The sequence below is a fragment of the Marinomonas sp. BSi20584 genome, from assembly GCF_002792415.1.
GTDB lineage: Bacteria > Pseudomonadota > Gammaproteobacteria > Pseudomonadales > Marinomonadaceae > Marinomonas > Marinomonas polaris.
In genome coordinates this window covers 1-55,358 of record NZ_KZ454898.1, presented here as the reverse complement: position 1 = coordinate 55,358, position 55,358 = coordinate 1, and the positions used below count along the sequence as shown (strand labels likewise).

Genomic DNA, 55,358 nt, shown 5'->3' with positions numbered 1-55,358 from the left:
AAAAAGACGCAGCTGTGCCGTTCAAAAAATCCGAAAACCGAAATTTTACCCACTCTTCAGCCACAGGCTTTCCCTGATGTAAATCTGACTTTTGCGTCCACGAATGACCATGCCGCGTTCACGGCCGCAATCTATTCGGAAGGTAAAAAAAGAAACCTGTCATCAAACTCAATTCCTCAAAATCAACGCGTTTAATTTGCCAATCAAGGCTGCGAAAAAAAGACGCAGCTGTGCCGTTCGAAAGATTAGAAAAACGAAATTTCGCCCACTCTTTACCCACAAGCTTTCCCTGATGTAAATAGGTTGGAAAACCGACTTTTGAGCCAGTGAATGACCACGCCACGTTCACAGTCGCAATCTATTCAGAAGGTTAAAAAAGAAATCTGTCATCCATCTCAACTGCTCAAAATCAACACGTTTAATTTGCCAATCAAGGCTGCGAAAAAATACGCAGCTGTGCTGTCAATAAAAAATCCATTGCTCATGCGACCTAACGGAACAAGACATCGCCAACATGCATTCGACACATTTCAATTCGCTAGAGCCTGTTCTATTCAGTACTCTTCATTTTTTAGCAGCGAGCCTTGACTACTGAAACCTAGTAAAATCACCTATAGTTTCTCGCAAGACCCAGCAATGCATTTAAGACACAGACACATCGCTGAAATATTCACTAAAAACGATCCAAGCTCTTGAAAAGACTTGATCAAAAAAGCCTATCTCAAAGCCGATCAAGAGCAAAACAACACACATATCGTGATCTGTTTACTCAATAATCGCCTGCGACATAAGCCTCAACACCACATAAAACTCCTCCCCAAAACCACCCAAAACGCACACAAAACACGCTATTTGGGCAAAAAAAAGCCGGGTGAAAAAATCACCCGGCATAAAAGGCACCTCTAGGAGAGAGAAGTAGCCCATTTTCCGAGACAAACTCGAATCGTTTGCAAAAGCTGCAATCTAGTGCCGCTTCACATCATGCTATTTTGTATAAATTAATTACCTAATAAAGATAATGCAGTCTGAGGGCGCTGATTTGCTTGAGCAAGAATAGTACTACTTGCCTGCTGCAAAATTTGCTGACTAGTAAGGTTAGCTGTTTCTTGAGCAAAATCGGCGTCTCGAACTCGAGCACGAGCTGAAGATACGTTTTCAGAAATATTACTCAAGTTAGTAATTGTAGAACTAAATCGGTTTTGTATCGCACCTAGCTCTGCTCGCTTAGAATCCACCGCAGATATCATATTATCCAAGATTCCAATCATAGACTGAGCATTCAACATACTAGAAACAGATGCCGTTGTTACGTCAACCTGTACTTGAGCCTGACTTGAAAGTCCTGACATGGTAAAACCATTATTCCCCAAGTAATCAATAGATTGATTGGGACCACCAGACTGCAAAGTAAAACTGATAGTTTGGTTTGCATCAGCACCAACTTGGAAAACACCTTGAAAAGTACCATCTAATAAGTTAGCGCCACCAAATGTAGTTGTGTCTGCAATACGGTTAATTTCTTTGGATAATTGTGCCATCTCTTGTTGTAGAGCAACACGGTCTTTGTCTGAGTTTGAGCCGTTTGCAGCCTGGATAGACAAGGTACGCATACGTTGGAGCATGCTTGTCGTTTCATCCATAGCACCTTCGGCTGTTTGAGCTAAAGAAATACCATCATTTGCGTTTCGTACAGATTGGTTCAAACCATTAATCTGTGAAGTCAAACGATCTGATATTTGAAGACCCGCTGCATCATCTGCTGCACTATTAATACGAAGACCTGATGATAAACGCTGATAAGCAGTATCAAGATCTCGACTTGAACTAGTAAGCGATCGCTGAGCATTAAGCGAGGATACATTTGTATTTACATATAAAGCCATTTTATCTCTCCTAAAAACATTTTTTTAACGAGACAACCTTTTGATTTAATTAGTTATTTGGTTTTTGTCTCTTATTAAAGTTATCGACACCTTGGCGCTGATCTTTAATATTTTTTTATACTTTTTTTGAATTTCTTACATTTTCTTAACTCAAAAAAAGCGGTACCTACAGTTATCGAACTCAGAGTAAATAACTTTAAGAATAAAAGTGAAAAACACGAAAAAGACTTAAAAAAGACATAAAAAATACATAGACATCTAACGATCTACTTCCCAGTGAACGGTGAACGGTGAACGGTGAACGGTGAACGGTGAACGGTGAACGGTGAACGGTGAACGGTGAACGGTGAACGGTGAACGGTGAAATTATGAAATATGATTAATAAACTGCAAACCAAATACTTGAGGATCCACCTCTTTTTCTATTCTCACCTCCGTCCTTAAGTTAGCAGATTTATTTAACTCAATATCAGAAGCTTCAACAAACGCCTTATTTGTAGCACTATAAACCTGACGAATTAAAGAAGGCTGGAACGATTTATTCAATGTCAAAACGAACCCAATACGCCCGTTAGATAAAGACACACAAGAGCCAACAGGAATACTGCCAATGCTTTTTAAGAAGACCGCAAGCAGTTGTTTATCGAATGCTAGACCCGACTCTTTACGCATCTGCTGACATGCTTTAATTGGCCCTATAGAAGGTTTGTGAGGTTGTTCTGATGTCATGGCATCATAGGCATCAATGATCGCTGCTATTTTCCCATAGACTGAAATTTCTTGATCTTGTTTACCCGCAGGATAACCTGAGCCATCAATTTTTTCATGGTGATCAGACAGCATCTGATAAACCGCCTTAGGAACGCCGTCGCATTTTTGTAATATTTGCTCTCCGAACTGGATATGTTTACGAAATAAATCAAACTCGCTATCCGTCATTTTTGTGGTTTTTGTTACCATGGCTATCGGTAAACGAAAGCGCCCCAAATCAAACAACAATGCGCCAAGCGTAATCACCTCAACATAAGCACTCGATAATTTCATTGCTTTGGCAAAATGAATACCAAGTACAGCCATACCCATAGCATGCTGTTCTAAATAAATTGAAGCGTCTTTTATATGACGTATTGCCATTAGCGAAAAATTATTACGAGTGTGAGACTCAATAAGTCGACGACAAAACTTCATAAGCTCTAGTATTTCTAGCTGGTCACCACGCTTAAAGCGCTCCACCTGAGTAGACAGTAAAGAATACCCATCCTGAAATATTTTAAGCGCTGTGGCCGTTTCATCATCAAATGAAGTAGGAATGAATTTACTTTCTACTGGCGTTTTTCTAAGCACTGCAGACTTTAATGTTTGTTGCTCCACTTCCACAGCCGGATTTGAGCTATCAATCGCAGCCTCTTTATTTAAGTCACCACTTTTATCCATTCGAGCTTTGTAACTAAGGATATATTCTCTTGTCTGCTCGTTTAGTTCTTGTCTAAAGTAGCGAAAAAGGCTTTGACCTCTGCCATGCTTACTACGTAACTCTTTTGTGTTTAGATCAGGATTAAGCTTTTTAAGACTTCTGACAGAGCGACCGCTCGCAATAGACATGCACAAAATAAGAAACCGCTCCTGTGCATCATAAAGACGCTCGCGTCGGCTATTTAATAATTTACCATCAGAAAAATACGGATCATAAGGAAGGAATTCAGAATCTAATGTTGGACGCAATAAATCAAATGCTAGTTGGCGCATAGCGATACCAACAATTCGATCTTTTCTACCATGGAGTTTTATAAGGCTTTGAACACGCTTACTTCCAACAACCTTATCTTTAATTTCTAAGATATCAAGTATTTCATGTATGTCGAAATACCCAACATTGATATCAGCCCCAAAACAGGACTCCATTTTAAATACTGACATCTTTTACCTTACACCCTAGAGCTTACATTTTATTAAATAGAGAAAGATTACTCATACGAGTAAACACTTTTTGTGAAGCGCTGAGTGCAGATTCTTTCATAGATAATTCTGTCGCCGCGGCGGCAATATCTAACCCTCCAACACGATCTTGAGTAACGGCATTCGATAATTGATTTGCTGAACTAAAATTCTCTTTATCTCGAAGAATATTCAAACGAGACCCTACTGAGGATCGCCCTTCACTTACCATACGCTGAGCATTTTTAATACTGGTAGTAGCATCAGAGAAAGCAGCTTCTCGCTGTCCCTTTGTAGAATTATTATCACTTAGCACAGCAAGAGTATCATTAATTTCGTTTAATACATTATCACGCCTAGGTTTATCTAAAGAAATACCAGCCGTCGCTCCTGGCGCACCTCTCATAAGAAATGACATACCACTGAAAGTAATTGGCTTACCTGCTGTATACAATCCAGAAGATACCACCTCACCTAAATTATTAGTGATGCTATAGGTTCCTGGAGTACCATCAAAGGCTCGCTGTCTGTCTAAATCTTCTTTCGAGTCTGCCCCTAGATTCGCGCCAGCAACAACTGGCGGAGTATTTCCTGCCGGAACAATTGGTGTCGTGGTTATAGTAAATACATTCGAAAGAGGATTTTCAGGGTCATAGTTATCCTCCATAAATTTATCGAAATCTCCTTGATTCTCTACTTTAGCAGAAAACGATACATCCCCAGCTAATAATTGCGCAGAAAAAGTACGACTAGTCCAAATATCCTGAAAGAGTTTTTTCCCAGAATCAGTAACAGGTATTTTCATATTCTCGGATATTTGGGCATACTTTTGCCCTTCATTGCCGGCCCATTGATAACGACCTTGACCATCTAAAATAAATGGTGGTCCCTGCGTATCAGTCCCTGCAAAGATATAGTTCCCATCAGCACTTTTAGAATTCATTAACTCAGCCATTGATTCTGTAATCAAAGCAACCTCTTGAACAATTGCATCGATATCGGCTTGAGTATTCGCATCATTTTGCGCTTGGATAAGAAGAGAGTGAGCATCATCCATAGAATCATTCAAACTATCTAACGCTACTTCTTGATATTCAAGATGACTCGTAGCCATTTTAATAGATTCGTCAAAAATTTTTAGGCGATTATTATTACCTTCATACATCAATATTTGACTAGCGCCCACAGGGTTATCACTCGGTCTAACAATATCAGTTTGTGCCGAAATTTTTTCTTGAGCGCTAAGGATTTTTTCATTTGCTTGGCCAATCGCCCGGCTCGACTGACCATAAATTAAATTATTCGTCACTCGCATAAACTTACCTCATAATCCCTAGTAAAGTTTCAAACGTCGTACGAGCAGCTGTAACAACTTGCGCAGATGCGGAATAAGATTGTTGGTATTTCATAAGATTCACCGCCTCCTCATCAAGACTCACCGCCGACAACCTGTCGCGACGATTGACACTATCGTTCATAATCACTTCACTAGATTCTGCATGACCAGCCACTTCAGCTGTTTTTGCTCCAACATAGGAAATAAAACCCGCAAATGCTTTGACTAAACTCGCTTTTCCTTCCACTAACGACTGATTTTGTAAATCCACTAACGCCAATCCATTAAAATTATCAGATTGGCCAATTTCATCCGTACTGATAGAAAACTCATCGCCTGACTGTGGCTTAGATGATACAGACACATCAAACCCAGCATCTTTGGACAATCCAGCCTTTTCAAGTAAATCTGTATACTCAAAAACATTATCTACTGAGGCAATCTCCACCCCAGAAGCATCACGAACGACATATGAATTAGGTGATGTAAAATAAATTGAATGAGGAGCACTAGGATACAGAGAGCCATCAGATGCAAACGCAGAAGTCGCTGGTTTAGTATTTGTAACAGAAGATAAAGATATTCTGGCCTCGGATAAATTATCCGAACTCGTAGACACACCTACAGGCGCACTCAAGGCAATATTATCGCCACTTTTAATTTTCAAATTTAAGCCCGCTGCCGCCCCCGCTGAAGGGGCAAAGCTAAAGACATCATCGTGATCGATAATATTAAAATCTTTCACCCTAATATCTAAACCTAACTCTTCAATTTTATAATAGCCATTGCTATCTGGAGTCATATTAGAAGGGTCAAATATTGTCGACTTACCTACAGCATTACCGTTTAAGTCGTATTTTTTTATCGCAAATCGATTATCGTCTGTTCTGGTGAATTCATAAGTATCTGTAGTGATTTTGGAGGCTTCTCCTGCTGATACTCTAACGGAAAAATCAGATAATTTATGAGTATTATCAGCGCTAGAATAAACACTTATATCTTCCAACGAGAACAAGTCTTTACCAAAATCTCCGTTCGCATCAAGACCTTTACCATTCTGCATATTCATAGCATCCGATATAGCAATAGCATTCTGACCTAGAGTACGATCTGCATATTCACTAAACTCAGAGCGAAAATCCACTAAACCACCAACACTACCACCAAGACTATCGCTTTTTAAAGCGACATTGTAATCACCAAAACTTACGACCAAATCAATCTTTTTTGGGTTTAACTGATTAGGAACCACCTTTAATTCTGTTGGTGTTTGATCCATCACTAATGGTTGACCATTGGCTAGCTGAATCGTCATTAATCCATCGTCATTAAATTGCGCATTGATGTCCAAATACTTAGAAAGATCTTTCGCTAGCAGCTCCTGCTGGTCTCGTAACTCATTTGCAGGAGAAATTGACAACCCCTCTTCTCTGAGTATTTTGACGTTCAAATTAGAAATTCTAGTAGTGATAGAGTTAATGTCAGCTAAGGATGTTGTCAGTTGTTGATCAACCAGACTCTCTTGACCACTAACCATGTTAGAAAGTGCTTTATACTGTCCAACCAGGTTATTCAAACTAGAGTGTGCAAGCTGTCTTAACGATGATGAAGTAGGATCATTATTTGCAGCCTGCAACGCGCTAAAAGCTTTATCCAAATAACCAGAGAGAGAAATACTATCTTCAGCTAACAAGTTATCAGACATAGCCATCAAAGAATGGTAGGTATCATAATAGGAAAAGTCTGAAGTATCAGATCGTACCTGAGCGCTAACAAAATTATCAACAAGGCGCGAGGTATCACGAAGCACAACGCCACCAACAGGCGAACTAGCGGTATCGGTTCTTTGACGACTATAGCCCTCTGTATCCACATTGGCTGTATTTTGCCCAGTCGTATTAATACGGGCATTACTAGACAGTAGTCCAGACAAACCAATTGAATATAAATTTGAGCCCATAGCTCACACCCCTAGTACGTTTTTCAAAAATAACCTTGAGCTCTTCTTTAGCTCTATCGGCTATTAATGCAAGAACTTTACCAACGCTGAGAATTGAGTGGCTTTATTATTACAAACCTTGAAACCACTTACTTGAAAGGATATTGTCGATTTTTTCAGAGTACTTTGGATCCGTTGCGTAGCCGCCTTTTTGCAAAGAAGCGGCAAACATTGACGCATCATCCCCAGCCCGCAAGGCGTCTTTATACCGCTCACTAGAAGATAAAAAATTCGCATAATCATCAAAGCTTTGCGAAAAAGAATCATAAGCACGAAACGCTGCTTTTTCACGCTTGGCCACACCATCACGAAACTCTAAGGTATTTACAACAGCCCTATCGCCTTGCCAACGATTATCCGCTTTTATACCGAATAGATTAAAACTCGCTGCGCCGTCTTCTTTAGCAATCGGATATTTCCCCCACCCCGTCTCTAATGCTGCTTGAGCCAATATTGCTTTGGGATTTACACCAAGTTTCTCGGCGGCATGCTGAGCATGTGGCCATAGGTTTTCAACAAACTCATCAGGCGACCCGAACACCACAGAAAGTGCTGAGGGTGCAGAAGAAGACCCCGTAGAGGAAACATTTAGGGATTTTTGCTCCACCTCCTGCTGAACTGATTGTATAAATTCAGTAGAAGCGCGGTGGGCCAAAGCTTGAATTCGAACCAAGTCTTGTTTGGCGACCTGATTCAAAAAATCAGTATCTCCTCGCTCTTTCGCTTCAGGCGAACTACTCCGACCTTGCTGTTGAGTTTGATACTGACGAATCAGAGCCTCGGATAGTCCAATACCACCAGACTGAGCCATGCTCTGAGACATCTGTGAATCCATCATCTCTTGATATTGCTTGGTTTGAGCGCTGGAAAACAGGCCGCTACCAATCGCTTCATTCGTACTACGCATGTTTTTTAACAGCATATTAATAAAGATAGACTCAAACTGCTGAGCAACGTCTTTTAACGCAGCATCAGGATCTTTTTGCGCCTTGGTCTTTAAATCGGTTAGCGTAGAAAAATCAGCAAAAAAATCTTGCTTTGGCGGTACTGAGTTCATAACCAAGCCTATATCACCACTAAATCAGCGTTAATCGCACCGGCTTGCTTTAAGCCTTCCAAGATCGCCATAACATCACCTGGCGCAGCACCAACTTGATTGACTGCACGAACAATGTCGTTGAGCGAAGCGCCTGGATCAAACACAAACATATGACCGCTATTTGGCGCGATTTCAATGCCTTCTCGTGGCGACACGATAGTCTGTCCACCTGTAACCGTGCCATCTTTTCCAACAACCGGCGGCACTTCTTTGATAGTCACCGTCAAGCTTCCATGCGTAATCGCAGCTGGAGATACTTTAACGTGCTGACCAATTATAATGGTTCCAGTGCGAGAGTTAACCACGATGCGCGCACGCTCTTCAGCAACCTCAACATCTAGATTTTCAAGTATCGATAAATACGTAACACGCTGACTCGAATCTCTTGGTGCAGACACTCTAATCGATGTAGCGTCTAGTGTCGTCGCCACACCTGGTCCTAAAAGATTATTAATTTTATCAGTGACTTGTTTTGCTGTTGTAAAGTCTGGGCGATTAAGGTTAAACGTCAAGGTGTCACCCGTATTAAAACTACTGGGAACGATACGCTCTACACTTGCGCCATTGGGTATACGACCAACTGTAGGGACATTGCTTGTGGTTCGCGACCCATCAGCCCCATTGGCACCCAAACCACCAACAACTAAATTGCCTTGAGCAATCGCGTAAACCGCGCCATCAGCACCTTTTAATGTGGATAAAAGTAGCGTCCCACCACGTAACGCACTCGCGTTGCCAATAGATGAAACTGTCACATCAATTTTTTGACCTGGTTTAGAGAAAGCAGGCAAAGTAGCCGTTAAAGAGACCGCTGCAACATTTTTAGACGTAGCATTCACACCTTCTGGCAAGGTCACACCAAAACGAGACAGCATACTAGCAAAGCTCTGATTGGTAAAAGCTGTACTATCACCTGTTCCATTAAGACCAATCACCAAGCCATAACCAAACAATTGGTTTTCTCGGACGCCCTGAACACTAGCAATGTCCTTCAGACGCTCAGCCTGAACAGAAAAAGATAAAAAATATAAGACAATTAGCGCTATGTGCTTCATCACATCACCTATTGAAAGGAGCAAACCTCTCAGTTGTTAGATCATTAAATTAATAAGGCATATCACTAGAGTTAAGTAAACGACTCACCCAACCTTGCTCGCTTCCTGCGGCAACATCTCCGGTTCCAGAATACGTAATTCTCGCATCCGCAACACGTTCAGATTCTACTGTATTGTTTGGAGAGATATCTTGTTTACGCACCACCCCAGAGAAACGAATGTATTCGTCTCCTTGATTTAAACGTAGCCATTTCTCTCCACGCACTGCCAACAAGCCATTTGGATAGGCTCTATAGACAGTCACCGAAATCGTTCCACTTAAACTATTATTTTGATTCGCCGATGCATTTCCTGAAAAATCAGTTCCTTGCTGAGGGAGCGTTGTATCTACTTTTAACTCTTGACCTAATACTGTCGGATTTTCAATCGTTGCCGAAGAGGACTTAGAAACAGTTGCAGCATTAGCTTTCGTTGACGTCGTCGTTTCATTCAAATTAATGGTTAAGATGTCACCCACTTTACTGGCTTTCTGATCTCCGAAAAATACATCCCCCATACTGGTCTGGTAAATACCGCCAGTTGGTGCTTGCGAAGGATTCATACCATTCGGGTACACTGGCGCATAATAAGGATCATCCGACTGAATGGATTGACTAATACTAGGTCCATTTAATGGATCATTAGGATCTGGTACAAAACCTTTACGCGGAACATCTGATGAAGGCTCTGCTGGTGTTTCACTATTATCACCAGCAACTGCGTCAATAACCGCATCCGTTGCAGCCGCCGCAGCTCCAGCCGCTGCTGCATTGGCAACCGCTTGTTCGTTAACATCCCAAGAGAGACAACCAGACAAACAAGCACTTAACAAAACCAAGAACGCAAATTTAATCTTCATCATATTCCACACGTTACTATAACTGCTGTATTGCAAAGCTCATCATACCATCGGCAGATGCTATGACTTTTGAGTTCATTTCATAGGCCCGCTGCGTCGTGATCATATTGACAAGTTCTTCAATAGAATTGACGTTGGAGGCCTCAAGCATTCCCTGAGCTATAGTACCTAATGAGTCAGTTCCAGGTACACCAACTAATGGCGGACCACTAGCATTTGTCTCAGTAAAAATATTCTGCCCTGAAGCACTTAACCCAGTTGGGTTTATAAAACCAGCAATATTAAGAGCACCGACCTGCTGAGCATCAGCATCGCCATTTTTACGCACAGACACAACACCATCTTCTGCAATCATGATTTCAATCACATCAGGATCAATTTGAATCCCGGGTTCAACCACCAAGCCGCCCGATGTCGCAAGCTGTCCCTGACTATTTAATTGAAGACTACCATTACGTGTATAAGCAATGGTTCCATCTGGTTGTAACACTTGCAAGAAACCTTTCCCTTGAATAGCAATATCAAGCTGTCTATCCGTCATATTATAGTCGCCATTGGAGAAGTCTTTTTGCGTTGCTCCAACTTTTACACCAGTACCTAACTGCAAACCTGATGGCAATTCCGCGTTCTGAGCACTCAAACCACCCGGTGCACGTACGGTTTTGTACATCAGATCTTCAAATACAGCTCTATCTTTCTTAAATGCAGTTGTCGAAACGTTTGCCAAGTTGTTGGCTACTACGTTTAACTGCTTATCCATCGCACTCAAACCGGTTTTACTGACCCATAATGCTGAATTCATAAAAGCCTCTTATTTAATTCCGTTAAATTCTTTACGTTATTTGTTAAGCACTTGCAGATTGCTCTTAAGACGTACGCTGTAGTATACGAGCTGAAGAGTCTGCGTTATCTCGAATGGTATCCATCATCTTCACGTTCATTTCGAAGCGGCGCGCTAAGTTCATAATATGCGTCATCTCTTCTACCGCATTCACGTTACTACCTTCGATAAAACCACTGACCAATTGCACATTCGGATCAGGGTCTAACGCTTGACCATCACGTGAATGAATCAATCCGTCTTCTTCTTTGCGTAAATTTTGTTTATCAGGATTAACCAATTTAATCTGGTTTAGCACCGCAACTTCGTTATTTGCGCCACCTTGAGGAACAATAGAAATAGAACCATCAGCGGTAATGTTAATACTATCAGCAGGTGGCAAAAAAATAGGCCCACCTACACCAGCAACTGGCAAACCTCTTCCTGTTACTAATTGCCCTGCGGCATTAATTTGAAAATCACCAGCTCGAGTATAAGCCTCTTGCCCACTTTCATCATAAACAGCAATAAAACCATCTCCAGCAACGGCAACATCCAAATTGCGGCCTGTCTGTATCATATCGCCTTGCGTATAACGCGTTGCTGGGTTCTCCGTCATCGCATAGACACGACTAGGATGATAGTCACCATATACCTGCATAGAGCGAGCTTGCTCGAAATCTGAACGAAAGCCTGTTGTACTCACGTTCGCCAAATTGTTAGCGTGTATTGTTTGAGCATTCATGGTTTGTACGCCACCACTCATTGCCAAATATAAGGCCTTATCCACTACAATTCTCCCAGAAGAATTTATATAACTAAGATAACTACTATCAAAAAACGTACCAACTTATAAAAGTAATAAAAAATCCAAAAAAAAGGCCGAAACAGCAAGGCTGATTCGGCCACAAATCTTCTCTCTCCAGAAAATTAACGCAGATTTATTATCGTCTGAGTAACAGTATTTTCTGTTTCTAATGTTTTACTGTTAGCTTGGTAATTACGCTGCGCCTCTATAAGGGCAACAAGTTCAGCGGTCAAATCAACATTAGATTCTTCTAACGCACCGCCTGCAATTTTACCTAGAGTTGCACTGTTAGGTCGGCCAATATCAGCAGGCCCCGAAGTTTTCGTTGCCACCCACATCGTATGACCTGACGGCATCAAACCGTCAGTACTATCAAATGTTGCCAAGGCAATCTGGCCAAGTGTTGCCGTTTGTTGGTTGGTATAATTGGCTATCAACAAGCCATCACTATCAAAGGACACACCTTGTAGCTCTCCAGCAGAAAAACCGTTCTGCTCAAAAGTATCAGTATTAGCTAGCGCAAATTGCGTTGAACCGGCCAAATCAAGCTGCGTAATACGCTCTCGATTTGTTGGATCAATCCCTCTTACTTCTAGAGGAACTGGCTGTTCAATTCCAAGAGGCGATATACCACGATACACCCCCATCAGATTACCTGCTGCATCAAAAGAAACCGCGGTATTCTTTTCCAGATATCGAGCATCTTCCCCAGTTGTTGGGTCAACAAAACTTTCCTCACCATCCATAGTGACACGCAGTTCATAAGTATTATTTTCACCCTGCTTTATAAAATAATACCCCAAAGTATGAGACTCCCCTAAAGAGTCATAAGTTGTTCGAGTATTACCATACGAATAGGTATCTGGGTTCAGTGGATCAAAAGCCTCACGAGAAACGATACTTGAATCTCGAATTTCCTCAGGTGTCAACGTAGCCGTAATAGCTGCGCCCCCCAATGTCCCACTAACAGCTAACGGTGCCTTAGTACCTGTCGCCACATCAACAGAATTAGGCTCATTCGGCCCCACATAGAGAAGTGAAAATGGAGGTTCCTCAACACCATCACCATTATAGTCTGTACCACCTTCGGCAGTATTGAAGGTAGCGTAAGTTTCAGCAAGAAAAGGCAATCCCGCATCATCCGTTAAATTACCATCAACCGTTGCATGCACTTTATAAGTATTTGGCAATTCACCTTTAGCATAATAATACGTCACTATATGCGACTGCCCATTCCCATCAACAACCCCTTGCGTTTGCGTAAAGTTGTATGTATCAGGATCATTGGGGTCAAATATAGCTTTAATAAAAGGTGGAACATCTTCGTTTTTAGAGTCCAAATTGACTTTCAAACTCATTGAAGTAGTAGGCTCAGGCGGAATACGATCGGTTGGGATTTTCAAATCAGCTAAATTTCCACCAACCACACCATCTACTGCATTAAACCCTTGGACATTGTTACCACTATTGGTAACTAAAAAACCATTTTCATCCAGCTTGAAATTACCGGCACGAGTATAAGCATTAGCAATCCCAGCATCGATAACAAAAAAACCACTACCATCGATAGCAAGATCTAAGTTGTTATCAGTATAAGATAAGTTTCCCGACGAGAACTCTTGAGAGACTTTACTCACGCTCACACCTGAACCGATATTATTACCACTTCCGGCACCAAGCACACTGGTGTTATAAAGATCATCAAACTCAATACGTGACTTTTTAAAGCCTGTAGTATCGGCGTTGGCAATATTATTACCTGTAACACTTAAATAATCGGCAGAGGCCTTAATGCCAGATAATGCAGTATTGAATCCCATAATGCGCTCCAATCACCCTAATATTTCTAATTCGTTCGTAAGTTTAATTTTGCCGTGGTTTTCCACGTTTAAAACCGTGCCATTTTCACCATTTATGGTGACACCTTGAATACGCGTAGGAACCTGAGTGCTTATCGCAGATATTTCGCCTTGCTCATTGATTGATGACGCGGCAAAACGATATTCACCAGGCGGCAAAACATTTCCCTCGTCATCTAACTTATCCCACTTGTACTCACCCGTGCTTAGCTCGGCGGTACGAACAAGACGGTTGTCCGCGTCGTATATTTTTAATGTTGCAGCCTGAGAGTTTTCAGGGATCATAGCTTTGAGCTGAACAGCCTCAACATTATCCCCCACCTTCACCTTACTACCATCCATCAAAATAGACTTACCAACTAAGGTAGAAGCACTAAGTGCTTGATTCGACGTAAGCGAAGTGGCCATATTTTCTAATTGATCAGAGATACTAGTGAGTCGCTCTAACGAACTAAATTGAGACATCTGCGCCACCATGTCATTGGTGTCTTGCGGTGCAGTCGGATCCTGTCCTTTAAGCTGCTCTATATAAAGCTTTAAAAAGACATTTTGATCAGCAAGTGCCGCCTCATCTTTCTGCACCTCTGGCTTTTCAATACCAGCCTTTGTCTTAGCCGCTTCGGTTCCATATTGGGAAATCAACCCATTAAGACCTTTCGAGTCAGATATATTTGCCATCTGTCAGCTCCTATGACTGCCCAAGCGTGAGCATTTTCTGCATCATACTTTTGGCTGAGTTCATAATTTCTACGTTTGTCTGAAAAGAACGAGACGCTGACATCATATCTGCCATCTCTTCCATCGGGTTTACGTTCGGATAAAACACGTAACCATCTTCATTTGCCATTGGGTGATCTGGTTCGTATCGAGGCTGTAAAGGTGCGTCCGATTCCACAATGCCATCTACTTTTACCCCAACACCAGAACCGGTATCATCTTTGTTCGCATTGTTCCAACCATATTCACGCATGCTGTCATTCATCATTTGTGAAAATACGGGCTTACGGGCACGATAAGTTTGATCAGCCGAACTTGCCGCACTGTCTACGTTCGCCATGTTGCTTGCAATCGTATTCAAACGTATGGTTTGAGCACTCATTGCAGATCCAGAAATGGTAAAAATATTACTCAAAGACATCGTCATTAATTCCCAGTAAGCGCTTTTTTCATGCCGTTAATTTTTCGATCCAAGAACATAAAACTCGTATCAAACTGTAATGAGTTTTGAGCGTACTCAGCCTGCTCTCTTTGCATATCAACCGTATTACCATCCAAAGATGGCTGGTTAGCATTTCGGTACAACAAACCGTCAGGCTCACCAGAAAAACCTTCCGCAAAAATATGACGTGAGTTTGTCCCAGCAAGCTGTAATTTTTTACTTTCATTATTTAAAAGCGAATCGAACGAAATATCTCTCGCCTTATAATTTGGCGTATCAGCATTGGCAATATTGTTTGCAAGGACAGCCGCTCTCGCGCTACGAAACTCAAGCGTCTTATCATGTCCAGCAAATGCACTTGCAAAAGAAATAGCCATTGGATCCTCAAAGAAAAATATTATTCATCTATACAAGCAACATAAAGCAATTATAGTGCCAATAAATAATAACCTTATTTTTCATACACTTAATTAGAATTGAAATAAGAACGGCAAAAAGCGGCAACAAATATAGGGAGAAAAATAGACCCACTTTGTTGTAGTTTGACTATAGGACAGGATAGTAAAAACAAAAAAAGCAGCCATCAAGCTGCTTTTTATAACGCAATAATGATCTAATTAGGACAACAGCCCTATTAGCAATTAGATAGCGCTGTTTACAAAGTCTACCAATTGAGATTTAGACACTGCACCCACTTTAGTCGCTACCACTTCACCACCTTTAACGATAAGCAAAGTAGGAATACCACGTACATTGTACTTAGGCGCTGTTTCTTGGTTTTCGTCAACGTTAAGTTTAACAACTTTTACTTTGCCTGCGTATTCAGCAGCAACGTCTTCCAAAACTGGCGCAATCATTTTACAAGGACCACACCATGGAGCCCAAAAATCTACAATCACAGGGATGTCTGAATTAAGCACTTCTTCTGCAAATTGAGCATCAGTGATTTGAATTGTGTTCTCACTCATAATAATTCCTCAAAATTCTATATTTAACTAATGAATGTAGATAGTGTATCACTAAATGATTGGGGTAAAAACGAGTTCTCTTTAATTAAAGCGATAGAAAAATGCTATATCATTAAAGATCGAATGACTGTTGGCAATTCAAGTAACGAATGTATTTCTGCATGAGAGCGAGCGCCCCAATCATCTCCCCAACGCTGAGCACCATGACGATTAAACCAAATACTTTTTGCTCCAGCATTTGACGCACCAAACACATCATCCATAGGGTGATCACCAACATGAATAAGCTCAGATAAGTCTACACCAGCTTTTTTTGCTGCCATTGAAAATACATCAACAGCAGGCTTTGCAACACCAACCTGGTCTGCTCGTACAGCAAAATCAAAGTACTGCCCTAAACCGACATAAGGATGAAATACATCAGCATTACCGTTGGTGATAACAGCCAAAGCATAATCCTGGCTCAAAGCTTCCAAGACATCCACAACGTGAGGGTAAAGATCAACCTTTTGACGCCACTCACAAAAGTGCGCCAGCGCAGCACCAGCAACAGATTCAGCTTCCTCAGAAGGCAACCCAAATTGCTTTAACGCAAGCTTATATACAGCTAAGCGAATCGCAGTCAGATTAAAAGCCATTTCTGGATTCTTAGATAATACTTGGCCTTTTAACTCCTCTCGGGCGAGAAGCGAATATTGCAGAGAGAAACCAGGAAAGCGCTCTTCAAACCAAGACTCCATGGCATATTCCGCTCGCATAATGACCGGAGCGACATCCCATAAAGTATTATCAAGGTCAAAGGTAATAAGCATGCTCACGGCAACAACCTCAATAGAATCGCACTCAATAAATCAGCGAGGTACTGAAGAAACAAGGCGCCTTTTTCCTTTTCAAAAGCCGATTTGCTTTCTGCCCCTAACACCAGAACACCACATTTTCTAATCTCTCCGCCTTCTCGCGAAAGAAGCGGTAAAACAGCAACAGAACGAATAGACGTAGCATCATCAAGGAAAAGAAAGCTCATTTCATTTGCTGGTAACATTCCACAAAAACAGTCCGTAAACCCAGCAGCATGAGACAAAAACATATCGTCTTCCACCAGCTTATGAGACCTAACAGCACTATCTGGAAACTCGCCGTATAAAACCAATTCATGATGAGACACTTCAAAATCGTCTCTCACCATATCGTCGACAATAACTGCTAGGTCGTCTAAGGAGCTACAGGTAAGACCTGCTAATACTAAACGACGACTTTTTTGCATAGTAGACTCATTTTCACGAGCCACTTCGACTAAACGCTCAAATTGAGCACGATAATCAGCCGTCGACTTGCGTAACAAATTCACCTGATATTCAAGTAACGAAACTACTTTCCCATTAACTGGATGAGGAAGTGTCAGACTCTCCAACAAATCAGCATGCCGAATAAAAAAATCCGGTGTTTTTGACAAATATTGAATCACTTCTTCTTCGCTCATAATCCCTCTATAGGTAAATTTGACCTTCGAATACTTTCTCAGCGGGACCTGTCATAAGAATAGGCGAGCCTTCACCCTGCCATTCAATATGTAAATCTCCGCCGCGCAAATGGGCTGTCACTTTAGGTGATAACCATCCCTGTTTAATTCCAGCAACAACCGCCGCACAAGCACCAGTTCCGCAAGCCTGAGTTTCACCCACGCCACGCTCATAAACACGTAAATTGATTTCATCAGGATTAATAACCTGCATAAAGCCAACATTCACCTTTCTAGGAAAGCGCTCATGACACTCAATCAACGCACCAACTTTAGCAACCTCATCATCCATTAGTTGATCAACTTTGATCACTGCATGGGGATTACCAACAGACACTGGTGTCATTAAATATTCAGTGCCATCAGCCATTATGCTGTAAAGAGTGTCACAAGGTTCTGCTGTAAACGGCAAATCCTGCGGTTCAAAACTTGGTGCTCCCATGTCTACCGTAACTAAACCACCGTCTAGCACACGTAATTGGATCGCACCGCGCTTTGTTTCAACATTGATAATGCGCTTATTCGTTAACTCTCGATCTAAAACAAATTTAGCAAAACAACGAGCACCATTTCCACAATGCTCAACTTCACTGCCATCTGAATTATAGATACGATAACGGAAATCCATATCTGGATCAGTGGGTGGCTCAACCACTAAAAGCTGATCAAAGCCAATCCCCCAGTTACGATCACTCAACCTCTCGATTTGCTGTTTATTAAAAAACACCTTACGAGACACCGCATCGACTACAACAAAATCATTTCCTAGACCATGCATTTTGGTAAATTTTAATAACACGACGAACTCCTTAGTCTGGCAAGATTTGCTCACCAGCTAACTGATGTTCAATCGTTTCACGAGCACGAATCAAATAGGTTTTATCGCCATCGACCATAACTTCCGCAGCACGATTCCGGCTATTGTAATTTGATGACATTGTGAAGCCATAAGCTCCCGCAGAGCGAACCGCCAAAAGATCACCGGCCTGAATATCTAACTCACGATCCTTACCCAAAAAGTCGCCGGTCTCACAAATAGGACCGACAAGATCGTAGTTGCGCTTGCCCTCTGGCGTTGGCAACAAAGAGACAGGAACAATGTTCATCCACGCGCCGTATAAAGATGGGCGGATAAGGTCATTCATCGCACCGTCAATGATGGCGAAGTTTTTATGCGGATTGCATTTCAAAAACTCAACTTGTGTTAATAAGATACCAGCGTTCGCTGCGATAGAACGACCTGGCTCAAAAGCCAGTTCGAAATTTCTACCTTTTACTTTCTCAAGCAGTAGCTTAGCGTAATCAGAAGGCTCTGGTGGTACTTCGTCACGATAACGAACACCCAACCCGCCACCCAGATCAAGGTGTTTAATTGTAATGCCGACTTCAGCTAGTTCATCTACCAAACCAATAAGACGATCGAATGTATCTAAGAAAGGTTTTAGTTCTGTCAATTGTGAGCCGATGTGGCAATCTACGCCCATAACATTTAAGTTAGGTAATTCATGAGCAATTTTGTAGATACGAACCGCGTCTTTAATATCGATGCCAAACTTGTTTTCTTTCAAACCCGTTGAAATATAAGGATGAGTTTTAGCATCGACATCAGGATTGACGCGTAAAGATACAGGCGCCACTTTGCCCATTTCGCCAGCAACTTGATCCAATCGGTATAGTTCTGCTTCAGATTCGACGTTAAAGCAATGAATACCGACTTCTAACGCCCGACGCATTTCCACGGCTTGTTTACCTAAACCGGAGAACATAACTTTTGAAGGCTCGCCACCCGCTTTTAAAACACGCTCAAGCTCACCAACAGAAACAATATCGAAGCCTGATCCCAAGCGAGCTAAGACATTCAAAATCGCAATATTAGAACAGGCTTTTACCGCATAGCAGATCAAGGTTGGGTGTGATGCGAATGCATCCGCGTAAGCTTTATAGTGACGTTCAAGAGTGGCACGAGAGTATACGTAACAAGGCGTACCATACTGATTTGCAACATCTGACAAGGCAACATCCTCTGCATGCAGAGTCTGATTCGAATAATTAAAAAAGTCCAAAAGGGAATCCTCAGCTATAAAGACGATTCTTGCTGCGTTTCAGCCGTGTCACTCGGTAAATAAAGCGCACCTTTATTTCCGCAAGCTGTAAGGAAAACAGCCAACACACACACTGAAAGCAACTTAAACATCATCTTATCTCTTCTATTTTTGATTGAGACAGTATACCTTGCAGCCAGTTCGTTTCCCAACCCCAGCGAGCTAATTACATAGATATTCTTTGGACAGTATTCTTTAGACAGAATAGGCATGCGCTTTACCTTGAATTTGCTATATTTACCTCAAGCTATAAAGACACTGACTTAAGTTGGACTCAAACATCGCTAACTTCAACAAAACACAAAAAACAAGAAGCTTAATGAAAAACAAGATTGCCCCATGGATGGCTGCACTTGTCTGTGCCATCGCAATACACATACTCATAATCGAAGTATCAGACAGCCAACATTGGTTTGATGTAGACACTCAACCCTCCACTTTTGAATTGTTTTTATTACCGGCAACACAAAAAACACCAAATAATGAGCCAACTGAAGCGGAAGTATTTAACCAGAGCGAAGAAACTAAACCAGTGGATGCTCAGCAAGCTGAAACAACGCTAGCCACAGAAGAAACACAACCTGCAAAAACTGAGCAAGCGGAACAAATAGAAGAAACAGACTCAATAATACCAACTGAGCCACCAGCCAGCATTGTGTCTGAAAAACCTACAGGCAAAGAACTAAGTGAAAGAAATAATGGATTTGATCCTCAAGAAGTAATAAACAACATAGACAATGAGCAGGTGTTATCAGAAACGTCTTTACAAGATAATGCACTGAATCCAAATATTAATACGGCTCAGTTAAGCTCCGACAAACCAGAACTACTTGATTTATCAAAAGTATCTTTGTCGCCAGATGTACAGGATGAAGCACTAACTGGTGTTTTCTCTGAAGAATTGAGAGATAAAATTACAGAGTCGAAGAAAGCACAAAAAGACTATTTGAAAGGCTTAACAAAAGAAGTCGACTACCCAATCACCAAAGACGCGGATGGTACACGCTACGTCAATATCAAAGGTGTCTGCTGGCGACTACCGAAAGAAGGCAGCAATGAAGGTTGGGCCATTGTATTTGATGGTTGTGGGGTAAAATCAAAGTTATTTCACTTTGAGTTGAATATTTCCCCCAGCATCATCACAAATGAGTTATTAGGGCCAGACTCACCATTCAATTTAGATCAAGCAGCAAAATAACTGTCTTCCTAAAAAGTCACCTAAACAAAAACGGCTACTCAAAGGTAGCCGTTTTAAATAGTTCCAGTCAGTCTAACTAAACAAACTTATCTTGCAGAAAGGTCTACTTTAGCGCGTTCGACTGCTATTAATACTTGAGCAGGTGCCGTTCCACCAATGTGGTTACGAGCTGCTACAGAACCTTCAAGAGTCAAAACATCAAAGACGTCAGCTTCGATCATGCTACCGAAAGATTGAAGTTCTTCCAATGTCATTTCAGACAAATCCTTTCCGGTTTTCACACCGTAACCCACAGCTTTACCCACTACTTCGTGAGCATCACGGAATGCAACGCCATGACGTACCAAGTAGTCAGCTAAATCGGTAGCAGTAGAAAAACCACGACGAGCAGCTTCGTACATATGTTCTTTACGAGACTCAATTGCAGGAATCATATCGGCAAATGCACGTAATGAGCCTTTAAGCGTATCAACCGTATCAAACAAAGGTTCTTTGTCTTCTTGGTTATCTTTGTTGTAAGCCAAGCATTGTGACTTCATCAGGGTTAACAGGCCCATTAAATGTCCATAAACACGACCTGTTTTACCACGAACCAATTCTGGCACATCTGGATTTTTCTTCTGAGGCATAATGGACGAGCCGGTACAAAAGCGGTCTGGCAAATAAATAAAGTTAAACTGAGCAGATACCCACATCACCATTTCTTCAGCCCAGCGGGACATATGCATCATGATAATAGACGCCGTTGCCGTAAATTCGATGGCAAAATCTCGGTCACTTACTGAATCCAAAGAGTTGTAAGTTGGGCGTTCAAAACCTAGCAACTCTGCCGTCATATGACGATCGATTGGATAAGTTGTTCCCGCAAGCGCAGCTGCGCCAAGCGGTAAAATATTAATACGTTTACGGCAATCAACTAGACGCTCGTAATCACGCTGCATCATTTCATACCAAGCCATCAAATGATGACCAAAGGTCACTGGCTGAGCCGTTTGCAAATGCGTGAAGCCAGGCATAATGGTGTTCGCTTCTTTTTCAGCTAAGCTCAAAATGCCTTGTTGTAAACGAGTAACCTCCTCCAACAAGAAATCCACTTCGTCACGCATATAAAGGCGAATGTCTGTAGCTACTTGGTCATTACGAGAACGGCCTGTGTGCAATTTTTTACCTGTTATGCCGATTTTTTGCGTCAAACGAGCTTCAATGTTCATGTGAACATCTTCTAACTCAATCGACCACACAAATTCACCGCGAGCAATTTCGTCTTCGATTTCAGTCAGCCCCTGAATAATCTGATCTCGCTCTTCTTCAGTCAAAACACCAACACTAGCAAGCATTTTGCCATGTGCAATTGACCCTTGAATATCCTGTTTTGCCATACGTTGATCAAACTCAACAGAAGCAGTAAAACGCGCAACAAACGCATCAACAGGCTCAGAAAAACGACCACCCCATTGCTGGTTCGTGGTTTTATTAGTATCAGTCATTCGGTTGGTTCCCACACAAATTCAAACAGCTGCCAAGAGTACATTAAGCGCCTCGACTTATAAAGCATTGAAAGATGACGGACTCCTTCTTAACGAGTATCATTGATGAAGAAAAGTGAAAGATATTTGTCCATCTACAAGTCATTAGGAGATGAAGTGAAAGATAAGATTGTGATCGCAACCAGAGAAAGTCAGTTAGCCCTTTGGCAAGCCAATAACGTCAAAGCGCAACTAGAAAGCCTCTACCCTGACATGAAAGTTGAATTACTTGGCATGACAACAAAAGGCGATCAAATTTTAGATTCACCTCTTTCTAAAATTGGCGGCAAAGGTCTTTTTGTTAAAGAACTAGAAAACGCACTTACAGAAGGTCGAGCCGATATTGCTGTGCATTCCATGAAAGATGTACCAATGGCCTTTCCTGAAGGATTAGGTCTCGCCGTAATTTGTGAGCGCGAAGACCCTAGCGATGCCTTTGTTTCTAATAAAGTGGAATCACTTGATCAGCTACCAAGCGGTGCGGTCGTAGGTACATCCAGCTTACGCCGCTCTTGCCAGTTACGCATGAAACGTCCCGACCTAATAATCAAAGACCTTCGTGGCAACGTGAATACGCGCCTCAGAAAAATGGATGACGGTGAATACGACGCCATTATTTTGGCGACAGCTGGCTTAGTTCGCCTAGAAATGCTTGACCGAATTCGACAAAGAATTCCTGCTGAAACGAGCTTACCAGCAGGCGGACAAGGTGCGATGGGAATAGAATGCCGATCTGATGATGTTCAAACCATTAATTTATTAGCGCCATTGCAACATGAAGAAACGGCCATTCGAGTTACTGCAGAACGCGCAGTGAATGAACGCCTTAATGGCGGGTGCCAAGCCCCTATTGCCTGTTTTGCGGTATTAACAGGCGACTCTATTTGGTTAAGAGGCTTGGTCGGTAGTCCTGATGGCAAAACTATGATTGAAGGCGAAATTCGTGGTCATAAAGACGATGCAAAATCCCTTGGCGTTCAATTGGCCGACGACTTACTTGCTCGCGGCGCAGACATCATACTTGATGCCTTATACAATGAAGAAAATAGTAATTAAGAAGTTCAACTAGAAAGCAAAATAGAATAGGCAAAATATTAGTGCAAGACTGTCGTATCCTAATAACCCGCCCCGAGCCTGAAAATTCGCTTAGCCGTGAACGCGTTCGCGCTTACGGCTGGGTAGCAGTACCTCTTCCAATGCTGGAAATTACACCTGTAGAAGATATAAACAAAAAAGCTATTATTCGGGCACAGATTTTTGATATCGATACGTTTGATTACGTTATATTTGTTAGTAAAAATGCCGCTCGTCTCGCGTGCGATTGGCTAGATGAATGCTGGCCAATGCTACCAGTTAATGTTCATTGGATCGGCATAGGCCAAGGTACGACACAAACATTATTAAATGAAGGCGTTCCAGCTCTATCGAATCCTGGACATACTACTGAAGCCTTACTTGAATGGTTAAAGACTGCCAGAATGAAAGATCAGAAAGTATTGATTGTTCGTGGCGAAGGTGGACGCCCAGAACTTGCCAATAAGCTGGAGGAGAGAGGCGCAAAAGTCAGCTATCTTTCGCTCTACGATAGAAAAAAACCGATCTATTATGCTCAAACTTTCTTCATGCTGCCCGATATCAATTTAATATGGGTAACCAGTGGAGAAAGTTTACTCAATCTTTCAGAATACGTGTCGCTGCATAAACCAGAATGGAAAACGCTGCCTATACTCACACCTAGTATCAGGGTCAATCAGCAAGCAAAAGAAATGGGTTGGATAAATGCCTCGTGCGCAAATGGCGCTGACGATAATAGCTTGATCAAAGCGACAGAATTTCACACAGGAAAATAGAATGACTGAGAATAACAAGCAAGAGCAACATCCAAACGCCGCTATTGAGACAACGCCTGAAGCTGAAACTAAAAGCCAAAAGAAGCAGCCAGATCTGCTTGAAAAAGCTAAAGAAAAAAACACACCACAACCAGCAATCAATCTACTTGTCTCACTTTCTCTTGGCCTATCAGCTGTCGCCCTAGCAACAAGTGGTTGGTTATATTTCCAAAGTACTCAAAGCACACTTCACAAAGACATTCAGCAATTAACAACGCAACAAACTGATTTCGATAATAAGTTAAACGCCAATACGCTGAATAAATCTCAGTTTAATCAACTAATTGAACAAGTTAAAACGTCAGAGCAAACAATCTTATTGCAAAAAAATGAGCTCGCTGTCCAACAAGCTCAACAGGACGAAAAGCTACTATCACTTGAATCAAAGCTGAATCGACTCAACAACACCACTAAAGAAGATTGGAAGTTAGCTGAGGCTGAGTATTTAATTCGTCTTGCTAATCAACGCTTATTACTTGAGTCTGACAATAGCGGCGCGGCCACATTACTCATCAATGCTGATGATATTCTTAATGAACTCGAAGACCCTATCGTATTTGCAACACGTAAAGCCCTAGCAAAAGACATCCAAGCGTTAAAGTCCATTAGCCAATTTGATTTAGAAGGCGCTTACCTCAAGCTAAACGCTTTGTATGATAATGTTCAAACTCTGCCTCAACGAGAACCATCCAAAGAATGGCAAGCAAATACCACAGAGAAAACAAAAGAAGCTAACGACTCTACAACCAGCAAAATAACCTCAGTTCTAGAAAGCTTTTGGAAATCCATACGTTCACTAGTGGTCATAAATTACAATCACAAACCAATAAAAGCGTTGCTGCCACCAGCAGAATACCAAGAGCTCATTACTGGTATACAACTACAACTGGAAATTGCTCAGGTAGCCTTAATCAAAGGCGAGCCAATAATTTACCAACAAGCGCTGTCTCGTGTTGCAAACGCAACAACAGAGCATTTCGAAACTCAATCAAATATTGTTACAACATTCTTGGCCAGTCTAACCGTATTGCAACAGCTGAATCCATCACCAGACCTACCACTCCCTAGAGAATCATTAATGGCGATGAAATCATTAATGAAGGAATGGAATGACCGCAGCTCAATCAAACAAAATATCCCCGATAATGTTGAGCAGTCTCAAATAGAGAGTGAGAAAAAAAGCGAAAGCACTACCGCACCTCAAACCGACCTAGGAGATAAGGCATGAGAAAACTCCTTTTCTTACTTGTCATCATGATGGCAGTGGGTGGTATATTAGGGCTACTGATGCGTCAAGACAGTGGCTATGTGCTCGTGGCTTACAATGGCGTTACCGTTGAAACCAGTTTATGGGTCTTGGTTGTAGCCATGGTTATCGCGCTATTTGTACTTAGCTGGGTAAAACGAATTCTGTTTATAGCTCTAAGGCCCAGCAACTCTCTAGCAAAAGTCACTGGCAATTTGGCGCAAAAAAGAGCCTCACGAAATACTATTCGAGGCATGTTGGAACTCGTTGGTGGCAATTGGAACAAAGCAGAGAAATTACTAACCAACAGCGCCGAAAAAGTCCCTTACCCACTGATCAATTATATCGGTGCCGCTTATGCCGCCAGCGAACAAGATGAACATGAACGCTCAAAAGCATTATTACGCTCCGCCCATAAATCAACACCAGAGGCAGAATTTGCTATTGGCTTTGCTCAAAGCCAAATCCAAATAAAGCAAGAACACTACGAAGGCGCTCTCGCCTCGCTTTTGCGTCTACAAAAGTTGAAACCAAAGCACAAACAAGTATTAAAAATGCTAGTCACGGTTTACAAGCAGCTAAAAGACTGGGATGCCTTGCTCACCCTAACCCCAATACTCAAAAAAGATGGCATATTCGATGATGATAATATGCTTGAGTTAGAACGAAATGCATTTTTAGCTCTACTTGATAAGATAAAGTTTCGCAATAAGCTTGGACAAAACAAAAAAGAGCTGGTTGCTGAAGTAGAAAACCTGTGGAATAAATTAGACACTCTGTCTCAAGATGACAGGATGAGACAACTATATGCTCACACCCTCATTCATTTCGGAGACGATGCAAAAGCGGAAAGCTTTATTCGCAATAGCTTAAATAACAGATGGTCTGAAGAGTTGGTATATGAATATGGCAACATAAAACAAGACAACCCTAAAAAGCTATTAACCCATTGTGAAAACTGGCTTAAAAAAGAGCCAGCAAGTGCAAACTTATATCTTGTCTGTGGCCGCTTGAGCCAATCAATGATGCTGTGGGGCAAAGCGAGAGACTACTACGAACAAGCACTTTCTCTTGATACACAAAACGAAGCGCTTGCAGAGCTGAGTCGCTTACTAAAAGCCATGGGCGATACCAAAGCAAGCCAAGAGCTAATGATGATTAATCTGAGTAATGCTAGCAATCAATTAAAACCACTACCTCTGCCTTAGCAACCTCATTCGCAAAATATATAGACATAAAAAACGCTGTTATTTTCATAACAGCGTTTTTATTATTCATAAATAGAACTAATCGTTAATATGTAACAGCCATCCAAAGTAAAGCGTTATTTAAAACGCACCACCAACTCATGCATATTATTCGCTACATCTTGCAGAGCTCTAATACTATCGCTTGATTGATTTGATTTTTCAGAGCTCTCAACAGATAAATCTGAAATTCGCACGACTTGACGATTAATATCCTCCGATACATGTGCTTGCTCTTCGACTGCAGCCGACATCTGTATTGCCATATCAGATATTTTCGACACGGCCTCAACAATGCTAACAAAGGCGCTTTCCATCTCTATGATTTTTTCTAAACCTTGTGCTGCATCTTGCTTACCTTGATTGGCAATCGATACCGAGTTTTTAGCGCCACTGCGAAGCGTTTCTATAATATGGTGAATATCCTTTGTGGAACCCTGTGTTCTTTGAGCCAGTTGACGTACCTCATCTGCCACCACTGCAAAACCTCGACCATGCTCGCCTGCCCGCGCTGCTTCAATCGCCGCATTTAATGCCAACAGATTAGTTTGCTCAGCAATCTGATCTATCATCTGCGCGACTTGTGCAATTTGTTCAGAGCGATCTGCCAGTTCCTGTACCGTAGCACCGATATCATTCACTGTTTCACTTAATTGGCGAATCGACTGACGTGTTTCTTCAACAGTTTTTTGCCCACTTTTTGCGGCCCCAGAAGAAGATTTAGCGCTATCCGCAGTCATTTGTACATGTTGAGCAACATCATTAATGGTTGTCGTCATTTGCTGCATAGCGGCAGCAACATCTTGGGTTTCATGCTGCTGACTTACCATCCCTTTAGTCGTTTCGATTGTAAGCCCAAGGCCAATTTTAGATTGTTCGGAGACTTTTAAAGACTCATCTTCAAAGCGAGTCAATACTGCATCCATTCTCGATAACAAGCTTTTTACGCCTACATCAAGTGTTGCAATATCCAAAGAAGTATCTGAATAAGTTATGCCAGCTAGAGGATGAAGAAAAGCAGTTGATAATCGCTGCTTTAAAGTCGCCTGTAATTTAGAATGGTTCAGAAGAAACAAGGCATTTGCCAATAAACTTGCCACTGTCAGAACGCCTGCACCGTACATAATGTTAACACTGCCTGCAGCAACAGCCAGAACGATACCAACCAAAGGCAACACTAGCTTCCATGACATAAAGGCTCTTGGCAGAACATTTTTACCACTATTGATTCGTTGATAGATTTTTTCTGCTCGTGCTACGTCTTCTCTATTCGGCACGGTCCTAACAGATTCATAACCAATAACTTTTCCACCTTCAGTGACAGGGGTTACGTAAGCATCCACCCAGTAAAAGTCGCCATTTTTACAGCGATTTTTCACCAAGCCCATCCAAGCTTTTCCTTGCTTTAAAGTGTCCCACATAATTTGGAACGCCTCTTTAGGCATATCAGGATGGCGTACGATGTTATGAGGGCTGCCAATTAACTCGCTTTTATCAAAGCCGCTAATTTTTACAAATGCATCATTGCAGTGAAGAATTTTTCCTTTCAAATCTGTAGTCGTAATGAGCTTCTCATCTTTAGAAAATGTTTTCTCTTGATTTGTCACTGGCATATTTTGGCGCATAGAAAAGCTATCCTTGAAACTTTATATAAAGGTAGTTTTAGATAGAAACCAATTTATCTTAACTTAACCATAAGATAAATTTATCAAAATATCTGAATATTATTTTAGTAAGCTTCTATTTAGCCAGCGAGTAAAAACGGGTAATAAATATGTAGGTATTTGTAAAGCACCAGCTAAGGGTAAAAACGCCGGCCCCAATAAAGCCCCTGCAATACTATATGTAAGTAAGACATTTCGATTTCCAGAAGTAATCGCTGCCGTTAGTGCAATAGCTTTACCGTGCTTGCGATAAAAAAGATAAGACAAAGCAAAAAATAGACAACATAAACCCGTTGCTATCAGAAAGTAATTCAATGCCATCATTGTATCTTGATCAAATAACACGCGAAAACTACCAACCAATCCGAACGGAAAAGCAAACACCAACAAAATGGTATAAGGCGAAATTTTCATCAAGAAACGACTTAATGCTTCCTCAGGAAAAAAGCGATGAACCAAAAATGAAAACAGCATTGGACCAAAAATAAAAACCACTAAACGGACAAGATAACTATTCCAGTCAAGCTCCACCCTTTCGGTTTGAAAAAATATCAACGTGATAAAAATAGAAACAGGCAAAACCAATGTTGTTGCTATCGTCATCGCCATAGCTTGTAGACTATCAAAACCTAATGCCCTAACAATTGCAGGCGTAGCAAACAAAGACCCAGTAGCAGCGACGGCAACAATGGCCAATAAAAGATCTGAATCAAATGACAGCCACCAACCAATAACACTTACTACTCCCATAAATACCACAGAATGCAACATGGCATAGAGCCATATTCCTTTACTACTCAATCGTTTAATTAATTCATTTTGTTTCATACCTAACAGCGTCAATGACATTAGGGTAAACAGCACAATAGGTAAAAAAGGGAAAAAAGCTAACGAAACCGAGGGAAGTAAAAAGCCAAGAACAGCAAACACGAACATAAAAGGAAGGGAATTTCGAACAAGGAAAAGCAACATGGGTTAAACACCTTAATAGGCAGCCCAATATAAAAAACAACCGTAAACTATCTAATTATTTTTTAGAGCCGCAGCAAATTTTATTATTTTCAGGTAACTCAGCAAGCTCAACCACCCAATCAGCTCGAGCCTTATCAAAAGCCGTTCTAAGAGCTTTTAATTCATCACTTGATGCAAGAGGAGCTTCTTTTTCATCATGACTCTGACGAGAAGAAGGGAATGGTATCAGATTATTCTTCATAAATTGTCTCTATTAAAGCATTGTCTGGATATCTATCGACACTCTATGGATAATCTTTAGCAAACGCAATGATCAAGCAGATGGAATACCTATGAAGTTTTTAATATCACCAGCGAAAACATTAGACCTAACCTCGCCCCCTAGCATTGATACGTTCAGCGTACCTGAACTGCTAGATGAATCTAAAGAGCTCATCGATACGATCAAACCGTATTCACCGGCGGACATCGCTTCCCTCATGAAGCTCAGTGACAAGCTTGCTACGCTTAATGTATCTCGCTACCAAGAATGGCAAAAAGAGCATACTAAAGATAACAGCCGCCCTGCTATTTATACTTTTATGGGCGATGTGTACACAGGGCTAGATGCTTACTCATTAAATGAAAGCGATATGAAATACACACAAGAGTCCCTACGTATTTTAAGTGGTCTGTACGGGCTGCTAAAACCATTAGATCTGATGCAGGCCTATCGATTAGAAATGGGGACTAGCCTAAAGAACGACAAAGGCAGCAACCTCTATCAATTTTGGGGAGACATCATTGTTGACAAGATTAACGAAACTCTTGAAGAAGGCGAATTACTGGTCAACTTAGCCTCTAACGAGTACTTCAAAGCGGTTAACAAAAAGAAGCTAACGTCACCATTAATTAGCCCAAACTTTCTCGACGAAAAAAATGGCAAGTTTAAAGTGATTAGCTTTTATGCAAAAAAAGCCCGTGGTTTGATGGCTCGCTACCTAATAGAAAACCGATGTGAAACGCTAGATGAACTTAAGGCATTTGATCTAGCTGGTTATCGCTATGATCCTCAGCAATCAACAAAAGACACTCCTATGTTTATTCGCCCAGAAAGCGCACAGCCAAAAAAGTAAAGCGACCAAACGAAGTAAGCGCTAACTCTAGCGCTTACTTCTTTAAACTATATTGCCCAATGGTAACCCGATCATTGCCACCTAAATCTTGAAAACTCTCGACGGCAGAAAAGCCCGCGTCAATCAGACATTTTCGAACAGCTGCAGCCTGTTCATAACCATGCTCGAACATTAAATAGGCATTTGGCATCATAAAATTAGGCGCTATCTGAATGATATGCTCAATGTCAGCCATACCATGATTATCCGCCACTAAAGCGCTTTTAGGCTCAAAACGCACATCACCTTGTGACAAATGTTCATCATCAGGGTCAATATAAGGCGGGTTCGACACGATCAAATCAAATGGTTCGCAACCTTCTAAAGCATCAAACCAACTACTTTGTATAAACGTCACATTACTAAGCTGATTTCGTAACGCATTACGCTTAGCCAAAGCCACAGCCTCTTCAACTAGATCCACGCCAACAACAGTCGATTTAGGCTGCTCTGACGCCAGCGACAAGGCAATTGCGCCTGTCCCAGCACCAAGATCTAGAATGCGATTTACTTTGCTTATATCAAGCACAGACAAAGCCACTTCCACCAGCCGTTCAGTGTCAGCTCGAGGAATCAGAGTACAAGGAGCGACCTCAAGGTCTAGGCTCCAAAACGCCTGCTGACCCAATAAATACGCAACAGGCTCACCAAGCTCCCGACGAGCCAATAAGTCATTAAAGCGCCCTACGTCTGATGTACTGACTAGTTTTTCTGGCCAGGTATAAAAATAGGAAGTTGACACAGCTAAGACATGAGCAAGCAATAACTGCGCATCTAACTGAGCAGTCTCAGAGACAAAAGTAAGGCGCTCGTAAGCGCCTTTTAGTAGTTCATCAATTCGCATATGCGATGATTACCTTTATTTATTCAGATTAATTATCGCCACTTAACGCTGCCAACTGCTCCGCTTGGAACTCGTTCACTAGCGGGTTGATCAAAGAGTCTAATTCACCAGCAACAATTTCATCTAGCTTGTACAAAGTTAGGTTAATACGGTGATCAGTAACCCTGCCTTGTGGATAATTGTAAGTACGGATACGTTCAGAACGATCACCACTACCCACCAAGGATTTACGCGCTTCGGATTGCTCACTCGCCGCTTTTTCTTGTTCAGCCGCTTGCAAACGAGACGCGAGCAAAGACATGGCTTTGGCACGGTTTTTATGCTGCGAACGCTCTTCCTGACACTCTACGACAACGCCTGTTGGAATGTGCGTCAAACGAATGGCCGAGTCTGTTTTGTTTACGTGCTGACCACCCGCACCAGAGGCACGGAAAGTATCAATGCGCAAATCGGATTTGTTGATGATGATGTCATCTAATTCATCCATTTCAGGCATAACAGCTACAGTACAAGCTGACGTATGGATACGGCCTTGAGATTCCGTCGCTGGAACACGTTGGACTCGATGAGCACCGGATTCAAACTTCAGTTTAGAATAAGCACCTTCACCAACAATACGAGCAATCACTTCTTTGTAACCGCCATGCTCACCATCGCTTGCACTGACAATTTCAACTTTCCAACGTTGTGTCTCTGCATAACGAGAATACATGCGGAATAAATCGCCAGAGAAAATAGACGCTTCATCGCCACCAGTACCAGCACGCACTTCTAGGAATACGTTACGAGAGTCGTTCGGATCTTTAGGTAAAAGCAATTTTTGCAATACTAGCTGAAGCTCTTCTTTTTGTGCTTGACCGGCTTTGTATTCTTCCACACCCATTTCTTTTATGTCTGGGTCAGCATCCGTCATCATCAATTCGGCTTCAGCAATGTTTTCATCTATTTGCTGAAACTCATTAAAACACTTAACAACAGGCTCAAGCTCTGCGTATTCTTTGGAATAAGCACGGAACAAATCTTGATCCATAATGACTTCAGCCACACCTAAAAGCGCTGATAATTCGTCATAACGATCAGATAAACTTTCTAATTTTAACTTTATGGATTCTTTCATTTTTTAATTATCTTTTTCTTCGTAAATGCCCAATACATTTGAGGCAATGATTAATGCATCTTGATCGGCGTCGGCACCAGCATCACGCAAATAGCGTGTTGGCGCATGAATGAGCTTATTCATTAAACCATGAGCAAGTTTGTTAAGCACTTGCTCAGGAGACTGTCCCATTTCAAGACCTTTTAGAGCTTTTTCCAGTTCTGTATTTTTTATGGCCTCAGCGGATTGCCTAAAGGTCACTATCAGGTCTGACACTTTCCTCGACTCAACCACTCGTCGATAAGAATCAACCCCTTCTTCGATCATTTGCTCGGCCGCTTTCGCCGCATCTTGCCTTGCTCTGACATTTTCTTCAATCACTGAATGAAGATCATCGACGGTATAGAGATACGCGTCGTTTACTTCTTCCACTTCTGGCTCAATATCACGAGGCACAGCGATATCAATTAACAACATTGGTGAATGGCGACGTTGCGACGTTGCACGCTCTACCATGCCCTTACCGATAATAGGTAATTGGCTCGCTGTAGACGATATAACGATATCAGCCTGTGATAAATAATCGCCAATTTCACCCAACATAATGGCTTCAGCATTAAGCTCATCCGCTAAGATCTGAGCTCGTGCCAAGGTTCGGTTGGCCACTATGATGCGTTTAATACCATTTTCTTTTAGATGCCGCGCTACCAGCTCAATAGTTTGCCCAGCGCCAATTAATAGCGCCGTACTGTTTCTAATATCTGCGAAAATACGTTGTGCAAGACTCACTGCAGCAAACGCAATAGAAACCGGATTTTCACCGATGGCTGTATCCGTACGTACACGTTTAGCAACTGAAAAAGTACGCTGAAATAAAGATTCTAGTTCCGGACCAATACAAGAGCCTTCTTGCGAAACTGCATAAGCAGACTTTACTTGCCCAAGAATCTGAGGCTCGCCTAGAATCAACGAATCTAAGCCTGATGCCACACGCATAACGTGGCGCACACTATCGTCATCAGAATGTGTATAACAGTATTGCTGTAATTCAGGCAAAGCAATGCCATGATACTCGCCAAGCCAAGCAATCACGCCATCCACCTTGCTAAGATCTTCAACCGAACAATATAGCTCGGTGCGATTACAGGTCGATACTATTACTGCTTCATTGGCTTTATTCTCAGATATCAGAGAAGACAAGGCATCGATCATCTTTTCAGGCGCAAAGGCCACACGCTCACGTATCGAAACCGGCGCAGTTTTGTGATTTATACCTACAGTGATTAGCGGCATTCAGGACTCTTCTCAAAGATCGAGATCTTAAGGTAATGACAGGAACAAGCATTGCTCCAACATGACTCTTTACATAAAGAAGACACATTATACGAGAAATTCGCTTTTTTTCGCACCCCATATGCTCAATAAAAGTAATAGGATTAGTTTATAGTTATGACTGACATAAAGAGCCGCTAACGATACCATAAGGGTTGTATGAATTTAGCATCGAGAAAAAACATGCCTGTTGTTTTAGGCCCTGTACACAAAAAACATCCCCAAAAGCCCATTACAAAAGGGATTTTGTTATTTTTCACTCTTCTAAGCTTGCCTCTACTGAATGCATGTAGCCAAAACACGACTCAACAAAACACCTTGCCACCAAGTAAAGAGACACCTATAACGGAGAGCTTTGCTAATAAGGGTAAAATTGAGGAATTACTCAATGCCGAATTCACCTTACAAAGAGAAGGCCCAAACAAAGCCTTTGAACCTTTTTATGGATTAGCCAGCAAATCTGGCGATATTGCACTGATAGAAAGACTGACACACATTGCAGTGGTATCTCAAAATCACCTTTATATAGAAAGAAGTGCGAACTTATGGCTGTCTGTCGACCCAACATCGGAAGCCGCCTATTCATTAAAATTGCAGGTTCTCATCAAAGACAATCGCGCAGAAGAAGTAACCACTCTACTCATTAACGCCATGAGACATAAGGTTTCGTTGCGTTTTTTACCTATCTACCTCGAAGATAATGTCCGCGATAACGACCAAGTCAATACGATAGAAACAGCAATTTATGCACTTCCGCCAGAGTTAAAAAATAATCAATACATACAAGTAAGTTACGCGCATCTTTTACTACTTTCAGGTAAATATCAGCTTGCTATTAATGCATCAGAAAAACTGTTAGCCCAAAAAAATACAGACAAAAATGAAGCACTTTATCTTATTTTGGCCTTTAGCCAAAAAAGCCTTGGACTGCTAGATGATGCCATCAAAACACTACAAACAGCATCTCAATATTTTCCCAAAAATACGCGAACAATCACACCTTTGATCGATTTCTTAGTTGAAAATGAACAACCAAAGGCGGCTACCGAGTTTTTCCAAAAAACAGATTTAGAGACACCTGAAAAACTACAAGTTGGCATTAACTTGATGCGTACCTTGCTGGAACACAACCAACCAGGATTAGCATTAGCAACAGCCAACGATCTCCCCGAAAAACAACTAGGCCTATCCAATCAGGTTAAATACTTAACAGCCATTGCTCTAGCTCAATTGGATAAAAAAGCACAAGCCGTAAAGGTGATGGAAAAAGTTGACGGCGCCTTACGAACCAATGCCACCAATCAAATAGCCCTATGGCTTTATGATGACAACAAAGAGAATGATATCAATAACATGGTGCTACGTAGAACAACGCGAGAAAACATGCCTGAGCAAGTTGCCGCTATCAGTCGTCTTCATGAAGAAAAAGGCCATACTGATTTATCATTCGAATTGATAAATAATGCTCTTATCGCACTTCCAGAATCTGACGCTTTGCGCTATCACAAAGCGCTACTCGCTGACACTCTAGGTAACTGGAAGATCACGGAGAAAGAGTTAACAACCTTGCTGCAAAAAGACCCAGACAATCCGCAGTACTTAAATGCTCTCGGCTATACGTTACTCACTCGAACCAAAAGAATAGATGAAGCCATGAGGTACATAGAATCGGCTTATGAAAAAGCAGACAATGACCCCGCTATTATTGATAGCCTAGGCTGGGGATTCTTTCTGAAAGGAGAGTTTGAGCAGTCTTCTTATTATTTGAAAAAAGCTTGGTCAATTTTACCAGACGCTGAAATCGCGGCCCACTACGGCGAATCACTATGGAAACAACGCCATTACAAAGAAGCAATAGCCGTATGGGAAGCTGCTTTAGAGACATCACCCGATACACCACTTTTACTCGACACCATTAAACGACTGTCACCGTCGTTACTTGAAGAACAAAAACAGGACAAACCGTCATGACTTATCGCACGCTCTGTATTCTTGCCTTTACCGCACTTATTAGTGCCTGTAGTTCCAGACCAACAGGACCAATAACACCACCACCAGAAAGCGTTAGCGCCATTTCGAAATGGGAAACATCAGGCAGAGTAGGTATACGAACAAAGAATGATGCCGTTTCCGGCAATTTTAATTGGCAAAAGGATCCAAAAACATTTGCCTTGAGTATCGTTGGTCCTTTCGGACAAGGTGCTACTCATCTAAACCAATCGAATGATGGTATTGTGACATTAGCTTATGAAGATACTGTCGTTACAGGTAACAACCCAGCGACTTTACTACAACAAGAGTTAGGCTGGGAGTTCCCTGTCAACCAAGTCACATATTGGATTAGAGGGTTAGCCTATCCAAATTCGGCTGCTAGAATAAGCAAAGACCCAGATAGCCAATTGCCAAATAAAATAGAGCAAGATGGCTGGCTTATTACCTATAGCAATTTCACTAAGGTAGATGGCTTGTCTTTACCGCAAAAAATGCAAGTGTCAAACCCGCCATTCAGAGTCAATTTAATTATTAACCAATGGACCATTCAGTAACCAATATGCAATTACCTTCTCCTGCAAAATTAAATTTATTTTTACACATCACTGGTCGACGAGAAGACGGCTACCATGAACTACAAACACTGTTTCAGTTTATTGATTTATGCGACACGCTCGATTTTTCACTAACTAGAAATAACCAAATCACAATTACACCTATTATTGAGCATCTTCCTACAGAAGATAACCTCATTTATAAAGCGGCAAAACTGCTGACACCATTCAAGAAAGATTCAACATTCGGCATCGACATTATCCTAACAAAACAATTACCTATGGGTGGCGGAATTGGTGGCGGTAGCTCAAACGCAGCAACCGCTTTGTTGGCGCTAAACGTATTATGGGGATGCCAGCTTTCTTTGGAAAAACTGGCAGAATTAGGCGTGCAATTAGGTGCTGACATTCCTGTTTTTGTCATGGGGTTCGCAGCGTTTGCTGAAGGCGTTGGAGAGAAGCTACAAAAAGTCGAGTTAGATACACCGTATTTTTTGCTCATTAAGCCCAATTGCCACGTCTCAACTGGTCAAATATTTACCGATAAATATTTGACAAGAGACACCCCTCCCATCAGAATATCGCACGCCTTGAAGCTGGGTGGGCATAATGATTGCTTAGACGTGGTAAAAAAGCACAATCCTGAGGTCAATGAAGCGTATCTGTGGTTGAAAAATTATGGTGACGCGAAGCTTACAGGAACAGGCGCTTGTCTATTTTTAGCATTCGATAATTTGCGCGACGCCGAACGAGTAAGATCGTCTACACCGACAAAATGGCAGAGTTGGGTTTGCCGTGGCTGTAACACTTCTCCAACACACGCTGCGCTAAACCAGTGGATTGAGCAAAATCGAGGTTAGTGTGCCACATAGACAACACCACCTCAGCCAGTCTTTTCTTGGCTAATAAATAGTCATCGCTACAAAATACAAAGGGTATACACAGTGTCCAAGTTGATGGTTTTTACCGGTAATGCAAACCCTGAACTCGCTCGCAGGGTGGTTCGCCGCCTAGGGCTACCTATCGGAAATGCAACCGTAGGTAAGTTTAGCGACGGAGAGATTACGGTCGAGATCAATGAAAATATTCGTGGTAAAGACGTTTTTATTATCCAATCTACATGCGCACCTAGTAATGACAACTTGATGGAACTTATCGTCATGGCAGACGCTTTACGCCGCGCATCTGCCACTCGAGTTACCGCTGTTATACCTTACTTTGGTTATGCTCGTCAGGATCGTCGTGTACGTTCTGCTCGTGTGCCAATTACAGCAAAAGTGGTTGCTGATATGATTTCAGCAGTGGGTATCAATCGCGTACTAACAGTTGACCTTCATGCAGACCAAATCCAAGGATTCTTCGACATCCCTGTTGATAACGTCTACGCCACACCATTACTGCTTGATGATTTGCAACGCCAAGGCCATGAAAACATCACGGTTGTTTCTCCCGATGTGGGTGGTGTTGTTCGTGCACGTGCTTTTGCAAAATTACTAGATGATGCGGACTTAGCCATCATTGATAAGCGTCGCCCTCGTGCCAATGAAGCACAAATCATGCACTTGATAGGCGATGTAGCTGGCAAAACATGCGTTCTAGTGGACGACATGTGTGATACTGGTGGCACATTATGTGCTGCTGCAAAAGCACTAAAAGAACATGGTGCAGCAAAAGTACTTGCTTACTGTACTCACCCTGTACTGTCTGGCAAAGCGATTGAAAACATTAAAAATTCCGTGCTTGATGAGTTGGTCGTGACTGATACCATCCCATTGACACAAGAGGCGCTTAACTGCCCTCAAATACGCCAATTGTCGATGTCTGACATTATGGCGGAGGCTGTTCGTCGCGTATGCAACGAAGAGTCTATCAGTGCCATGTTTGGGGCCTAAGCCAAACACTAACGCTCGGAACGGGTCGCATTTCTGGGCACAAACTTTATTAATTATTAGGAAAATACCATGTCATTATCTATTAATGCCGTAGCACGTACTCAAGAAGGTAAAGGTGCGAGCCGCCGCCTTCGTAACGAAGGCCTAGTGCCAGCTGTTATTTATGGCGGTGAGACTGCTCCAGTATCTATCTCTTTCAAAGACAACGAGCTACTTAAAGCTGTTGGCACTCCTGGTTTCTTAACTGGCCTAGTTGAAGTAACTGTTGAAGGCAAAACTGAACAAGTTCTTGTTAAAGCGCTACAACGCCACCCATCAAGCGGCGCAGTAATGCATATGGATCTTCAGCGCGCTCAAGCTGATAAAGTGATCACTACTCGTGTTCCTTTAACCTTCATCAACGCTGCACAAAGTGAAGGCGTTAGCAAGCAAGGTGGTCGTTTGACTGTAGAGTCTAAATTGGCTGAAGTTCGTTGCCTACCAGCAAACCTTCCAGAAGTATTGACAGTAGACGTGATCAAAGGCCAACTTGATCAAATCTTCCACCTTTCTGATGTTATCCTTCCTGAAGGCGTAGAGCTTGTGTCTTTGCTTAAAGGCGAAGATCACGACCAACCTATCGCTCGTATCGGTAAGTCTAAACGTTAAGATCTCATTGAAGGCAGTATTGTGGCAGGTTTCAGATTATTAGTAGGCTTGGGGAATCCAGGCAGCGAATACGAGAACACTCGCCACAATGCAGGCGCTCAGTGGATTGAGGCATTGGCTCGTCAGAGCCAATGCTCTCTTCGTTCTGAAAAAAAGTTTTTTGGCCAATTTGGCAAAGTTTATATAGCTGGTGAAGAATGCTATCTCCTTATTCCCACCACCTATATGAATTTAAGCGGTAAAGCGGTTCAGGCCGTCTGTCAGTTTTATAAAATCCCTCCTGAAGAAATCCTTGTTGTTCACGATGAGTTAGACATCTCCCCAGGTACCGTCAAATTAAAACAAGGCGGTGGGCATGGTGGTCACAACGGATTAAAAGACATTATTTCAAAGCTGGCGAACAATCGAGAATTTGGTCGCCTCAGAATAGGCATCGGACATCCTGGTCATGCAAGCCAAGTTGCCAATTACGTTCTGAAAAAAGCCGCTCCAGACGATTACACGAAAATAGAACAAACAATCGACGAATCATTACGCTATGTGGATGACATCGTTCGCGGCAATCTAAATGTCGTAATGAATCAGCTACACAGCTTCAAAGCATAATCACTTAATTATTAGGAATCTCACTATGGGTTTTAATTGCGGCATCGTTGGGCTACCTAACGTTGGTAAATCGACTCTATTTAATGCATTAACCAAAGCAGGCATTGGCGCAGAAAACTTTCCGTTCTGTACTATCGAGCCAAATGCTGGCGTTGTTGCTATGCCAGACCCTCGCTTAGACGCACTAGCTGAGATTGTAAAACCTGAACGTGTTTTAGCGACTACAATGGAATTTGTTGATATTGCCGGCCTTGTAGAAGGTGCTTCAAAAGGTGAAGGCCTTGGCAACAAGTTCCTAGCTAACATTCGCGAAACAGATGCCATTGCTCACGTAGTTCGCTGTTTTGAAGACGATAATGTTATTCATGTTTCAAACCACGTGAATCCAAAACTAGATATTGAAGTTATTAACCTTGAGTTGATCTTTGCTGATATCGAATCCATCGACAAACAACTACTCCGCACAGCAAAAAATGCCAAAAGCGGCAACAAAGAAGCTATTGCTCATAAAGCATTCTTAGAAAGCATTAAAGAACATCTAGAAAACGGCTTACCTGTACGCTCTATGGAAATGTCTGACGAACAGAAGAAAGAAGTTCGTTCATTGCACCTGTTAACAACTAAACCAACCATGTACATCGCTAACGTTGCTGAAGATGGTTTTGAAAATAATCCACATCTTGACCAAGTACGCGCAATCGCAGAAGCAGAAGGAGCAATGGTGGTTCCTATCTGCAATCAACTTGAAGCGGAAATTTCTGAGCTTGATCCAGAAGAGATGCAAGAGTTCCTTGACGAGATGGGCATGGAAGAACCAGGATTGGATCGAGTGATTCGTGCGGGCTATGAATTGCTAGGCCTTCAGACCTACTTCACAGCGGGTGTAAAGGAAGTACGTGCTTGGACAGTCAAACAAGGCGCAACAGGCCCACAGGCTGCTGGAGTGATCCACACAGACTTTGAAAAAGGTTTTATCCGTGCGGAAGTTATCAGTTATAACGATTTCATCCAATACAAGGGTGAAAGTGGCGCTAAAGAAGCAGGGAAATGGCGTCTTGAAGGAAAAGACTACATAGTAAAAGACGGCGATGTAATGCATTTCCGCTTTAATGTTTAACAGATAATGAAACATTTTTAGAAAAACACTTGACCCATTAACAGGTTATATGAATAATATCGCGCCACAGAGGCAGTAGATCAATTTGTATAAACTGTTTTTGTGTCAGTCTGTTGGGGTATAGCCAAGCGGTAAGGCAACGGGTTTTGATCCCGTCATGCGTAGGTTCGAATCCTTCTACCCCAGCCAACAGACTAAAGGCTATGTAGCTCAGTTGGTTAGAGCACATCACTCATAATGATGGGGTCACTAGTTCGAATCTAGTCATAGCCACCAATTCGATATGTTGGGGTATAGCCAAGCGGTAAGGCAACGGGTTTTGATCCCGTCATGCGTAGGTTCGAATCCTTCTACCCCAGCCATCGATACATTTTAGTAATGAACAAACAGTTAAGGCTATGTAGCTCAGTTGGTTAGAGCACATCACTCATAATGATGGGGTCACTAGTTCGAATCTAGTCATAGCCACCAGTTAAAAAAAGAAATCCTTTATTGGGGTATAGCCAAGCGGTAAGGCAACGGGTTTTGATCCCGTCATGCGTAGGTTCGAATCCTTCTACCCCAGCCATCTATGTAAATATTCTTCACAATACGTCATCTCTTCTCCTTATTTCATTGGTTTTTACTTCTCTTCAACCTATAATTAGACAAAATTTATCCACTCGATATATGGACACTAATTATGAAATCAGCTCTTTTACTTTCGACTGCTTTGTTGGCAAGTGCCGCTCATGCTGATGTGCTTGGTTTAACCGCTGAAGCTGGCTCCTACATAACCAATGACGGCGAAGACTTTAACACCTACTTTGGTGTTGCAGTAGAACACCCAATCCCACTGATTCCTAACTTCCGTATTCAACACCAAGATTTAGAAGGTAAAGTAGGAAGTACAAAAATTGATACGTCCTATAATGACTACACACTTTATTACGAATTCCTAGACGGCCTTTTATGGCTAGACCTAGACGCAGGTATTACCTTGCGCAGTATAGATGGCTCTATCGGCTCAACCGATGTGAGTGATTCCTATCCGCTAGGCTATCTATCTGCTTACGTTACCTTCCCAGGTACAAGCCTGTCTGTCGGTGGTGAATTGAAAACTGGGGGCGGTAGCGATGCCAACATTACTGATACAACCTTTAAGATTAAATATCAGGCTCTATACTTCGCAGGCTTAGAAGCAGGCTACCGCAAGGTTAGCGAAAACATCGACGACATCGACGGTTCATCATTTGATGTTGACTTTACAGGTGTATTTATTGGCGCCTTCGTAGACTTCTAATTATTAGCTCTCTAGGCTCTAATCTTAGCCACTAGTTTTCAAAATAAAAATCCCGCTGAAATCAAAATATTTCAGCGGGATTTTTTTACATTATTTGTAAAATATTAAATCTAATACTATCTAGCTTTAGAGAAGCTAATCACGCCTTCAGAAACATCCGCAACAATGCTATCTCCCGTAACAAAATGTCCTGATAGCAACTCATTTGCCAGTGGGTTTTCTATCCATTTCTGTATCGCACGTTTCAATGGACGAGCACCGTATACAGGATCATAACCCACCTCAACCAACTGATCGGACGCGGCATCCGTTAATACCAATGACATCCCCATTTCAGCCAGTCTATCATTCAAATGCGAGAGCTGAACTGTAGCAATACCTTTAATTTGCGACTTCATCAATGGATGGAAAACAACAGTTTCATCGATACGGTTAATAAACTCAGGACGGAAGTGCATTCCAACCACCTCCATCACTTTTGCTTTAATTTCTTCATATTGATCAGCAGACCGATACTCTTGAATCAAATCAGAACCCAAGTTCGACGTCATGACAATCACGGTGTTTCTAAAGTCCACAGTACGTCCTTGCCCATCGGTTAATCGGCCGTCATCCAGAACCTGCAAAAGAATATTGAAAACATCAGGATGCGCTTTTTCCACTTCATCCAGTAATAACACTGAATAAGGTCGGCGTCTTACCGCTTCAGTCAGATAACCACCCTCTTCATAACCCACATAGCCTGGAGGCGCACCAATCAAACGAGCAACAGAGTGTTTTTCCATAAATTCAGACATATCGATTCGAACCATGGCCTGTTCAGTATCAAAAAGGAACCGCGCCAGAGATTTACATAACTCAGTCTTACCAACTCCTGTAGGGCCCAAGAAGAGGAAAGAGCCATTAGGTCGATTAGGGTCAGACAAACCGGAGCGAGAGCGACGAACTGCGTTAGAAACAGCTAAAACGGCTTCATCCTGACCCATAACAGATTCATGTAACGCATCTTCCATACGCAACAATTTATCACGCTCTCCTTCAAGCATTTTATCTACCGGAATACCTGTCCATCGCGAAACGACCGTCGCAATCTCTTCCTCGGTAACACGTCTTTTCAGCAATCGCGTTTCTGTTGTTTCTTCCGCCTTACTGGCTTTTTCTATTTCAGCCTCTAACATTGGAATTACACCATATTGGAGCTCTGACATTTTCGCTAAATTGCCACTGCGGCGAGCTTCTTCCATTTCATGACGCACGGTTTCAAGATCTTCTTTAAGTTTTTGAGCACCTTGCACTGCAGCTTTTTCGGCATTCCAGATTTCTTCTAAATCAGAAAACTGTTTCTGCAAGCTATCAATTTCGACATCCAACTCCTCCAAGCGAAGCTTGGAGGCTTTATCTTTTTCTTTTTTAAGCGCTTCTTTTTCAATCTTCAATTGAATCAAGCGACGCTCTAAACGATCCATGTCTTCTGGCTTAGAATCCATTTCCATGCGAATGCGACTGCCCGCCTCATCAATCAAATCAATCGCCTTATCCGGTAATTGGCGATCTGTTATGTAGCGCTGAGAAAGCTTGGCGGCGGCAATGATGGCAGAATCGGTAATATCAACACCATGATGGACTTCGTAGCGCTCTTTTAGACCACGTAAAATAGCAATGGAATCCAATACACTTGGCTCTTCCACCAGCACTTTTTGGAATCGTCTTTCCAATGCCGCATCTTTTTCAATGTACTGGCGATATTCATTCAATGTTGTCGCGCCAACACAATGTAATTCGCCACGAGCAAGAGCAGGTTTAAGCATGTTGCCGGCGTCCATTGAACCTTCAGACTTACCTGCACCAACCATAGTATGAATTTCATCGATAAATAAAATCACTTGACCTTCTTGCTTAGCAAGCTCATTAAGAAGGGCTTTTAGACGCTCCTCAAACTCACCTCGATATTTAGCACCAGCAATCAAAGCGGCCATATCAAGAGACAAAACTCGCTTATTTTTCAGACCTTCAGGCACTTCGCCGTTAATGATTCGCTGCGCCAAGCCTTCGACAATAGCGGTTTTACCCACACCAGGCTCACCAATCAAAACAGGGTTATTCTTACGACGACGCTGCAAAACTTGAATAGTACGGCGTATTTCGTCATCTCGACCAATAACCGGATCAAGTTTTCCTTCCGCTGCTCGTGCTGTTAAATCGACAGTATACTTGTCTAACGCTTGACGGTTTTCTTCTGCATCTGGATCATTCACAGAATCACCACCTCGAATACTATCAATTACCACTGCGATATCTGCCTTAGTGACACCACTTGCTTTTAAACTTTTTGCAAGGTCATCTTTACCATCAAACATCGCCATCAACACGAGCTCAGAAGATATATATTGATCTTTTCGCTTCTGCGCCTCTTTGTCGGCTAAGTTAAGTAACCTACCCAACTCCGGAGACATCTGCACATTGCCGTCGTGATCATTTACTTTTGGAAGACGAGACAATAGCTCATTGAGACTCTCACGGAATTTAGTAACAGGAATACCTGCTTGCTGAAGAATCGGACGAGTACTACCACCCTGTTGATCCAGCAGAGCCATCATTAAATGAAGTGGTTCGATATAAGAGTGATCTTGCCCAAGTGCGACGGATTGAGCATCGGAAAGTGCTAGTTGTAATTTACTGGTTAAACGATCTATACGCATGACCTGACATCCTTTGTAAAATAAGATGGAATATTTCAATTAAAAACTTAATAGCCTTTAAAAATGACTTTTCAAGATCCTTAGTGTCATTTTTTTGACACCCATCAATAAAACAGAGGATTATTTACTCAGCAATCCAAATAACAGAGGCCATTCGCCCTGTTTTACCATCACGCCGATAAGAATAAAAACGCTCCTCATCGGTAAACGTACAATAGTCGCCACCGTATATTTGTGTAATACCTGCGGCCACTAAACGCTGTTTCGCCAATAAATACAAATCACCTAGCCACTTGCCAGCTTCATCAGCAGGCTTAAAAGCCGCTTCAGCATCTGAAATAACTGACATAAACGCCTCTCGCACCTCATCTCCCACTTCAAAAGCATTTGGCCCAATAGCCGGCCCCAGCCAAACCATAACACCGTCCTTTTCATCAAACTGCGTCAAGGTAGATTCTAAAACACCAGTACAAAGTCCACGCCAACCAGCATGAGCCACAGCTACCTGCGTCCCAGCTTGATTGCAGAAAAATACTGGCAAACAATCCGCCGTTAGCACAGCACAAACCTGATTAGCAAAGCTAGAAACAGCCGCATCAGCACTATCTGGCAAAGATTCACAAGGCAAGCAGGCCACATCCGTACCATGCACCTGATTTAGCCAAGTCGTTGAATCCGGCATATCAATATAAGAAGCGAACAGTTGGCGATTCTGCTGAACCGCAGCAGGATCATCCTGTACATGAAGACCTAGATTAAGACTATCAAACGGCACGCTACTAACTCCACCAATACGAGTGGAGACATAAGCACGAACAGATGAAGGCGCAGGCCAAGTAGGGCTAATATAAGATGAGGCATGAGAAGACATTATAATCTCCAAAAATAAAAAATAAAAAAGGCAGCCGAAGCTGCCTCTATAACACGACCAAATTAGAAATATTCAGAGTCGTTACTACCAGACTCCACCATATCTTTCTTAAGGGCGTCTAATAGTTTCTTCATATCATCTGGTAAATCAATTTCCCATTCCATCCATTCGCCAGTAATAGGATGAGACAATTCTAATTTTTTAGCATGCAATGCTTGGCGACGGAAATGACGTAGCTCATCCTGCAACTCAGGAGAACACGCCTTTGGCATTTTCAAGCGACCGCCATATTGAGGGTCGCCAACCAACGGATATTGAATAAACGCCATATGAACGCGAATTTGATGAGTGCGCCCTGTTTCTAGCTTTAAACGAATATGCGTGTGATTTTTAAAACGCTCAACTAAGCGATAATGCGTTACCGCATCTTTACCATTAACAGGCTCTACCGCTTGTTTTTGACGATTATGTGGATGACGACCGATAGGCTCATCCACAACACCACCGCCAGTCATCACACCAATAGAAACTGCTTCGTATTCACGACCCATACTACGCTCTTGCAACTGAGTCACAAGATCGGTTTGCGCAGCCAAAGTCTTAGCAACCACCATCAAACCAGTTGTCTCTTTATCAAGGCGATGCACGATACCAGCACGCGGAATATGAGCCGTCTCTGGTGCATGATGAAGAATCGCATTCATCAAAGTACCATCTCGGTTACCAACAGCAGGATGCACAACCAAACCCGCAGGCTTGTTTATGATCATGATGTCATCATCTTCATAAACAACATCGAGATCCATTGCTTGAGCTTCATGCTCTTCTTGAGCTTCGATAACAATATCCAATGTCACCACTTCACCGCCAAATAATTTTTCTTTTGGTTTAGTGATTTTACCATCGACCTTCAAGACACCTTCTTTGATCCAGCTCTGTATCCGCGAACGAGAATAGTCACTAAACAATTCTGTTGCGATCTGATCGAAACGGTTGCCACCCAAATCGAAAGGAACTTGGGCTTCTTTTACTATGCGCTCTGCCATACAATGTACTTTAGTCTGTTGTTTTCAGCTCAATAAATTTATCATTGGGCTTGAATGTGAAAAAACGTGTAGCGCCTTGCACTTCATCATCTTTCGCAATATAACGCTACAAAATGCCGATTGAGGCTTACCTACTACCATATCAAGGTTTTGATTATACATGGGATTTCATCACTCGTTGCTCCGATTCTCTGGAATAGTTAGTTTTTCTTTATTCATTGTTGCCTGTTCAAGCAAACAGGTACAAGAACCAGACCTACCTGAACGCGTCTATTACGACAAAGCTCAGCAAGCTCTAAAAGAAAATCTTCCTACTACCGCCATTAAACATCTAAAAGATTTAGATTCTCGCTATCCATTTGGTGAATTTAGTACTCGCGCGGAATTAGACTTAATTTACGCACAAATGGAGGCAAGCGATTTCATCGCAGCTCATGCATCAGCTGAGCGATTTATCAAAAATCATCCAGAACACGATTCTGTAGATTATGCTTATTATATGCGTGCTTTATCAACCTACAAAGGTGCAGAAAGCTTAATGTCTCGCTACTTAAATCTTGATCCAAGTGAAAGAGATTCGAAAGAACTTGCCAAAGCATTTAATGAACTTGCAGATTTTACATCTCGTTTTCCCAAAAGCACTTATGCTCCTGATGCAAAAGCACGTATGTATTATTTGCGAGAAATGGTGGCCCGTCACGAACTACAAGTGGCACGCTATTACCTTAAAAGGAAAGCACCGCTTTCTGCACTACGTCGTAGCCAAGAAGTAATTCAACACTATCCAAGCACACGCTCTGTAGAGGAAGCACTGGCCATAAGCATTCAATCATACAATGATTTGAAACAAACAGATTTGGCACAAACCAATCTAGCAGTATTAAAACAAAATTTTCCAAATACATCGTACATTGACAATAATGGTAACTTTGTCACCCTGAAGCTACCAAGCGATGCTGACCCCGGATTTCTATACTGGGTTTCATTTGGTCTAATTAACTAGATACCATCTAGTTAGGTAGCAGGGTACAGAGTATTTTCTTGCCCTGCGTGCCAAGCTGGATGTTTTGCCATGACTACAGAAATGAACCTATCCGAGTTAACGAAATAAGCAAGCCAACGTTTCACATTAGTGTACTCAGACAAATCAAACCATTTCGGATTCACAGCTGCAAACTGACGGATGAAGGGGAAAATGGCAATATCCGCCAAACTTCTCGCCTCACCTGCTATAAATACCCTATTTTCTAAACGCTTCTCCAGTCGAGACAAAAATACCGCTCCTCTACCGCGATAATAGGCTTCGCTACGTTCTGGGTGTCGATCCGCATATTTATATCTATCCAGCCAGTACTTAAAAAAATGATCATTGTAAGTAACCCAAGACATTATTCGATGCCGTTTCTGACTGTCTGCAGGCCACAATTCATCAGCCTTTTGCTTATCACCTGCCCGCGCTAGAGCCCAAAAAATAATATCCAAGCTCTCAGGATATCGCGTCCCATCAAGGTCAATTAACTGAGGAACCGTCGAACGCCCTCCCAATAACAATAATTCTGGCGGTTTAGACTTTAAAACCACCTCGCGCAAGTACACATAGACATTCAGTTCAGCTAGCGCGTATCTAGAGCGCATTGCATAAGGACAACGCCTAAACGAATACAAAAACGGCAGCAAAAATATCTCCTACTTTTTATAAACTATACAAATTATAAACATAAAAAAACCATGCTCATAATAAATACCTCATATAAAGTAAGATATTCAAGCGCATGGTTTTTTGGTCAATCAAAAGCTTATTTAAACTGGTGTAACATTCTCAGCTTGGGGACCTTTCTGTCCTTGAGTCACTTCGAACGTTACTTTTTGACCTTCTTGTAAAGTGCGACGACCACTACCATTTATTGAACGAAAATGAACGAAAACATCAGGTCCGCCTTCACGCTCAATAAAACCAAATCCTTTTTCATCATTAAACCATTTAACAATACCTGATACTAACTGACCTGACATAACAACCTCATTATTTATGTTGCCCTTAAATGGGCAATCTTTTAACTATGCTAAAAGCCTTTAAAGCTTGAGTAACTTCTTAATGTTAAGCATATTAAGTTAAGATTTATCTTAAAAAATACACCAACTCATCGATAATAAGTCGTAAAAAATAAAATAGAAAGCGGATGAAAAACAAGTATTGTTAAAAAAAGTAATAACACTCAACCAAAATATTAGCCCTATCCTATAAAGCCAACCTAAAATCATAACCATACTAAGCCATAAAACAACAAAAACTCCCAAAACTTCAAAACAGTGCAATTTAGGAAGAGTTTAATTAAATAGCACCAAATAAAAGCACAGATGGAACGTTTATTGCTTAATCCAAAATAAATTTGAATTAAACAATCTAAAAAAACCAATAAAGCCCCAAAAAAGAGCAATTAAGGACAATAGCAAACCTTTTCGGTGCAAAAACAAACGTTAGGAGCCACCTTTGACATCCACAAACAGTGCAGTAGAGATGCTAGTTTCCAGTTCAAATACTCTTTTTATACTACTTGGCGCCATAATGGTATTCGCCATGCATGCAGGGTTCGCTTTTTTAGAAGTGGGAACGGTACGGCATAAGAATCAAGTAAATGCGTTAGTCAAAATAATGACTGATTTTGCAATTTCGGCGCTCGTTTACTTTTTTGTTGGCTATCAAATTGCCTATGGCATTAATTTTTTTGACAGTGCAACAGTACTATCGCAGGAGCATGGCTATAGTTTAGTAAAGTTTTTTTTCCTCATGACTTTTGCTGCGGCGATACCTGCCATAATTTCTGGTGGTGTTGCTGAGCGAGCAAAATTTTATCCCATGCTAATTTCTGCAGCAATAATTGTTGGCATTGCCTATCCATTTTTTGAAGGCATTGTATGGAATGGTAATTATGGTCTTCAAGATTGGCTAGAAAAACAATACGGGGCGCCTTTTCATGACTTTGCAGGCTCCGTTGTCGTTCATGCTTTTGGGGGCTGGGTTGCCCTTGCTGCCATTATCCTACTTGGTACACGCAGAGGCCGTTTTAGACACGGAAAATTAGTCGCATTCGCACCGTCAAACATCCCATTTTTGGCCTTAGGCGCTTGGATACTTTGCATAGGTTGGTTTGGTTTTAACGTCATGTCAGCACAAACGCTTGATGGCGTAAGCGGTTTAGTGGCTGTTAATTCTTTAATGGCGATGGTTGGTGGCATCATAGCGGCCATGTTATTTGGAAAAAATGACCCAGGCTTTATCCACAATGGCCCCTTAGCAGGTTTAGTTGCCGTATGCGCAGGTTCAGACATCATGCACCCTATTGGCGCTTTAGCCACAGGAGCATTTGCCGGTGTAATATTCACCACTTTGTTTACTATTATTCAGCAAAAATTCAAACACACAGATGATGTTCTCGGTGTTTGGCCTCTGCATGGCGTTTGTGGAGCCTGGGGAGGCATTGCAGCAGGTATTTTTGGATCCGAGACGCTTGGTGGCTTAGGTGGCGTTAGCTTCTTCTCTCAGCTCGTAGGAAGCTCTGGTGGAATCGTAATAGCAACACTAAGCGGATTCATTGTTTATGGAATAGTTAAGTTAGTGAGCGGATTACGCCTCAGTGAAGAGGATGAATTTAACGGGGCAGACTTGTCAATTCATAAAATAGGCTCTATTGGCAAAGAATAACACTACCTCGTATAAAAGCCTGATGTCGTTTTGGTTCATTTTTAACTAAACCGACATCAGGCTTTTTTATTTTCTAGTTCATCTAGAGGTCTGTATAATTGCCCATTTATTGAAGCGAAAATACTAATGAAGATTTGGCTACTCACGCACAGTGAAGAACTAAAAAAAGCATCAGGAACAGGAAGACTAGTAAAAGAAACCCTAGGAAAAGAATGTGAAATTATCGTATGGTCCAGAGTCGCGCCAGATGAAGCGATATTAAACCTATCACCATCCGACACTCTACTAATTTATTTGTGTGAAAATGAAGAGCAAAAAGCTGTTAGTGATAGCCAGATATCCAAGAATAACACCATTATTATTGACGGAACTTGGCAACAAGCTCGCAAAATATACAATCAATCTCCCTACCTACAAAAATTCAAACATCATGAAATTCAAGGTGTAAAATCCGTATACAACAAACGTCGTAATCAAAAAAATATCGGTCTTTGCACTGCTGAAGTCGCTATTCATATTTTGACTGAATACAAGCATCCAGCAGCGGAAGAATTATCTAATAAATTCACTAAATTCAACCAGTAACACTTACTCTGATTTCACCCAAATGCTCAACCCAAGCCTGCATTTCATCCCCAACAACTACAGCCCCTACATTCTCAGGCGTCCCCGTCATTATTAAATCACCTGGTCGTAACTCAAAGACCTCTGATAACTTACAAATAACCTCTTCAATAGACCAAGTTAAGTTTGTAACATTGCTAATTTGCTTAAGATCACCATTAACTTTTAATCCAATTTCAGCCTTTGAAACATTATCAGCAAGTAAGTCTGTTTTTAATAAAATAGGGCTTATTGGTGCAGACTCATCAAATGATTTACCCACCTCCCAAGGACGTCCTTTCTTTTTAGCTTGCGACTGAAGATCTCGACGAGTCATGTCCAAACCTACTGCATAACCGAGAATGGCCTCTCTAGATTGCTGCATCGTTAAATTACGACCACCTTTACCTATCGCGATAACAAGCTCCACCTCATACTCAAACTGTGATGTAGCCATTGGATAAGTAATAAAAGTTGTTTCAGAAAAGCCTGCAGGTACAACACAAGAAGAATCTTTTGCAAAGAAGAATGGTGGATCTCTTTCTGGGTCATCACCCATTTCTTTTGAATGTTCAGCGTAATTACGGCCAACACAATAAACACGACCAACTGGGTATACTTGATTACTTTCAGCAATAGGTAAATAAACTCTATCTTGCTCAGGTACAATATTTTTCATTTAAGTCTCAATAAAGAATAGTAGGATTTAGAAATGGCCTGACTTTAACCAAATAAAGCAATTTGACGGCACAACCCAATGATCTAATCTGAAGCTAGGCTCACGTAGCCATGCTCCAGAAGCCATTTGAAGGTCTTCGTACTCAGCTTGTCCAGATATAATAAATAACTCAACGGAAGTCGCTAAGTCCAATTCACTTAATATATCTTCACCATTCTGAATACGAACAAACCAAACGCGCTCAGCGCCAAATTCGTAAAGAGGAACAACTTCGGATTTTTGAGATGACCAGATATTAGGAGTATCTATATAGATTTGATTTAAATCGGAGACTTGAAACTGATGTAATTTAACCAGTAAAAAACAGCCATCACGGCTATGAGGAGCATGACTGCTACCGGGAGGGTTTCTAAAATAACTTCCTGCTTTAAAATCACCTTTTTCATCTGAAAAAACACCATTTAAAACCAGTATTTCTTCTCCAAGAGGATGTGGGTGAGCACGAAATACCGAGCCAGCCTCATATCTAACAAGACTCGTTGCATGACCTCGCTCAGCTCCCTCTCTTGCTAAAGGCTTTCTATAAACACCAGACATAGGACTGGCGATCCAATCAATTTTATCCGTATCCATGAATACTGTCTGAGCAAAATCCATGTTAAGCATAACCGACCGCCAATCTCATATTAAAAAATCAGTTTAACGGTTTGATCAAATAACAATCAAGTTTTTATTAATAACAAAACCTAAATATCAGACATAAAAAAAGCACCAGATGCTGCCACCTGATGCCGAAAAATGTTCCAACAAATCCGCCTACAAGAGAAGAAATATGGAACCTTGAATGATCTTACTTAACATAAGGCTCCCACCTTATTATTAGATAGGAGCCTTAGAGTAAATAAAATCCTCTAGGAGAAGATCTTAGAAACCGTAGTAAACACCAACAGCTGTCTGAGTGTCTGTAGTGCTAGATTTAGCATTTTCAAACTCGCCTAATTCAGCATATACATAAACATTTGATGCTAGGTCATAAGTTACACCAGCAGCATATTCGTTAAAGCTACTAGAACCAGCAGCATCAGGATCTACATTTTGGTAAGAAGCATATACATCACCAGCACCGTAACCGTAACGAGCAGCTAGACCTAGAATATCCTGAGTACTTTCTGTTGTTTCATATTTAGCAGTAACAGAAAGATTTTCTAGTGGATTAACAGTCAAAGCTAGACCAGTTGTCGCTTTAGCATTTCCAGATGTAGTAGGACCTGTTGTATTACCACGAGTATCATGAGCCAAAGCAACAGAGAACATATCAGCTGAATATTTCAAAACTGTCATGCTAGAAAGATTGTCGTAGTTATTATTCGCAGTAGCTCCAGTACCTTGGCCTTCGCTAGCTTTACCCTTAACTTGAATAGCTACTTGCACTTCAAAGCCACCCATAGACGGAGCGAAGAACGCAATAGTATCGCCTTCTGAAGTATTAGCAGCTTTTGTTGGGCTCAAATACTCAAATTGGTTGATATTATCTTGGATTGCGTTGTTGTAGATAGTATCAAACGAACCAATTTGAACTTTACCGAAAGAACCTTTCAAACCAACATACGCTTGATCTAAGTTAGATTTACCAGAATCAGTAAGGCCAGATTTTTGATCAGCTTTGATTTCAATTTCATATTTGAAGAAAGCAGTCAAATCGTCATTGATTTTCGTGTCGCCTTTCAAGCCAATAGTTGAACCATTGTCTTCAAAGTTTCCGCCCGCTTCTTTATCAACGTATACGTACTGGATGTTACCGTAAACATCTACTGTAGAACCTTCAGCAGCTTGAACTGATACAGAAGCAAGTGCTGCACTTGATACAGCAATAGCAATAATCGATTTTTTCATTCTCGTTTCCCTTTTAAATGTGTGTACGCTTTTCTTGTAGGCGCTTGATATGTGCAAGCAACAATCAAACAATTTAAACATTTCGTAGAAATAGACAACCACATGCAAGCTAATTGCATCAAGTATCCATTATAAATGCTTATTTCGTGAAATATATCATATATAAAGGATTTTTTGTATGAAAAATAGCCATGGAAAAACAAAAAAATCAATAGATTAAAAACAATTCGATCAGAATGTGCATAAAACAACTAAATGTATAAAATACTAAATAGTCACTCTAGAAACACATCGTAAAATAGACGCTTGATGCTGAATGAAAGCTATCAAAGCGAAATAAAGAAAGAATAAAGGAAGCAGAAAAAGGTGGGGCTAGAGGGCTAAAAACCCTCCAGGCATAAAAATATATTTACCACATCAAGTCATCAGGAATCTGAAAGTCAGCATAGGGATCATCATCAACACTTTCAACTCGGTTATTACAAACAAGCACATAAGATGGATCACGCTCAGTTATCTTTACAGCAACAGGCTCAGGAACAAGTTCATACTGCTGCTCAAGCTTAACAATTGCCAACCGGCCTCGGCTCAAGTCATCGTGCATGGATTGACTAATATATAGCTGCTTTACCTTTTTATTATCTGTGAAATGATAAGCAATATCCCCATCCTGCTTTCGAATTCGATTTTGCTCTATCATTTGTCGAATTTGCCCCTGTATTGCTTTCTGCTCAGCGAGCTTTTGTCGCTCCATATTCAAAGCTCTATCTTTATCAGCTTTTTCTTCCCTTTGACGCTTCAACTCCTCTTGACGGCCATCATCTCCAGTCGCTAAGGCTTTACCTTTTTTAATTTTCTGCTTGAGCTGTAAAGATTCCGACTTTAACTTCTTAACTTTCTTTTTATCAACAAGCCCAATACCTAATAATTGTTCTTGCAATGATTTCGTAGCCATATTTTCCTCCCTCAGAACATCTAGCCAGTACTTTAAAGTATTATTGTAGAAGCCCCCTTATAGCTTTAAACAAATCAAATACCAACCTATAAAAACAAAAAAAGCGACTTTAAAAGTCGCTTTTTAGCATTCGCACTGCTGAGAGTATCCTCAGCAACGTTACCTTATAAAGGAGTAACGTTTTGAGCTTCAGGGCCTTTTTTGCCTTGAGCTACTTGGAATTCAACTTTTTGGCCTTCAGCCAAAGTTTTGAAACCAGAAGTGTTGATTGCAGAGAAATGAACGAAAACATCAGGACCTTGATCCTGAGTGATGAAACCGAAACCTTTAGTTTCGTTGAAAAATTTTACTGTACCAGTTACTACGTCAGACATGTCTGTTTATCCTGTAGGTTAAGTTAATTTATACGAAGATGTAAATCATCTACGTTATAGTGCTAAAAAAACTCGGTATTACTTATGACTTAACAGGACCGAACATACATGACGTAATATTCGCAACTCTGGACATAAATATTGCCAACTCTTTTAAACGAAATTGATTGTAGTCCGCTTTGAGTCACTGGGTCAATCATGTTTTCCATAATTTTTATCTATTTAGATAAAATAGGGGTTATCTAAAATCTCAAAAAAAAGCTATCTCTATGTATTATAAGCATTTATTACTAAATAAGAGTCGGAAAAATATCTATAAATATATCTAAGAAATCTTATTTAAAAATCACTTCCAAACGTTTTTCAGGATAAGTTATCGCAGGAGAATGAGTTCTATTTTATATTTCAAGCATAACTTGAAGATCCCCCCCCTATTATTACTAGTTGTATTAGCCTTATCATGAGTTTCTGTAGATTAAAATAGACGCAATCTAAAACATTACGCGCTCCCATAGCAATGCGTAAGTAGAGAGCTCCCTCCACAAGATAGCTAATCAAACCGTTATTAAATATTGAAAAAATCAAATTTTGTTTTTTCTCGTCCAAATGAAATCACTTATTACACTATATGCATGTAATATAAGAAAAGGCTCATCAGAAATTGCATTGCTTCACCCAGAATCATATATTTTCCAAACATCTCCCTATAGACAAAAGAGCTTGGCAACATTAGCTTACCGGCCAATAAGAGCCCTACACGACCTCTCATTGCCTTATAGTAAGTGTCTTCACAACTTTCCGAAACACTTTCCTTGAGACGAAAAAAAGCCCTGACA

At 41.5% G+C, this 55,358-nt stretch carries 55 protein-coding genes and 5 tRNA genes; 23 read left to right on the top strand and 37 right to left on the bottom strand.

From position 1 onward, the window contains the following. On the top strand, nt 1-195 hold a 195-nt coding region (locus TY87_RS22835), incomplete at its 5' end, for a hypothetical protein (RefSeq protein WP_232617199.1). A gap of 803 nt (nt 196-998) precedes the next feature. On the opposite strand, the gene TY87_RS20800 is transcribed toward TY87_RS22835, so the two are convergent. The 19 genes from TY87_RS20800 to lptM form a co-directional block, all read right to left on the bottom strand. After that, on the bottom strand, nt 999-1,883 hold the full coding sequence (locus tag TY87_RS20800) for a flagellin N-terminal helical domain-containing protein (RefSeq protein ID WP_100188517.1): 885 nt from the start codon (nt 1,881-1,883) through the stop codon (nt 999-1,001). Between the two features lie 366 nt (nt 1,884-2,249). Further along, nucleotides 2,250-3,800: an HD-GYP domain-containing protein gene (locus tag TY87_RS20795; RefSeq protein WP_100188516.1), complete on the bottom strand. Its 1,551-nt coding sequence runs from the start codon at nt 3,798-3,800 to the stop codon at nt 2,250-2,252. 22 nt (nt 3,801-3,822) lie between these two features. After that, the gene (gene flgL, locus TY87_RS20790; protein ID WP_100188515.1) at nt 3,823-5,133 is read right to left on the bottom strand and encodes a flagellar hook-associated protein FlgL; all 1,311 of its coding nucleotides are present in this window, start codon (nt 5,131-5,133) and stop codon (nt 3,823-3,825) included. A gap of 4 nt (nt 5,134-5,137) precedes the next feature. Continuing rightward, nucleotides 5,138-7,114 (bottom strand): flagellar hook-associated protein FlgK, encoded by a 1,977-nt coding sequence (gene flgK / locus TY87_RS20785; RefSeq protein ID WP_100188514.1) that lies wholly within the window; start codon nt 7,112-7,114, stop codon nt 5,138-5,140. Between the two features lie 109 nt (nt 7,115-7,223). Beyond that, nucleotides 7,224-8,210, bottom strand: a complete 987-nt coding sequence (gene flgJ / locus TY87_RS20780; protein ID WP_100188513.1) for a flagellar assembly peptidoglycan hydrolase FlgJ — start codon at nt 8,208-8,210, stop codon at nt 7,224-7,226. An 8-nt stretch (nt 8,211-8,218) separates the two neighbouring features. Continuing rightward, nucleotides 8,219-9,307, bottom strand: coding sequence for a flagellar basal body P-ring protein FlgI (locus TY87_RS20775; RefSeq protein WP_072842064.1), 1,089 nt, complete (start codon nt 9,305-9,307; stop codon nt 8,219-8,221). 49 nt (nt 9,308-9,356) lie between these two features. Next, the gene (locus tag TY87_RS20770) at nt 9,357-10,208 is read right to left on the bottom strand and encodes a flagellar basal body L-ring protein FlgH (RefSeq protein ID WP_100188512.1); all 852 of its coding nucleotides are present in this window, start codon (nt 10,206-10,208) and stop codon (nt 9,357-9,359) included. A gap of 13 nt (nt 10,209-10,221) precedes the next feature. Then, nucleotides 10,222-11,007: a flagellar basal-body rod protein FlgG gene (gene flgG / locus TY87_RS20765; RefSeq protein WP_100188511.1), complete on the bottom strand. Its 786-nt coding sequence runs from the start codon at nt 11,005-11,007 to the stop codon at nt 10,222-10,224. A gap of 64 nt (nt 11,008-11,071) precedes the next feature. Further along, nucleotides 11,072-11,815 carry a flagellar basal-body rod protein FlgF gene (flgF, locus tag TY87_RS20760; RefSeq protein WP_100188510.1) on the bottom strand — a complete coding sequence of 248 codons (744 nt, stop codon included), beginning with the start codon at nt 11,813-11,815 and terminating at the stop codon, nt 11,072-11,074. Between the two features lie 140 nt (nt 11,816-11,955). Next, nucleotides 11,956-13,653 carry a flagellar hook-basal body complex protein gene (locus tag TY87_RS20755; protein WP_100188509.1) on the bottom strand — a complete coding sequence of 566 codons (1,698 nt, stop codon included), beginning with the start codon at nt 13,651-13,653 and terminating at the stop codon, nt 11,956-11,958. A gap of 12 nt (nt 13,654-13,665) precedes the next feature. Further along, nucleotides 13,666-14,370: a flagellar hook assembly protein FlgD gene (locus tag TY87_RS20750; protein WP_100188508.1), complete on the bottom strand. Its 705-nt coding sequence runs from the start codon at nt 14,368-14,370 to the stop codon at nt 13,666-13,668. 10 nt (nt 14,371-14,380) lie between these two features. Beyond that, entirely contained in the window at nt 14,381-14,830 is a 450-nt protein-coding gene (gene flgC / locus TY87_RS20745; RefSeq protein ID WP_100188520.1) for a flagellar basal body rod protein FlgC, read from the bottom strand. 5 nt (nt 14,831-14,835) lie between these two features. Then, nucleotides 14,836-15,228, bottom strand: a complete 393-nt coding sequence (gene flgB, locus TY87_RS20740) for a flagellar basal body rod protein FlgB (RefSeq protein WP_100188507.1) — start codon at nt 15,226-15,228, stop codon at nt 14,836-14,838. 264 nt (nt 15,229-15,492) lie between these two features. Continuing rightward, nucleotides 15,493-15,819, bottom strand: a complete 327-nt coding sequence (gene trxA / locus TY87_RS20735; protein ID WP_072842076.1) for a thioredoxin TrxA — start codon at nt 15,817-15,819, stop codon at nt 15,493-15,495. Nucleotides 15,820-15,923: 104 nt separating this feature from the next. Continuing rightward, entirely contained in the window at nt 15,924-16,631 is a 708-nt protein-coding gene (locus TY87_RS20730) for an HAD family hydrolase (RefSeq protein WP_232617200.1), read from the bottom strand. A 2-nt stretch (nt 16,632-16,633) separates the two neighbouring features. After that, a complete protein-coding gene (locus TY87_RS20725) occupies nt 16,634-17,299 on the bottom strand; it encodes a DUF484 family protein (protein ID WP_100188505.1) in 666 nt (221 codons plus the stop codon). A gap of 7 nt (nt 17,300-17,306) precedes the next feature. After that, nucleotides 17,307-18,137: a diaminopimelate epimerase gene (gene dapF / locus TY87_RS20720; protein ID WP_100188504.1), complete on the bottom strand. Its 831-nt coding sequence runs from the start codon at nt 18,135-18,137 to the stop codon at nt 17,307-17,309. Nucleotides 18,138-18,147: 10 nt separating this feature from the next. Next, the gene (gene lysA, locus TY87_RS20715; protein ID WP_100188503.1) at nt 18,148-19,401 is read right to left on the bottom strand and encodes a diaminopimelate decarboxylase; all 1,254 of its coding nucleotides are present in this window, start codon (nt 19,399-19,401) and stop codon (nt 18,148-18,150) included. A 14-nt stretch (nt 19,402-19,415) separates the two neighbouring features. After that, nucleotides 19,416-19,535 (bottom strand): LPS translocon maturation chaperone LptM, encoded by a 120-nt coding sequence (lptM, locus tag TY87_RS20710; protein WP_198432149.1) that lies wholly within the window; start codon nt 19,533-19,535, stop codon nt 19,416-19,418. A gap of 224 nt (nt 19,536-19,759) precedes the next feature. On the opposite strand from lptM, the gene TY87_RS20705 reads away from it, so the two are divergent. Then, the gene (locus tag TY87_RS20705) at nt 19,760-20,638 is read left to right on the top strand and encodes a hypothetical protein (protein WP_100188502.1); all 879 of its coding nucleotides are present in this window, start codon (nt 19,760-19,762) and stop codon (nt 20,636-20,638) included. An 86-nt stretch (nt 20,639-20,724) separates the two neighbouring features. Here TY87_RS20705 and argH read toward each other — a convergent pair whose 3' ends face one another. Beyond that, entirely contained in the window at nt 20,725-22,125 is a 1,401-nt protein-coding gene (argH, locus tag TY87_RS20700; RefSeq protein WP_100188501.1) for an argininosuccinate lyase, read from the bottom strand. Between the two features lie 156 nt (nt 22,126-22,281). Here argH and hemC point away from each other — a divergent pair, with 156 nt between their 5' ends. The 4 genes from hemC to TY87_RS20680 are packed head-to-tail and all read left to right on the top strand — an operon-like array spanning nt 22,282 to nt 26,507. After that, nucleotides 22,282-23,220 carry a hydroxymethylbilane synthase gene (gene hemC, locus TY87_RS20695; protein WP_100188500.1) on the top strand — a complete coding sequence of 313 codons (939 nt, stop codon included), beginning with the start codon at nt 22,282-22,284 and terminating at the stop codon, nt 23,218-23,220. Between the two features lie 41 nt (nt 23,221-23,261). Beyond that, entirely contained in the window at nt 23,262-24,014 is a 753-nt protein-coding gene (locus TY87_RS20690; protein WP_100188499.1) for a uroporphyrinogen-III synthase, read from the top strand. Nucleotide 24,015: 1 nt separating this feature from the next. Next, a complete protein-coding gene (locus tag TY87_RS20685) occupies nt 24,016-25,281 on the top strand; it encodes a uroporphyrinogen-III C-methyltransferase (RefSeq protein ID WP_100188498.1) in 1,266 nt (421 codons plus the stop codon). Continuing rightward, a complete protein-coding gene (locus TY87_RS20680) occupies nt 25,278-26,507 on the top strand; it encodes a heme biosynthesis HemY N-terminal domain-containing protein (RefSeq protein WP_100188497.1) in 1,230 nt (409 codons plus the stop codon). Before TY87_RS20685 ends, TY87_RS20680 begins: the two co-directional genes overlap by 4 nt. Nucleotides 26,508-26,623: 116 nt before the next feature. On the opposite strand, the gene TY87_RS20675 is transcribed toward TY87_RS20680, so the two are convergent. The 3 genes from TY87_RS20675 to TY87_RS20665 form a co-directional block, all read right to left on the bottom strand. Beyond that, on the bottom strand, nt 26,624-28,171 hold the full coding sequence (locus TY87_RS20675; protein ID WP_100188496.1) for a methyl-accepting chemotaxis protein: 1,548 nt from the start codon (nt 28,169-28,171) through the stop codon (nt 26,624-26,626). A gap of 99 nt (nt 28,172-28,270) precedes the next feature. Continuing rightward, on the bottom strand, nt 28,271-29,182 hold the full coding sequence (locus TY87_RS20670; RefSeq protein WP_100188495.1) for a bile acid:sodium symporter family protein: 912 nt from the start codon (nt 29,180-29,182) through the stop codon (nt 28,271-28,273). Between the two features lie 55 nt (nt 29,183-29,237). Further along, nucleotides 29,238-29,423: a hypothetical protein gene (locus tag TY87_RS20665; protein WP_072842103.1), complete on the bottom strand. Its 186-nt coding sequence runs from the start codon at nt 29,421-29,423 to the stop codon at nt 29,238-29,240. Nucleotides 29,424-29,514: 91 nt separating this feature from the next. On the opposite strand from TY87_RS20665, the gene yaaA reads away from it, so the two are divergent. Continuing rightward, nucleotides 29,515-30,297: a peroxide stress protein YaaA gene (gene yaaA / locus TY87_RS20660; protein ID WP_100188494.1), complete on the top strand. Its 783-nt coding sequence runs from the start codon at nt 29,515-29,517 to the stop codon at nt 30,295-30,297. Between the two features lie 34 nt (nt 30,298-30,331). Here the strand turns inward: yaaA and prmC are convergent, their stop codons facing one another. Genes prmC through hemA form a run of 3 tightly spaced genes read right to left on the bottom strand, consistent with a single transcriptional unit; the run spans nt 30,332 to nt 33,569 of the window. Further along, nucleotides 30,332-31,180 carry a peptide chain release factor N(5)-glutamine methyltransferase gene (gene prmC / locus TY87_RS20655; protein ID WP_100188493.1) on the bottom strand — a complete coding sequence of 283 codons (849 nt, stop codon included), beginning with the start codon at nt 31,178-31,180 and terminating at the stop codon, nt 30,332-30,334. 28 nt (nt 31,181-31,208) lie between these two features. Continuing rightward, on the bottom strand, nt 31,209-32,297 hold the full coding sequence (gene prfA, locus TY87_RS20650; RefSeq protein WP_072842109.1) for a peptide chain release factor 1: 1,089 nt from the start codon (nt 32,295-32,297) through the stop codon (nt 31,209-31,211). 3 nt (nt 32,298-32,300) lie between these two features. Continuing rightward, nucleotides 32,301-33,569 carry a glutamyl-tRNA reductase gene (hemA, locus tag TY87_RS20645; protein ID WP_072842111.1) on the bottom strand — a complete coding sequence of 423 codons (1,269 nt, stop codon included), beginning with the start codon at nt 33,567-33,569 and terminating at the stop codon, nt 32,301-32,303. Nucleotides 33,570-33,791: 222 nt separating this feature from the next. Between hemA and TY87_RS20640 the strand changes: the two genes are divergently transcribed. From TY87_RS20640 to TY87_RS20580, 13 genes are all read left to right on the top strand, one after another. Beyond that, nucleotides 33,792-35,579, top strand: coding sequence for a tetratricopeptide repeat protein (locus TY87_RS20640; protein ID WP_232617198.1), 1,788 nt, complete (start codon nt 33,792-33,794; stop codon nt 35,577-35,579). Next, nucleotides 35,576-36,154: a lipoprotein insertase outer membrane protein LolB gene (lolB, locus tag TY87_RS20635; protein ID WP_072842115.1), complete on the top strand. Its 579-nt coding sequence runs from the start codon at nt 35,576-35,578 to the stop codon at nt 36,152-36,154. The genes TY87_RS20640 and lolB overlap by 4 nt, the downstream gene beginning before the upstream one ends. Further along, nucleotides 36,139-37,014 (top strand): 4-(cytidine 5'-diphospho)-2-C-methyl-D-erythritol kinase, encoded by an 876-nt coding sequence (gene ispE, locus TY87_RS20630; protein WP_072842116.1) that lies wholly within the window; start codon nt 36,139-36,141, stop codon nt 37,012-37,014. The genes lolB and ispE overlap by 16 nt, the downstream gene beginning before the upstream one ends. 84 nt (nt 37,015-37,098) lie before the next feature. Continuing rightward, nucleotides 37,099-38,046 (top strand): ribose-phosphate diphosphokinase, encoded by a 948-nt coding sequence (locus TY87_RS20625; protein ID WP_100188491.1) that lies wholly within the window; start codon nt 37,099-37,101, stop codon nt 38,044-38,046. A 69-nt stretch (nt 38,047-38,115) separates the two neighbouring features. After that, on the top strand, nt 38,116-38,694 hold the full coding sequence (locus TY87_RS20620) for a 50S ribosomal protein L25/general stress protein Ctc (RefSeq protein WP_072842121.1): 579 nt from the start codon (nt 38,116-38,118) through the stop codon (nt 38,692-38,694). Between the two features lie 21 nt (nt 38,695-38,715). After that, nucleotides 38,716-39,300 carry an aminoacyl-tRNA hydrolase gene (gene pth, locus TY87_RS20615; protein WP_072842123.1) on the top strand — a complete coding sequence of 195 codons (585 nt, stop codon included), beginning with the start codon at nt 38,716-38,718 and terminating at the stop codon, nt 39,298-39,300. A gap of 25 nt (nt 39,301-39,325) precedes the next feature. Next, the gene (gene ychF, locus TY87_RS20610) at nt 39,326-40,417 is read left to right on the top strand and encodes a redox-regulated ATPase YchF (protein ID WP_072842125.1); all 1,092 of its coding nucleotides are present in this window, start codon (nt 39,326-39,328) and stop codon (nt 40,415-40,417) included. A gap of 114 nt (nt 40,418-40,531) precedes the next feature. Next, nucleotides 40,532-40,606: transfer RNA gene (locus TY87_RS20605), tRNA-Gln, on the top strand. A 10-nt stretch (nt 40,607-40,616) separates the two neighbouring features. Beyond that, nucleotides 40,617-40,693 (top strand) — tRNA-Met (locus TY87_RS20600). 11 nt (nt 40,694-40,704) lie between these two features. Continuing rightward, nucleotides 40,705-40,779 (top strand) — tRNA-Gln (locus tag TY87_RS20595). 32 nt (nt 40,780-40,811) lie between these two features. Continuing rightward, nucleotides 40,812-40,888: transfer RNA gene (locus tag TY87_RS20590), tRNA-Met, on the top strand. A gap of 22 nt (nt 40,889-40,910) precedes the next feature. Continuing rightward, nucleotides 40,911-40,985 (top strand) — tRNA-Gln (locus tag TY87_RS20585). Nucleotides 40,986-41,099: 114 nt separating this feature from the next. Continuing rightward, nucleotides 41,100-41,699 carry a TIGR04219 family outer membrane beta-barrel protein gene (locus TY87_RS20580; protein WP_072842127.1) on the top strand — a complete coding sequence of 200 codons (600 nt, stop codon included), beginning with the start codon at nt 41,100-41,102 and terminating at the stop codon, nt 41,697-41,699. A gap of 116 nt (nt 41,700-41,815) precedes the next feature. Here the strand turns inward: TY87_RS20580 and clpB are convergent, their stop codons facing one another. From clpB to rluD, 3 genes are all read right to left on the bottom strand, one after another. Then, nucleotides 41,816-44,398 (bottom strand): ATP-dependent chaperone ClpB, encoded by a 2,583-nt coding sequence (clpB, locus tag TY87_RS20575; protein ID WP_100188490.1) that lies wholly within the window; start codon nt 44,396-44,398, stop codon nt 41,816-41,818. Nucleotides 44,399-44,522: 124 nt separating this feature from the next. Beyond that, nucleotides 44,523-45,269 (bottom strand): peptidoglycan editing factor PgeF, encoded by a 747-nt coding sequence (gene pgeF / locus TY87_RS20570; RefSeq protein WP_100188489.1) that lies wholly within the window; start codon nt 45,267-45,269, stop codon nt 44,523-44,525. Nucleotides 45,270-45,331: 62 nt separating this feature from the next. Next, nucleotides 45,332-46,315, bottom strand: coding sequence for a 23S rRNA pseudouridine(1911/1915/1917) synthase RluD (gene rluD, locus TY87_RS20565; RefSeq protein ID WP_072842133.1), 984 nt, complete (start codon nt 46,313-46,315; stop codon nt 45,332-45,334). A gap of 160 nt (nt 46,316-46,475) precedes the next feature. Between rluD and TY87_RS20560 the strand changes: the two genes are divergently transcribed. Beyond that, on the top strand, nt 46,476-47,318 hold the full coding sequence (locus TY87_RS20560; protein WP_072842135.1) for an outer membrane protein assembly factor BamD: 843 nt from the start codon (nt 46,476-46,478) through the stop codon (nt 47,316-47,318). A gap of 11 nt (nt 47,319-47,329) precedes the next feature. Here the strand turns inward: TY87_RS20560 and TY87_RS20555 are convergent, their stop codons facing one another. After that, complete coding sequence (locus TY87_RS20555; RefSeq protein WP_269777526.1) at nt 47,330-47,980, bottom strand: glutathione S-transferase; 651 nt, start codon at nt 47,978-47,980, stop codon at nt 47,330-47,332. A 135-nt stretch (nt 47,981-48,115) separates the two neighbouring features. After that, on the bottom strand, nt 48,116-48,328 hold the full coding sequence (locus TY87_RS20550) for a cold-shock protein (RefSeq protein WP_012071281.1): 213 nt from the start codon (nt 48,326-48,328) through the stop codon (nt 48,116-48,118). Between the two features lie 478 nt (nt 48,329-48,806). Here TY87_RS20550 and TY87_RS20545 point away from each other — a divergent pair, with 478 nt between their 5' ends. Both TY87_RS20545 and TY87_RS20540 read left to right on the top strand, forming a co-directional pair. Continuing rightward, nucleotides 48,807-50,018 (top strand): ammonium transporter, encoded by a 1,212-nt coding sequence (locus TY87_RS20545; RefSeq protein WP_100188487.1) that lies wholly within the window; start codon nt 48,807-48,809, stop codon nt 50,016-50,018. A gap of 126 nt (nt 50,019-50,144) precedes the next feature. Further along, nucleotides 50,145-50,603, top strand: coding sequence for a tRNA-uridine aminocarboxypropyltransferase (locus tag TY87_RS20540; RefSeq protein WP_100188486.1), 459 nt, complete (start codon nt 50,145-50,147; stop codon nt 50,601-50,603). Here the strand turns inward: TY87_RS20540 and TY87_RS20535 are convergent. The 6 genes from TY87_RS20535 to TY87_RS22830 form a co-directional block, all read right to left on the bottom strand. Further along, nucleotides 50,593-51,300 (bottom strand): fumarylacetoacetate hydrolase family protein, encoded by a 708-nt coding sequence (locus TY87_RS20535; protein WP_100188485.1) that lies wholly within the window; start codon nt 51,298-51,300, stop codon nt 50,593-50,595. The genes TY87_RS20540 and TY87_RS20535 overlap by 11 nt on opposite strands. Nucleotides 51,301-51,327: 27 nt before the next feature. Then, nucleotides 51,328-51,966 carry a cupin domain-containing protein gene (locus TY87_RS20530; protein ID WP_100188484.1) on the bottom strand — a complete coding sequence of 213 codons (639 nt, stop codon included), beginning with the start codon at nt 51,964-51,966 and terminating at the stop codon, nt 51,328-51,330. A 258-nt stretch (nt 51,967-52,224) separates the two neighbouring features. Beyond that, on the bottom strand, nt 52,225-53,193 hold the full coding sequence (locus tag TY87_RS20525; RefSeq protein ID WP_100188483.1) for a porin: 969 nt from the start codon (nt 53,191-53,193) through the stop codon (nt 52,225-52,227). Nucleotides 53,194-53,602: 409 nt separating this feature from the next. After that, nucleotides 53,603-54,148, bottom strand: a complete 546-nt coding sequence (locus TY87_RS20520; RefSeq protein WP_100188482.1) for a DUF2058 domain-containing protein — start codon at nt 54,146-54,148, stop codon at nt 53,603-53,605. Nucleotides 54,149-54,312: 164 nt separating this feature from the next. After that, a complete protein-coding gene (locus TY87_RS20515; RefSeq protein ID WP_012071288.1) occupies nt 54,313-54,522 on the bottom strand; it encodes a cold-shock protein in 210 nt (69 codons plus the stop codon). Nucleotides 54,523-55,141: 619 nt separating this feature from the next. After that, nucleotides 55,142-55,358: hypothetical protein (locus TY87_RS22830; RefSeq protein ID WP_232617196.1), on the bottom strand; the 217-nt coding region annotated here is incomplete at its 5' end.

Excerpts from the sequence above, each read along its gene's own strand:
- TY87_RS20800 (WP_100188517.1), bottom strand. The coding sequence starts at position 1,883 with ATGGCTTTATATGTAAATACAAATGTATCCTCGCTTAATGCTCAGCGA.
- TY87_RS20795 (WP_100188516.1), bottom strand. The coding sequence starts at position 3,800 with ATGTCAGTATTTAAAATGGAGTCCTGTTTTGGGGCTGATATCAATGTT.
- flgL (WP_100188515.1), bottom strand. The coding sequence starts at position 5,133 with ATGCGAGTGACGAATAATTTAATTTATGGTCAGTCGAGCCGGGCGATT.
- flgK (WP_100188514.1), bottom strand. The coding sequence starts at position 7,114 with ATGGGCTCAAATTTATATTCAATTGGTTTGTCTGGACTACTGTCTAGT.
- flgJ (WP_100188513.1), bottom strand. The coding sequence starts at position 8,210 with ATGAACTCAGTACCGCCAAAGCAAGATTTTTTTGCTGATTTTTCTACG.
- TY87_RS20775 (WP_072842064.1), bottom strand. The coding sequence starts at position 9,307 with ATGAAGCACATAGCGCTAATTGTCTTATATTTTTTATCTTTTTCTGTT.
- TY87_RS20770 (WP_100188512.1), bottom strand. The coding sequence starts at position 10,208 with ATGATGAAGATTAAATTTGCGTTCTTGGTTTTGTTAAGTGCTTGTTTG.
- flgG (WP_100188511.1), bottom strand. The coding sequence starts at position 11,007 with ATGAATTCAGCATTATGGGTCAGTAAAACCGGTTTGAGTGCGATGGAT.
- TY87_RS20755 (WP_100188509.1), bottom strand. The coding sequence starts at position 13,653 with ATGGGATTCAATACTGCATTATCTGGCATTAAGGCCTCTGCCGATTAT.
- TY87_RS20750 (WP_100188508.1), bottom strand. The coding sequence starts at position 14,370 with ATGGCAAATATATCTGACTCGAAAGGTCTTAATGGGTTGATTTCCCAA.
- flgC (WP_100188520.1), bottom strand. The coding sequence starts at position 14,830 with ATGTCTTTGAGTAATATTTTTACCATTTCTGGATCTGCAATGAGTGCT.
- flgB (WP_100188507.1), bottom strand. The coding sequence starts at position 15,228 with ATGGCTATTTCTTTTGCAAGTGCATTTGCTGGACATGATAAGACGCTT.
- trxA (WP_072842076.1), bottom strand. The coding sequence starts at position 15,819 with ATGAGTGAGAACACAATTCAAATCACTGATGCTCAATTTGCAGAAGAA.
- TY87_RS20730 (WP_232617200.1), bottom strand. The coding sequence starts at position 16,631 with ATGCTTATTACCTTTGACCTTGATAATACTTTATGGGATGTCGCTCCG.
- TY87_RS20725 (WP_100188505.1), bottom strand. The coding sequence starts at position 17,299 with ATGAGCGAAGAAGAAGTGATTCAATATTTGTCAAAAACACCGGATTTT.
- lptM (WP_198432149.1), bottom strand. The coding sequence starts at position 19,535 with ATGATGTTTAAGTTGCTTTCAGTGTGTGTGTTGGCTGTTTTCCTTACA.
- TY87_RS20705 (WP_100188502.1), top strand. The coding sequence starts at position 19,760 with ATGAAAAACAAGATTGCCCCATGGATGGCTGCACTTGTCTGTGCCATC.
- argH (WP_100188501.1), bottom strand. The coding sequence starts at position 22,125 with ATGACTGATACTAATAAAACCACGAACCAGCAATGGGGTGGTCGTTTT.
- TY87_RS20685 (WP_100188498.1), top strand. The coding sequence starts at position 24,016 with ATGACTGAGAATAACAAGCAAGAGCAACATCCAAACGCCGCTATTGAG.
- TY87_RS20680 (WP_100188497.1), top strand. The coding sequence starts at position 25,278 with ATGAGAAAACTCCTTTTCTTACTTGTCATCATGATGGCAGTGGGTGGT.
- TY87_RS20675 (WP_100188496.1), bottom strand. The coding sequence starts at position 28,171 with ATGCGCCAAAATATGCCAGTGACAAATCAAGAGAAAACATTTTCTAAA.
- TY87_RS20670 (WP_100188495.1), bottom strand. The coding sequence starts at position 29,182 with ATGTTGCTTTTCCTTGTTCGAAATTCCCTTCCTTTTATGTTCGTGTTT.
- TY87_RS20665 (WP_072842103.1), bottom strand. The coding sequence starts at position 29,423 with ATGAAGAATAATCTGATACCATTCCCTTCTTCTCGTCAGAGTCATGAT.
- yaaA (WP_100188494.1), top strand. The coding sequence starts at position 29,515 with ATGAAGTTTTTAATATCACCAGCGAAAACATTAGACCTAACCTCGCCC.
- prmC (WP_100188493.1), bottom strand. The coding sequence starts at position 31,180 with ATGCGAATTGATGAACTACTAAAAGGCGCTTACGAGCGCCTTACTTTT.
- prfA (WP_072842109.1), bottom strand. The coding sequence starts at position 32,297 with ATGAAAGAATCCATAAAGTTAAAATTAGAAAGTTTATCTGATCGTTAT.
- hemA (WP_072842111.1), bottom strand. The coding sequence starts at position 33,569 with ATGCCGCTAATCACTGTAGGTATAAATCACAAAACTGCGCCGGTTTCG.
- TY87_RS20640 (WP_232617198.1), top strand. The coding sequence starts at position 33,792 with ATGCCTGTTGTTTTAGGCCCTGTACACAAAAAACATCCCCAAAAGCCC.
- lolB (WP_072842115.1), top strand. The coding sequence starts at position 35,576 with ATGACTTATCGCACGCTCTGTATTCTTGCCTTTACCGCACTTATTAGT.
- ispE (WP_072842116.1), top strand. The coding sequence starts at position 36,139 with ATGGACCATTCAGTAACCAATATGCAATTACCTTCTCCTGCAAAATTA.
- TY87_RS20620 (WP_072842121.1), top strand. The coding sequence starts at position 38,116 with ATGTCATTATCTATTAATGCCGTAGCACGTACTCAAGAAGGTAAAGGT.
- ychF (WP_072842125.1), top strand. The coding sequence starts at position 39,326 with ATGGGTTTTAATTGCGGCATCGTTGGGCTACCTAACGTTGGTAAATCG.
- TY87_RS20580 (WP_072842127.1), top strand. The coding sequence starts at position 41,100 with ATGAAATCAGCTCTTTTACTTTCGACTGCTTTGTTGGCAAGTGCCGCT.
- clpB (WP_100188490.1), bottom strand. The coding sequence starts at position 44,398 with ATGCGTATAGATCGTTTAACCAGTAAATTACAACTAGCACTTTCCGAT.
- pgeF (WP_100188489.1), bottom strand. The coding sequence starts at position 45,269 with ATGTCTTCTCATGCCTCATCTTATATTAGCCCTACTTGGCCTGCGCCT.
- rluD (WP_072842133.1), bottom strand. The coding sequence starts at position 46,315 with ATGGCAGAGCGCATAGTAAAAGAAGCCCAAGTTCCTTTCGATTTGGGT.
- TY87_RS20560 (WP_072842135.1), top strand. The coding sequence starts at position 46,476 with ATGGGATTTCATCACTCGTTGCTCCGATTCTCTGGAATAGTTAGTTTT.
- TY87_RS20550 (WP_012071281.1), bottom strand. The coding sequence starts at position 48,328 with ATGTCAGGTCAGTTAGTATCAGGTATTGTTAAATGGTTTAATGATGAA.
- TY87_RS20540 (WP_100188486.1), top strand. The coding sequence starts at position 50,145 with ATGAAGATTTGGCTACTCACGCACAGTGAAGAACTAAAAAAAGCATCA.
- TY87_RS20535 (WP_100188485.1), bottom strand. The coding sequence starts at position 51,300 with ATGAAAAATATTGTACCTGAGCAAGATAGAGTTTATTTACCTATTGCT.
- TY87_RS20530 (WP_100188484.1), bottom strand. The coding sequence starts at position 51,966 with ATGCTTAACATGGATTTTGCTCAGACAGTATTCATGGATACGGATAAA.
- TY87_RS20525 (WP_100188483.1), bottom strand. The coding sequence starts at position 53,193 with ATGAAAAAATCGATTATTGCTATTGCTGTATCAAGTGCAGCACTTGCT.
- TY87_RS20520 (WP_100188482.1), bottom strand. The coding sequence starts at position 54,148 with ATGGCTACGAAATCATTGCAAGAACAATTATTAGGTATTGGGCTTGTT.
- TY87_RS20515 (WP_012071288.1), bottom strand. The coding sequence starts at position 54,522 with ATGTCTGACGTAGTAACTGGTACAGTAAAATTTTTCAACGAAACTAAA.